The following is a 57671-nucleotide window of genomic DNA, read 5'->3' on the forward strand; positions in this document are numbered from 1 at the left end:
CTTCGAGGCGACGGTGGCAACCGAAGCTGCCTGGCTGCTGATTGCACACATCAGACTCCTGACCCGCAGACTTGCCGCTGCAGATAGGGGGCGATGATTTATGAGTCAGACTCTGAGGTGCGCGCCTTGCGGCGCACTTGCGCCGCTGGGCGCGCCTCGAAGGATGCACGGCCCCCGCTGGTGGCCGTCGATCCTTCGAGACGCGCTTCGCGCTCCTCATCAGGATGACGGGGGGAGATCGAGTTCGTGAGCGAAGATTCGATGTCGTCGAGTGTCGCGCATGTGAAGCGATCACTGCGACAAATTCTTCAACAACAGCTCCAGTGCCGCCTTCGCGAACGCCTGCATGTTGGCCTGCCGGTCACCGCTTCCGGTTTCCAGCGTGATCACCTGTTGCTGCGGACCTGCGACCGCCATGCAGCTATGGCCGGCGGCATCGCCGTAGCGGTTGCCGGTCGGGCCGGCGGCGCCGGTCTCCGACAATCCCCAGTCGGTCGAGAGGCGCTCGCGGATCTGCCGCGCCAGCAGCTGCGCGTAGGGTTCCGACGACGAGCGCAGCCCGCGCATTGCGTCGTCCGGAATATCCATCAGCGCGCGCCGCGCGTCGCGGGTGTAGATCACGCCGCCGCCGAGGAAGTAGGCCGACGCGCCCGGTACGGCGAGCAGCGATGCCGAGATCAGCCCGCCGGTGGACGATTCCGCGACCGCAATCGTCTGCTTGTTCGCGATCAGTTTCGCGGCGACCTGTTCAGCGATGGATGTGAGTGCGTTCATCGGCGCTCTTTCTCGTTGCGTGCCATGAAATTCCTGTAGGGCGTTCTGTCTTCCTAGCACACCACATCGGTCCCTGCCGAGTTGCGGATCGCGGCACGGCCTGCTTGAATATCGGACAACAATCAAGCTGCGGCCTCACAAGGTGTTGTGAGCCTGCGCGGAGGAAATTCGCCGAGGAAACAAGCCGAGGAAACACCATGACGTCGCCGATCGCGGGCGGCGTGGATTGCGATCTGCATCCCGCCGTGCCTCACCTCACCAGCCTGCTGCCATACATGAACGATTACTGGCGCGATCAGGTGACGACGCGCGGCATGACGGATCTGATCTCGCAATCCTATCCTACCAATTCGCCGATCTCGTCGCGGCCGGACTGGCGCCCCGCGCAGGGCAAGCCGGGCTCGAGTCTCGCCGACATGCAGCGCCAGGCGCTCGACAAATTCGGCTCCGCGTACGGCATCTGCAATCCGCTCTACGGCGTGCAGATGGTGTTCTCCGAGGACATGGCCGATGCGTTCTGCCGCGCGCTGAACGACTGGCTGGTCAAGGAATGGCTCGACAAGGACGACCGTCTGCGCGGCTCGATCGTGATTCCGGTGCAGAGCATCGAGAAGGCGGTCGCCGAGATCGAGCGCTGTGCGCAGGACAAGCGCTTCGTGCAGGTGCTGATGTTGGTGATGGGCGACATGCCGCTCGGCAAGCGCCATTATTGGCCGATCTACGCCGCCGCCGAGCGGCTCGGCCTGCCGATCGGCATCCACGCCGGGAGCGCCTATCACAACCCGCCGACCTCGGTCGGCTGGGGCTCCTACCACATCGAGGACTATGTCGCGCAGGCGCAGGCCTTCCAGACCCAGCTCACCAGCCTGATCGTCGAGGGGGTGTTCGCGCGGCATCCGAACCTGAAGATGGTGATGCTGGAGTCCGGCTTCACCTGGCTGCCGCCGTTCCTGTGGCGGCTGCACAAGTTCTGGCGCGGCGTGCGCATGGAAACGCCGTGGGTCGACCGCGCGCCGCTGGAGATTGTGCGCAGCAACATCCGCTTCTCATTGCAGCCGGTCGATGCGCCGCCGGAACCCGACACCTTGAACCGGCTGTTCGACCATATGCAGTCGGACGAATTGATCCTATTCTCATCAGACTATCCGCATTGGCAGTTCGACGGTGACGAGGTGCTGCCGCAGGGGTTGTCGCCAGATCTGGTGCGCAAGATCATGATCGACAATCCGCATGCGACCTATCCGCGCCTCAAGGTGAAGGAGACGACGCGATGAATGTGCAGATTCGGGAGCGCCCGGAAGCGGCATCGTCAACCAGCATCAAGACCGCGATCGCCGATTGCGACATCCATCCGGCGCGCGCGACCAAGGACGAGCTGTTCCCCTACCTTGAAAAGCGCTGGCACGCCCATCTCGAAACCTTCGGCATCCAGGCCTATCAGGGCATGATGGAAGGCCCACCCTATCCGAAGGCGCAGCCCAACGCGTCGCGCCGCGATGCCTATCCGCCGGAAGGCGGCCCGCAGGGCTCGTCGCTGTCCTTCATGCAGAAGCAGCATCTCGATCCCAACAATGTCGCGCTCGGCGTGCTCAACCCGCTCGCCACCGGACAAGGGCTCCGCAACCAGGATCTCGCCGGCGCGATCTGCTCGGCGATCAACGATTGGCAGATCGAGAAATGGACATCCAAGGATTCGCGGCTGAAAGGCTCGGTCGTCGTCGCCAATGAGGACGGCGCCTCGGCCGCGGCCGAGATCCGCAGGCGCGCGGGCGACAAGAATTTCGTCCAGGTGCTGCTGCTGAGCCGCAATGTCGAGCCGCTCGGCCAGCGCCGCTACTGGCCGATCTATGAGGCGGCCCAGGAAGTCGGTCTCCCGATCGGCGTGCACGCCTTCGGCTTCGGCGGCAACCCGATCACCGCCTCGGGCTGGCCGAGCCACTATATCGAGGAGATGGTCGGGCATTCGCAGTGCCAGCAGACCGCGCTGGCGAGCCTCGTGCTCGAAGGCGTGTTCGAGCGCTTCCCGAAACTGAAGATGGTGATGGTCGAGGCCGGCTTCGGCTGGGCGCCGTCGCTGGCTTGGCGGCTCGACAAGGTGTTTTCGCGGCTGCATACCGAGGTGCCGCATTTGAAGCGCAAGCCGTCGGAATATATCCGCGATCACATCTGGTGGACGACGCAGCCGATGGAAGACCCGGAGAGCCGCGACCATCTGTTCCAGACCATCGAGTGGATCGGCTGGGACAAGCTGTTGTTCGCGACCGACTACCCGCATTGGGATTACGACGAGCCGTCGCGCGTGCTGCCGGCCGGCGTCAGCGACGCCAACCGCCAGGCGTTCTATCTCGACAATGCGAAGCAGCTTTACGGCGCCTCCTAATGGCAAGGCATGTGATCGCTCCCGTGGACGAGTTGCCGCCGGGTTCACGAAAATTCCTCGAGATCGACGGGCGGCCGATCGCCGTCTTCAACGTCAAGGGCGAGTTCTTCGGCCTGTTGAACCGCTGCCCGCACCAGGGCGCGGCGCTGTGCGAGGGACCGTTGATCGGGCTGGCATCATCGTCCGATCCCGGCGAGATCGAATACACCAAGCTCGGCGAAATCCTGCGCTGTCCCTGGCACGGCTGGGAGTTCGATATCCGCACCGGCCAGTCCTATTGCGATCCGCGCCGCTTTCGCGTGCGTGCCTATCCGGTCAGCGTCGAGCCGGGCACCAATGTGGTGAAGGGACCGTATGTCGCCGAGACTATCAAGGTCGCGGTGGAGAGCGACTACGTGGTGGTGGATCTGTAGCCGCGATCGTCCCGGAAGCCAGTTCACCGGAGATGGCAATCGGTGAGCGTGATGCGAAGCATTCTGTTGCGCGCGTTTGGCCGCCCGCAGGGCCTGCTGGGCAGGCTGGGCGGCGTCATCATGGCCCGCACCAATGCCGACTGCGGCGCGTGGGTGACGGATCTTCTCGAGGTCGATCCGGACGACCGCGTGCTGGAAGTGGGGTTCGGCCCCGGCATCGTCATTCAACGCTTGTCGAGTTTGGTGCCGGCCGGCTCCGTCGCGGGCATCGATGCGTCACAAGAGATGGTCGGGCAAGCTCGCGCACGGAACGCGACCGCGGTCGGGGATGGCCGTATCGACCTGAGGCTCGGCTCGGTGGAGCACTTGCCGTTCGATGACGCCAGCTTCGACAAGGCGCTGGCGATCAACTCGATGCAGGTCTGGCCGGACGCTGTCGCCGGACTGCTGGAGATCCGGCGCGTGATGAAGGCCGGCGGGAAGATCGCGCTCGGCTTCACGTCCTATTCCGGACAGCCCAGGGAAGGAGTGGTGGAGAAGCTTGAGGCCGCGGGCTTCACCGCGGCTCGCTTGGTGGACGCGGAGGAGCGGTTCTGTGCTTTGGCGACGAAAACCTCGTAGAGTGGGTTAGCGAAGCGTAACCCACCACTTTCGTTCAGTGTGACAAGAAGGTGGGTTACGCCTTCGGCTAACCCACCCTACATTCCACATTCACTCCGCCATCATCTGCCGTTCCCGCGCGTAGCGCACCAGCGCGACGAAGCGGTAGATGCCGTGCACGAACTTGCCGTAGGGCATGGTGATGAACAGCGCGAACACCACGCCGAGATGCAGCGCCAGCAGCGGGCCCATCGCGGCGCTCTCTCGCCACAACAGCAAGGCAAGGCCGGTGATGCTGGTCAGGAACAGCATCAGGATGAATGCGGTGTCCATGCCCCTGGCCTGCTCGTCGACCAGCGCGCGGTCGCGCTTCCATTTCTCCGACAAGAGCCCGATCGGGCCGATCACGAGGCCGACGCCGCCGAGCGTACCGAGCACCACCGGCAGGTCCCACCATGCATAGGGCGCCTCGCGCGCCAGCAAATAGTGGTAGAGCGTGCCGACGCAGGTCGCGGCGAAGCACAGCAGGAAGCCGTAGAACGTGAAGTGGTGATACAGCTTGCGCCGATCGGTCGGCTGGTCGTCCTCGTTGAAGCAGCCGACGCCGCCGCCGTCGAGATAGCGCAGCTCGCCGGCGTCGCGGACCGCCTGCAGCAGCGACTTCGCGTCGGTCGTCATGCCGACCGGCTCGCCGATATCGCGCCAGAACGCGCGCACGCCCATCGCCAGCGCCAGGATCGCGTAGAGCAGGGCTGCGCCGAACAGCAGCGCCATCACATTGTGCGGCATCAGTCTGTAGAACGCGCCCGGGCCGGTGTGGATGCCGGTGAGCACGCCGCGGTCGTTGATCGCGGCGAAGCCGAAGATGAAGGCGGCGACGCTGAGCGCCGCGATCAGGCTGATGACGAGGCCGTTGCGCGCGAACGCGCCCGAAAAAGCATGCGGCCAGGCATAGGCGGCATAGGATTCGGCGCGCGCGACCGCGAGCGTCTTCGGGACGTTGACGTTGAACTCGTGCGGCGGCGAGAACTGGCAGTCGGTGTAGCAGGCGCCGCAGGAATGGCAGAGATTGGCGAGATAGTTGAGGTCGCCGTCGGAGAAGGCGCGGCGCATCTCCATCGCGGGAAACACCGCGCACAGGCCCTCGCAATAGCGGCAGGAATTGCACACCGTCATCAGACGGTCGGCTTCCTGCAATGTCCTCGTCCCGTGCATCGCGCGTCGGTTTCCTATTTTTTGGTCAGCCCTTTGCCTTCCAGCCATGTCTGGATCAGGCCGGCGACCTCGGCGTTGTTCTTGTCCATCATCATCATGTGCGAATTGCCCTTGATGCCGGCCTTGGGCAGATCGACCACGTCGACGCTGCCGCCGGCGGCGCGGATGGCATCGGCGAAGGCGCCGCCGGTGGCGCGGATCTTCGGCCAGCGCGAATCGCGCTCGATATAGTCGCCATAGACCATCAGCGTCGGAATGTTCTTCAAGCTTTCGACCTTGGCGGGATCGCCGACGCCGGCCGGCTCGATCGCGATCAGCGCCTTCACCTTGTCGGGCCGCGCCTGCGCGACCTTGAAGCCGAACGTGCCGGCCTGGCTATGGAACAGGATGATGCAGGGGCCGACGCGATCGATCTCGGCGATGTAGGCCGCGATCGTCGCGTCATCGGTGGTGGTCCAGCGCGGCACGTTCTGTTTGACGAAGTTCTCGTAGCCTTCGTTCGGGAACTGGCTGCCGGGCATCAGCCGACGCTTGGTGGGATCGGGATCGTAGGAGCCCGGGCCGTCGCCGATGCGGAAGCGCTCGAACGGATTGGCGGTGGTGAGGAACACCGGCTCGCCCTTGAAGATGTCAGGGTATTGCGCCCAGCCGGCGCGGCCGCGCTCGACCGCGTCGGAACTGTAGACGCTCCAGCCCTTGCGCAGGAAATAGTTCAGCCAGCCCTCGCGGCCATCAGGCGTCGTCTCATAGGTGACGCCGGTCAGGCCGCCGCCATGCCACAGCAGCAGCGGATAGGCGCCCTTCTCGTTTTGCGGCAGGAAGTACTGCACGTACATCTGCTCGACCTGGTAGGTGCCGTTCGGATCGACTTTTGCGGGCACGCCGCCGGGCGTGAAGGTGACTTCCTTGACCGGCTTTCCCGTAATCTCGACCAGGCGGCCGCCGACATGGAACGAGCCCATGTCGCGCAGCGCGATCGGCTCGGCGGCGTTGCTCGTGGTCGACGCCATCAGCGCGGCAGCCGCAGCGGCGACAATCGCAAGACGTGACATCGCTCCTCCCCAATCGCGCGAGGCTCAGTTCCGCGCATTCTTGGCCGCTTCCCGCCCGGCGACACGGCCGAACACGCTGCCGATGGTCATGCCGATGCCGGCGGCGTAGCCCTTGCCGAGCACGTTTCCGGCCATGATCTCGCCGGCGGCGAACATGTTGGCCGACGGCTTGCCGTCCTTCATCAGCATCCGCGACTGCTTGTTCACGCGGGTGCCGAGATAGGTGAAGGTGATTCCGGGCCGCACCGGATAGGCGAGGTAGGGCGGCGTCTCGATCTTGCGCGCCCAGTGCGTCTTGGGCGGCGTGATGCCTTCGGTACGGCAGTCGTCGAGGATGGTGTGATCGAACGTTCCGGGCTGCACCGCGGCGTTGAAGTCGGTGATGGTCTTTTCCAGCGCGGCCGCGTCGAGCTCGAGCTTGCCGGCGAGCTCGGCGATCGTCGCGCCCGCGATCGGCGGAAACAGCGTCGGCATGAAGCTCGTCACGACGGTCGAGTCGAAGATGATGTAGGCGATCTGGTCCGGCTGCGCGGCGACCAGGCGGCCCCAGATCGCATAGCGCTTCGGCCAGATGTCCTCGCCCTCGTCGTAGAAGCGCTCGGCATGCTTGTTGACGACGATGCCGAACACGACCGAGTCGTGGCGCGTGATGATGCCGCCGTCGAATTTCGGTGCGCGGGCGTCGATCGCCACCGCATGGCACTGCGTCGGATCGCCGATATCCTGCACGCCCTTGGCGAGCAGCATCTTCAAGATCGCGCCGCGATTATAGGGCGTGCCGCGGATCAGGAAATTGTCGGCGGCCTCGCCCCAGTATTGCTTCAGCCATTCGATATTGGCCTCGAAGCCGCCGGCGGCCGCGACCAGCGTCGAGGCGCGCACCTCGGTCCTGCCGCCGACCGGCTGCTTCAGCTGCGCCGACAGGAACATGCCGTGCTCGATATTCAGATCGATCACCTCGGCATCGTAGAGAATGTCGACGCCGAGCTCCTCGGCGGTGCGGTACAGCGCGTTCAGCATCGCCCGGCCGCCGCCGAGGAAGAACGAGTTGGTGCGGCCGAGGCTCAGCGTGCCGCCGAGCGAGGGCTGCCAGCGCACGCCCTGTTCGACGATCCAGTTCAAGATGTCCTTGGACTCGTGGATCATGAAGCGGGCCAGTTGCTCGTCGGTCTGGCCGCCGGTCACCAGCAACAAATCGTTCCAGAATTCCTCCTCGGTGTAAGGACCGGTGAGGATCTCGGTCGCCGCGTCATGGGCGCAGCGCATGTTGCGGGTGTGGCGGGTGTTGCCGCCGCGGTAGAATTTCGGGGCGCCTTCCAGCACCAGCACGGAGGCGCCGGCGCGCCGTGCGCTGATCGCAGCGCAAAGGGCGGCGTTGCCGCCGCCGATCACCAGCACGTCGAACCTGCGTGTCAGATCAACCATGCGTTCTTGTGATCGTTGTTGGCATGGAAAGCAACATGTCGGGGCAGGCGATCGGCCTGCCCCGAATGCATATGCCAATCAGGCAGCGACCGTCTTGCGCTGCTCGATGGTCTGGCCGCCGCGATAGACGATCAGCGCGGCGATGATGCCGAGCGCCGCGCCGAACATCAGCCAGTAGGCCGGCGAGGCCTTGTCCTGGCCGGTCATGGCGATCAGCTTGGTCGCGACAAACGGGGTCGACGTGCCGAAGATGCCCGCCGCCAGTGCGAACGCGATCGAGAAGCAGGTGGTGCGCACATGCGCCGGCACTATCTCGACCAGGCATCCCAGCATCGTGCCGCTGTAGACGCCGAAGTAGAACGAGAACATCATCTGCACCGCGAGCAGCTTCCCGAGCGTCGGCTCATGCGAGAGCCACGACAGGGCCGGGTAGGCGGTGACGAACGACAGGCCCGCGATCGCGAGCAGCACCGGCTTGCGGCCAATTCGGTCCGACAGCGCGCCGCCGACCGGATTCCAGATGAAATTCGTCACCGCAACGAGCAGGGTCACTAGCAGCGTCCCGGACGCCGACAGATGCAGCTCCTTGCCGAAGCCGGGCGCATACACCGTGATGAAATAGAACGTCGTGGTGGTCAGGACCGCGATCATCATGCCGAGGATGACGATGCGCCAGTTCTCGATCGCCGAGGCGAACACTTCGCTCGGCGTCGGATGCTTCTTCATGGCGAGGAAGGCCGGCGTCTCCTCAAGCGAACGCCGCAGCATGAAGATGACGGGGATGATGATGCAGCCGACGAAGAACGGGATGCGCCACTTGGCGATGCCGCCGATCGCATCCAGGAATGTGTCGCCGGGCATGACCTCCCGCAGAACATAGCCGATGATCGCGGCAACGAAGATCGCGACCTGCTGGCTGGACGATTGGAACGAGGTGTAGAAGCCGCGGTTGCCGGGCGTCGCGATCTCGGAGAGATAGACGGAGACGCCGCCCAGCTCGACGCCGGCGGAAAAACCCTGGATCAGCCGTCCGATTAGCACGATGATCGTTGCGGCAATGCCGATGGATGCGTAGGGCGGGCAGAACGCGATCACCACCGTGCCGAGCGCCATCAGCGCGAGCGTCACGATCAGGCCCTGGCGGCGGCCGATGCGGTCGATGTAGGAGCCGAGCACGATCGCGCCGACGGGGCGCATCAGCGCGCCGAGCCAGAACACGCCATAGGCGTTGAGCAGCGCAGCGGTCTCGTTCTGGGCGGGGAAGAACGCTTTCGCGATGTCCTGCGCATAGAAGCCGAACAGGAAGAAGTCGAATTGCTCGAGGAAATTGCCGCTGGTCGCGCGCAGGATGGCGCCGAGACGTGACTTGATTTGCGGTACTTGCGATGGACTCGACTGCGACATAACGCCCTTTCCTCCCCGTGACGAAACGGCCGGCGCAAATTGTCTCGCCGGCCAAGGCAGTTGACTGCCATATGCGGCAATTTGGCATGCCCATCCGGCGTGACCAACCCGAAATCGCGCCGCCGCTATCGGAAAAAAGCCGTAGAGAAAAACTGCGTGCGCCGCATCAGGCCGTGGTATGCGCCGTGGCGCCGAGCCAGGAGCGGAATGCCGACAGCTTCGGTGAATCGGCGCGTCCCTGCGGCGTGACCAGATAGAAGCCGGCGTCGGCCGGCAGCGCGATCTTGAAGGGAACCACGAGGCGGCCCTTGGCGATGTCGTCCTGCACATAGGAGGTGCGGCCCATCGCGATGCCGATGCCGTCGATCGCGGCCTGGATCGTCACGAACAGCAGATCGAAGGTCACGCCCGGCTGCTTGGAGATGTCGGTCGGCAGTCCGGCCGCAGTCAGCCACAGCCGCCAGTCGTCGCTGTTGGCGTTGCTGGTGTGCAGCAGCACGTGATCCCTGAGGTCTTCAGGGCATTTGAGTGGCCTGGTTCCCTGCAGCAGCGATGGACTGCACACCGGAAACAGCTCGTCCGCCATCAGCCAGTCCGCGCGCAAGCCGGCCCATTGGCCGCGGCCATAGCGGATCGCGGCGTCGACCTTGTCGCGCTGGAAGTCGACCAGGCTGGTCGAGGTGGTGATGCGGACATCGATGCCGGAATGCGCCTCCTGGAAGGCCGACAGCCGCGGCAGCAGCCATTTCGCCGCGAGCGATGCCAGCGTCGAGACCGTCAGCACGTGATCGTCATCCCGGCGCAGCAGGCGATCGGTCGCGAGCCTGAGGTCGTTGAAGGCGGCGCGGACGCCGGGAAGGTATTCGGCAGCCTCCGGCGTCAGGCTCAGCGAGCGGTTCTGGCGGATGAACAGGCGGACGCCGAGCTCCTCCTCCAGCCGGCGGATCTGATGGCTGATCGCGGTCTGCGTCACGTTCAGCTCGGACGCCGCCAGCGTGAAGCTCATGTGCCGCGCGGCGGCCTCGAACGCCCGGAGGCCGTTCAGTGAGGGCAGGCGGCTGGTCATCCCTGATTTGCCTCCAGTCGCATGACTTTAATTCATGCGAAGCGGTACAAAGTGTCGTTTGTGAACGGGCCGAATGGCGCAGATATTACAGCCAATAGGTTAGCGATTGGAGCCGCAAATGTCCATTTTTACCCATGAATCGATGACAAATCATCATACGCCGGGCCTTTTGAATCAGGTCGGCGAGACCCTTCACGTCTGGTGGGAGCGCTATGAGCGCCGCCGCGAGCTGTCGCAGTGGACCGAGCGCGATCTGCACGACATCGGCATGTCCCGCAGCGACGTCGTGTTCGAGACCGAGAAGCCGTTCTGGCGGGCCTGAGAGGGACGCCTTCGCCGGCGCTGCCTCTGTGGAGGGGCGCCGGCCAATTTCTTCACCCGAGGAGCGTGTCATGACTGCGCTGCATCTCGACGATCTCAAGCAATACTCTGATGTGCTGCGCGCCAAGAACGGCAGCGAGATCAAGGTGCGCTTCGTCGAGCCGCGCGACCGCGAGGAGCTGCAGAGCTATATCCGCTCGCTCTCCGCGGGGTCCCGTTACAACCGCTTCCTGGGTGCGTTGAGCGAGCTGCCGAAGACGGAGCTCGAGCGTTTCGTTCACGTCGGCGAGGCTGACCGGTTTACGGTGGTCGCGACGATGCTGGTCGATGGTTTTGAGACCGTCGTCGGCGAAGCCCGCTACGCCTTCCATGCCGATACGTCGAGCGTCGAGTTCGGCCTGTCGATCGATGACCGGTGGCAGGGCCACGGCATTGGCAAGGCGCTGTTGAAGAATCTCGAATGCCGCGCGGCGTCCTTTGGAGCCGAGCGCATTTTCGGCGACACGTTGCGGTCCAACGCGACGATGATCGGCCTCGCCCGCAAATCCGGTTACGCCTTCGCTGCAAGCCCCGGCGACTGGAAGCTGGTGCGCTTCGCGAAAGAGATCCACGTCGAACCGCAAGACATTCCCTGTGCCAGCTGGCGGCTTGCCGCCACTTCCCGCTCGGCCGCGATGTCCTCGCTTGCGGTTTGACTGACTAGGCCCGGTTCTGGCCCCTCCAGAACCGGGCCCTTTTCTTTGGATATCGCTCCATCCGGGCTACGAGCTTGATTACCTCCCCTTGAAAAGGGGAGGTCGCTTTGCTCGCGAGAGCAAAGCGGGTGGGGATCAGCTCTCTCCGCATAGCGCATCGCCTGCGGCTGGGACCCCCATCCCGACCTTCCCCCTTTCAGGGGGAAGGAGAAGAGACGGGCGCTACGCGGCTAGCTTCCCCGGAACACCGGCTTGCGCTTCTCGATGAAGGCCTGCACCGCTTCCTTGTGATCCGCGGTCGTGGTGAGCCGGATCAGCCGCTCGGCCTCGTGGTCGCGCGCGGTCGCGAAATCGAACTGCTGCGCTTCGTCGAGATTGTCCTTCATGTAGCGCAGCGCCAAGGTCGGGCCTTCGGCGATCGATTTCGCCAGCGCAAACGCCTCGTCGTGCAGCACTTCGTCCGGCACCACGCGGTTGACGAGGCCGATCTGCTCGCACCTTGCGGCATCGACCTTCTCGGACGTGAACATCAGTTCGCGGGCGCGCGAGGTGCCGACCAGGCGCGTCAAAAGCCAGGCCATGCCGTAGTCGCCGCTCAGCGCCACGCGCAGATAACCGGTCGAGATGAAGGCGGATTGCGCCGCGATCCGGATGTCGCAGGCCATCGCGATCGCAAGTCCGGCGCCGACCGCGGGGCCGGGTAGGGCGGCAATGGTCGGCTTGCGCACCGAGGCCAGCGCGCCGGTCAGCAGGCGCTGCCGCTCCTGCAGATCCGCGACCTTGTCCTCATAGGACATTTCGAGCTTCTTCGGGTCGCGATTGGCGCCCATGCCCTTGACGTTGCCGCCGGCGCAGAACGCCTTGCCGGCGCCGGTGACGAGCAGCACGCCGACCTCGGGGTTCTCGCCGCAGGTCCGGATCATCGTGCGCAGCGCCGGCGTCAGCGTGTCCGACAGCGAGTTGCGCGCATCGGGGCGGTTCAGCGTGATGACCGCGACGCGGTCGCGGATCACGCAGAGCAGTTCGTCGGTGCCGGTCTCGATCTTGATTTCAGCGGTCATATTTCCTTCCCCTGTTTCCTTCGTCATTGCGAGGTGCGAAGCGCCGAAGCAATCCATCTCACCGCTTGTGGTGGCATGGATTGCTTCGCTCCGCTCGCAATGACGAATGCGGCGGATGGGCCGCCTGAACGTTACGCCGCTTACATGATCTCCGTCATCTCAAAACTTCTCAACCCAGGGCCGCAATTCCAGCTCCCAGGTCCAGGCGCTGCGCGGCTGTTGCAGCACGTTCCAGTAGCTCAATGCGATCGCGTCGGGATCGAGCATCGAATCCGGCTTGTCGGTGGGCTCGGCGCGCGCGGCGCTGCGGATGCCGCCGTCGATCACGAAATGCGCGACATGGATGCCCTGCGGCGACAGTTCGCGCGCCATGCTCTGCGCCAGCCCGCGCAACGCGAACTTGCCCATCGCGAACGGCGCCGATTGTGCATAGCCCTTCACGCTGGCGGAGGCGCCGGTGAACAGGATCGCGCCTCTCTTGTTGGGCAGCATGCGCTTTGCCGCTTCCTGTGCCACCAGGAAGCCGCCGAACGCCGAGACCGCGATCGCCTGCTCGACCTCGGAGGGGACGAGTTCAACGAACGGCCCGCGCGAGCGGCCGGAGGCGTTGTAGACCACGAGATCGGGTGTTCCGATTTCGCGCTCGACCAGACCGAACAGACGTTCGACATCCTCGGCCTTGGTGGTATCGCAGGCATAGGCCCGCGCGCCGGTTTCGGTGCAGAGCGCGCCGAGCTTTTCGATGCTGCGGGCGCCCAGCGCCACGCGAATTCCCTCCCGCGAAAATAGCCGCGTCAGCGAGGCGCTGAGGCCCGCGCCGGCGCCGACGATCAGGGCGATCTTGTACTTGGGAATATCCATTGGGCTTTCCTTTGCTCGGCCGGAGGAGGATAGTCGTGCCCAAACAAATGAGCACCGCAGCCGGGAATTCAATGCAGCCGCACAAGCACGATCCGAAAACGTCGTCCACCAGCCAGCCGGGTCTGCTGGCGCCCGACACGACGGGAATGAATTTCTACCGCGCCGATCCGGCGCTGACCGACCTTCTGAAACTGCATCTGCCCGAGGCCTTGTTCCGCCACATCGAGCCACATCTCGACCGGCTCGGCGGCTTGGCCGGCGGTTACCTCGACGAATGCGCGCGGCTTGCCGACCGGCACACGCCGGTGCTGCACCAGCGCGACAAGTTCGGCCGCGACGTGCAGACCATCGAGTATCATCCGGCCTATCGCGAGATCGAGAAGGCTGCGTTCGGCGAGTTCGGCATCCACGCGCTGTCGATCCGCAAGGGCATCATGGGCTGGCCCGACAAATATCCTGTGGTGGCCAAGCATGCCTTCACCTTTCTGTTCAACCAGACCGAATTCGGCATGGGCTGCCCGATCAACGTCACCGACGGTTGTGCAAAGCTGCTCAACAATTTCGGCAGCGAGGCGTTGAAGGCGAAATATCTCGACGGCCTGACCCAGACCGACATGAGCAGACTGACGCAGGGCGGCCAGTTCATGACCGAGAAGGAAGGCGGCTCCGACGTCGGCACGCTGACCACGCGCGCCGTACAGGACGGCGACCACTGGCGGCTCTATGGCGAGAAATGGTTCTGCTCGAATGCCGATGCCAAGGTGGTGATGCTGCTGGCGCGCCCCGAGGGCGCGGGGCCGGGCACGAAGGGCGTCGGGCTGTTCCTGATGCCGCGTTTCCTCGATGACGGCTCGCAGAACCACTACCGGATCGTGCGTCTGAAGGACAAGCTCGGCACCCGCTCGATGGCCTCCGGCGAGATCAAGTTCGACGGCGCGATCGCCTATGCCGTCGGCAAGCTCGACCGCGGCTTCGTGCAGATGGCGGAGATGGTGAACTCGTCGCGGCTCTCCAACGGCGTGAAATCGACCTCTTTGATGCGCCGCGCCTGGCACGATGCCATCACCGTGGCGCGGGGCCGCGTGGTGTTCGGCCAGCGCATCATCGATCTGCCGCTGGCGCGGCGGCAGTTGATGAAGATCATGATGCCGACCGAGCAGGCGCTGTCGATGAGTTTTCTCACCGCGGACGCGCTCGACCGCGCCGAGGCCGGCAGCCAGGATGCCGCGGCGCTGCTCCGCATTCTGACCCCGACCTTGAAATTCCGTGCCACCCGCGATGCCCGCAAGGTCTGCGGCGATGCGATGGAGATGCGCGGGGGCATCGGCTACATCGAGGAATTCGTCACGCCGCGGCTGCTGCGCGATGCGCATCTCGGCTCGATCTGGGAGGGCACCGGCAACATCGTCGCGATCGATGCGCTGAAGCGCGCGGTCGGACGCCATGGCGCCGACAGCGCGCTCGCCGCCGATCTGCATGCGCGGCTCGACGATAGTCCCAACGTGCCGGAGGCCTGGCGCAACCGGCTGCGTGAGCTCAGCGATCGCGCGATCGCGTTTGCGCGCGAGGTCGCGAGCCGCATCGACAATGAGGGCGATGCGCGACGCGCCACCAGCCTGCTCTATCATGTCGCAAGCGCCGTGGCGCTGGCGTGGGAAGGCGGACGCATCCACGAGATGCGCGGCGACGCGCGCCGGCTGTTGCTGTCGCGGATGGTGGTCGATCACCGCGTGACGCCGGGCGATCCGTTCCGGCTAGCGGAAAATACCGTTCAGCGCAGGATGACTGAACATCTGCTCGGCGATCGCGCCGTCGGCATGGCCGAGGTTGGCGAATTGCTCGCCGCAGCGTAGGCTGCGGCACGAGCGCACTTTTCAAACAATCAAAAACGTCAAGGGAGACCCCGATGAAGGCCGCCGTCCTGCATGAAGTCAATCAGCCGCTGGTGATCGAGGATGTCAGTGTACCCAATCCGGGGCCGCGCGAGGTCCTGATCCGCACCGCGGTCGCGGGCCTCTGCCATTCCGACCTGCACTTCATGGAAGGGCTTTATCCGCATCCGCTGCCCGCCGTGCTCGGCCATGAATCAGCCGGCGTGGTCGAGAAGGTCGGCTCCGACGTCAATTACGTGAAGCCCGGCGATCACGTCGTCACCTGCCTGTCGGTGTTCTGCGGCACCTGCGACAATTGCACCACCGGCCGCACCGTGCTGTGCACCGACACCACGGTGAAGATGCTGCCCGGCGCCTCCAACCGTCTGTCCTGGGGCAGGAAGGAGAAGCTGAACCAGTTTCTCAATCTGTCATCCTTCGCCGAGCAGATGCTGGTGCATGAGAACGCGATCGTGAAGATCAAGAAGGAGATGCCGCTCGATCTCGCCGCGCTGATCGGCTGCGGCGTCATCACCGGCTACGGCGCCGTCGTGAACACCGCGAAGGTGACCGCCGGCGAGACCGTGGCCGTGTCGATCGCCACCGCATGGCACTGCGTCGCCGGCAAGACGACGCTGTTCAACTGCCTGTCGCGGCTCTACCAGCCGTCGTCCGGCGACATTGCCGACGCGGCGCTCGAAGATCTTGGCGACCTCGACCGGCAGCGGCGCGCCGCGACTCGCTGCGCCTCGCCTGGGTCCGCCGCGGCGAGAGCGACATGAACAAGAAGGTGCACGACATCAACGTCACCGATGGGTGCGCCAAGCTGCTCAATAATTTCCGAAATGCCGAAATTCGCGCAGACCCGCCGCACGGCGTCGGCGAGGATGTCGATGCCGCGCAGCATCTTTCCGCGCGCCTCGGTGGAAAATTTGACATCCTTGGCAGCCATCGTGTTTCTCCCTCGTCAGCTTCTTGTGTTCGTGCTTCCCCGTTGATTGCCGGAACTAGCAACTATCAGGTGCCCGTTCTCCCCCCCGCTCTCTAGCACCACACGACTCCGTCGGTGGCCTCTTTCCCAAAGAGCTCCTCCACGTGAAAGCAGGACTCTTCTGACGGCTGATATCGATTCTGGCTCCGGATTCTTGCCACAACATCAGGCCGGGCATTCTCGAGCCAGGCCATGGCCTCTGGCCCGTCGACGATACACTCGAAGGAGTTCCAGCTGAGATCCTCCAGGGAGTCTGGTTGAAGTCGCTTCGCCGCATACTCGATGAGGTCATGCAAGCGTTCGTATCCTTTCCGGCGCTCGAGAGAGCTTGCGACCGCCGCGCTGGACCACTCATGCTTGGCCAAATCGACAATGCTTGGAGCATCAACCTCATTGAACCACGGCGTGGCATCGAACTCGAGACAGACGACATTATCGGCAGTATGGCAGGTAGCGTGGATCATGGCGTCCCTCCGTTTCGCCGGGGCGGACTGCGTCGGATGAGCTTTCAGCCGAACATCTTTTTCCCGGCCATCAACACTGCATTCGGATCATACCTCCTGTTGGCATTCGAGAAAGTCAACAGGTCACGTGAAAGAGCCCGATCCTTCTTGCGCGCGACCGGTTGAACATCTGGATCGCCTCGGGTGTCGGCTTCAACAAGACCTCGCAGCCCTTTCTCTCGAAATAGGCTTCAGCCTCCGGTGACAGGTGCACGTTGCCCATCTGACCCGAGCCGATAACGACTTGGTCGCACCCCCTTTCGAAGAGGAATCTTGCCTCGTCTTCTGAAAGCACGTGCGAAGTGCCATGCAGTTTCTTTGATAGCTTCTTTTTCCGCTTCACAATCTCGCCGGAAAGGCGAACGACCACGTCGTGCTCATAAGTTTTTCCGTCAATCGTGATCGTGCCAAATGTGGTGCTGTCAATCTTCATCGTGACCTCCTCCCAATCGGACTCATGCTCCAACACACGGCAGTGAGGCGCCTCTCCGCCGGCAACATCGTTGCTCACGCGCGTTCCCGTCTGCCGGTCCGGATCGGGACGCGCCGCTGCCCCCAGCTGCCCGGGCATGCCTCGAACAAGCCAGGGATTGCGGTAGCGCAAATACCGCAGCAGCCGTCGCCTGTGAGCCGCCAAGTGGTGCTTCCAAACGTGCAAGTTCGGCCATAGAGTTCGCGGTGTGGACCACTGGGCAATTCCCAGTTACTTGCCGACGGCGGGACGGAGAGTTGCGGACGATGTCCAGCTGGGGCTCGCCTGCGGGTACGAGTGCCCGCGGCGTCCGCATTTTACTCCCTGTAGGGCGAAGATCGTAAGCCGATCCGTCGATAATCTCGGCCGCTGAGGTCTGTGAGCACCGTAAACTTGCGGCGCGGGGGACCACGGGAGCAAGCTGATAACATGATTGTGCTGTTCACGGATTTCGGGCTGCACGGCCCGTATACGGGTCAGGTGAAGGCCGCGCTGCACCAGATGGCACCGGGCGTTCCCGCTATCGACCTCTTCGCCGATGCGCCCATGGGCAATCCGAAGGCGTCGGCGTACCTTCTGGCGGCTTATGCCGCCTGGTTTCCGGTCGGAACCGTCTTTCTCTGCGTCGTCGATCCCGGCGTCGGCGGGACACGCCCGGCCATTGTGCTTGAGGCCGACGGCCGGTGGTACGTCGGCCCCGGCAACGGCTTGTTTGAGTTGGTCCTGCGCCGCGCCAAAAAGACGCGCAGCTGGGACATCGACTGGAGGCCGGAGCGCCTCTCGGCCAGCTTTCACGGGCGCGACCTTTTCGCACCGGTCTCAGCCATGCTGGCGAACGGCGAGCCTCCACCCGGACAGCCGCGCAAGGATGGCGCGGACCGCCGGGCAGACTGGCCGGACGACCTCTGCGAGATCGTTTACGTCGACCGCTTTGGCAATGCCATGGCCGGGTTAAGGGCAGCCATGATTCCGCCCAACGCCAGGCTTGCCGCGGCGGGTCGAGTATTGGAGCGTAAGAGGACCTTCAGCGATGAGCCACCAGGCGGAGCCTTTTGGTATGAGAACTCGAACGGGCTCGCCGAAATCGCCGTCAACCAGGGGCGCGCGGACCGCGATCTTGGTCTCGCGATCGGCATTCCGGTCGAGATCGTCTCTTGAAGGCAGGCGGTTCCCTCACAACTTTGATCTGGACGATGCGCATGCTAAGAAAACAGAGCTCGAGAACGGATTGGCCGAAGCCACGAAGGCTCCACGTCAAGCCACCAGCGACTGGCAATAAGCGACTGGCCGATCAGACCCGCAAGATTCTCGGCAGACACTATGCGAGCAAATACCGGGTGCAGTAATCGCGATCATCTTGAATCCCAGTCCCCCGATCAGGAGGCGGGCGAGGCACATCGAGGACAAGAATGTTGTGGAGCCTACAAACCCTATCGTTTGGGGCAGTCGTTATCTTGGCCGGTGCCGTGCTGGTTACGGGTTCCACTGCACAGCAAGGCGCCGCCGACCGCCAGCGGATGGTCGAAGAGATCGACGAAATGCTGGCGTCGGGCGGGGGAACCCGTGGTGTGGCTCGGCTGGCTCCGCATGTGCGCGCCGCAATGACAGAGGTGCCGCGACACGAGTTCGTGCCGCCTGAGTACAGGTCCGCAGCTTATAGCAACTCACCGCTCCCGATAGGCCATGGCCAAACGATCTCACAGCCGCTGATCGTCGGGCTGATGACGGAACTGCTGCAACTGGCGAAGACGGATAAGGTCCTGGAGGTGGGCACCGGGTCGGGATACCAGACCGCAATCCTATCCGTGCTCGCAGGCGAGGTGTACACGATCGAGATCGTACCAGAGCTCGGCAAAATGGCCCGTGCCAACCTCGAACGTCTGGGCTACCGCAATGTTTCGACAAAAATCGGCGATGGCTACCAGGGCTGGGCGGAGCATGCGCCCTTCAACGCCATCATCGTAACCGCAGCTCCCGACCACGTTCCACTGCCGCTCATCGCGCAACTAAGGTCTGATGGCCGCATGGTTATCCCGCTTGGCGGCTTCTACCAGGAGCTTACGCTGTTGGAAAAACACGCCGACGGGACGACCACAACTACGATCATAGCGCCCGTCCGCTTCGTGCCTCTGATCCGGGAGTAGCTTTGCACATCTCGGTGCGCCGCACCGGAGCATTCTGTTCTCGCAAACCGATTGTCCCAGCCTCGCGCCTCTTCACGATCAGGGCTATGCTCGGTGGGCCGCATGAAGCTTTGGCCCTGGTGGCGGCTCCCGGGTGCAAGAAATGAGCTGCACGGCTTTCGTTGGCGATCAAATGACGCATGGCGGCCAAAAGGGTTTCGGCATGACTAAGCATGCGCGATCTGGGCACGCGACCCGATCGCCGCGTTTCCGTTTCCTGCAGAAGCTCGAGGCCGAGAAGAACGATCGCAAGGACCGCTCTTGCATCAAGGACCCAAAACAGTCCGTCGAAGAGCTGTTCCATCCCGGGAAGCCAACACGAACCTGACGAACTATCCCTGGATGCGCTGCAAGTCGAGGTGGAGACAGTGAATGAGTCCGTGGCCCGGATCGAGGCGATCATTGGGCGCAAAGTCAAACGCGACATCAGCCAGATGACCGAGTGGGCAAAAGGCAATCTCGCCCGCGCCGCAGAGGCCATCATGAACACGCCCAACGCGCACGTTGGCATCGTCACCGGGTTCTATATCCAGCACGCGGAGCCGCCTTCTCCGGAAACGGATGGGCTCGGCGGGATGGCGCATCTGGCCGCGGGCCTCGCAAATGCGGGGATTCCGGTAACGGTCATTACCGATGCACCGTGTGCAAAGGCGGTGTGGGCCGTAGTCGATGCGCTGCCGGCATCCGTGAATCTTGAGGTCGTGTCGACGACAGAGAATTCGGTTCTCCGCTTACGACAGTACCTGGAAACGGGCGATCGACCGATCACTCACTTGATCGCAATTGAGCGGGCTTCTCCGGGTTCGGATGGAAAGCCTCATCGGGAGCACGGATGGGATATGTCGCGCGAAACGGCGCCGCTCCATCTTCTCTTTAGCGAACCCGCCGCGAAGCGTCGCTGGCTCACGATCGGTATTGGGGACGGGGGCAATGAAATCGGGATGGGATCCCTGCCCAAGGAAATCATCGAACGCGGAATTCCCAACGGCAAGGTGATCGCAGCAACGACCCCGGTCGATGTGCTCATCGTCGCCGGCGTGTCGAACTGGGGAGCTTATGGGCTCCTTGCTGCAATGGCCTGCACCAAGCCGGTGTTGCGGGACGCTCTTCTACGCTATTTCAATCGCGATATGGATCACCTGTTCTTGTCGGCGGCGGTGGAGACCGGGCAGGCGGTTGATGACAGCCGGGTCGACAATCCCGGGCGACCGCAGATGAGTGTCGATTGCATACCCTGGGAACAGCACGCGACGCTTCTTGAGGAGATCTCCGCCGTCGTGGAGTCGCAGCCGAGCTGATCACCTCGGGTGTTGGGGCAAGTACTCAAAAATTGATCATGTCCGTTCGGCCCCCAAGAGCGACGCAAAGGCAGATAGGCCGAGATCGAGGAATGGCCCATAGGCGGACAAATATGCCGGTGCCGTCTTCTCACACCCAGCGCCGCACCCGAGCGACATAGCCGTCATAAGCGCGCCGAACTGGCGGCGCATCTTGGCTTCCTCGAAGGGGATGTGGACCCAATTGACAGTGGCGAAGACAGCAAGGGGCGCCATGAACATCGGCCAGGCTCCGATCCATACGGCAATGCCCAGGGCGAGAATGACCAGACCCAGATACATTTGGTTACGGGTGAACTGATAGGGACCGCGAGTGACAAGTTTGCGATTGCCGCCGACCACCCGGGGAAGAACACGGATTCTTCCGCGTTCGGATCGAACGAGCGGATCTGCGAGATCTGACCTGAGTCCGGACTGCAGCGGTGAAGCCGAACTTTGCCTTCGGAGGGTAACCGCCGACCCATGAATGCCGGAAATGCCGGAACGAATCATTCAAGCAATCGCGACAATCGGGTGTTGCAAGCACACGCAAGCACGCCACGGCGGCCCTCCTTACTCCGCGTTACGTTACCGCTATGGCTCTCTCAGCCATCGATCGCCCACGGAAATTGAAGGCTGGACTAGAATTGGGATGAGCCACGACAGGTTCGGCTGACAGGCGAAGTTATCGATAGATCAGCAAAGCGCCGAAGAGAGTTCGCGATTGCAAACTGGGCGTGTTCGCGTGGAGAGAAACTCGGTTCCACCGGTAGCTAAAACGGTGGGTTTTGGCCCGGTAAGGTCGAAAATGCTTTATCTTTCAATGGGGATTGACTGACACTCTCTCCGCCAAGTTTTTCGAATATTCGTCTGAAAAATATCAAAAAAATAGATTTTTGATTCTGTCGTTCCCACCCGGCCCCCCACCTGCGATTTTTTTGTCAATGGGGCCGCTATTCGGGAAAGGCGTTCTTACTACGAACCTGCAAAAGGCCAATTTCGAGCCAGCAGGACCCCTTAAGTCACCGCTTAACTCGGTCCTCGACGGCCTGTTTTGAACAGGGCGATGGGAGGAAATTGCAAGCTTAATCCGGATGCCTCCGTCGTAATCCGGATCGCTCTGGCACTGACTTGCGACCGCGTCGATGATTGAGCGGGCGCGGGGCCATGGCGTATTGGTCCTGCCGCAATCGAGCCTGCCGATCATTGGGCGCGCGAAGGCATTGAAATTCGCAAAATGGACAGTCGCGACGTAGCTGCATCGCAGACCGGCGAAAATGATTTGGACAATGTGAGCTGGTTCACACTGTTCCGGCCGACTTGGGGATGATGTAGGTAAATTGGCAGGTACGGGGGCAGGGTGGTCATGAAATCGCTGGGGCGCAGAGAGAGAGAGAAGGCGCTTCGTGTCCAGGGTTGGGCGGGCGGAATCTCTCTAGACCCCCGATTTACAAAGGACGACCTTGCCGCCCTGACCATGAAGGTCCAGGGCGACATTGTCCTGCCGACCGACGCCGGCTACCAGCAGGACCGTCAGCTCGCCAACAATGCCTTCCAGAGCTTCCCGCAACTCATCGTCTATTGCGAGGTCTTTTCCGACATTCGCCAGTGCCTTGCCTTTGCGCAGCGCTGCGGTCTGACCGTCGCGGTGCGTTCGGGCGGCCACAGCACCGCCGGCCTATCGGTCAACGACGACATGGTGATCGACCTCAGCCGGCTGCGCTACGTCATTGTCGATCCCAAGGCACACACGGCCGTGGTCGGCGCCGGAACCAATATGGGGCATCTCAACGCCGCGCTCGACATCTATCATCTGCACGTTCCCGGCGGCAGCTGCCACGATGTTTGCGTGGCCGGTTTCATGCAGGGCGGCGGCTTCGGCTACACCTCGCGCTGCTTCGGCCTGAACTGCGACAACGTGGTTGCGATCCGCGTCATGCTGGCCGACGGGCGCATCGTCGTCGCCGACGACAAGGTCAACCGCGACCTGTTCTGGGCGGTACGTGGCGGCACCGGCGGCAATTTCGGCATCCTGCTCGAAATCACCTACCGGCTGCACGAGGTGAAGAGCGTCTGGGCCTTCCGCCTGCAATGGCCGCTGCGCGCAGGTTCGGACGATACCGTCCGCGCGGCGCGGCTGCTGTCGATCATCCAGAGCGAGTTCACCCGCAAGGCGCCCAAGGAACTCGGCTACATGACCTTCCTCGGCTGGCAGGGCGACATGCCGTATCTGATCATCCGCGGCATGTATGTCGGCCCCGCCGAACGTGGCAAGGCGCTGCTGCAGCCGCTGCTCGATGTGCCTGGTGCCGAATGGATTAACGACCGCAGCGGCTCCTATGCCGAGATGATGCATTACCTTGTCAGCACGACGCCCGACCTGCCGCAGGTCCCGGATCTCGCGCGCGAGGACAAGCAGAGCGGATATGTGGCACGGCCGCTCGGGCCGGATGACTGGCAGGAGGTGATCGAGCAGTTCCTGGAGACGCCGAATAATTCGAGCATGCTGGCGATGGAGCACTATGGCGGCGCGATCTCGGAGCGTCACGAGCACGATATGGCGTTCGTGCACCGCCGCGTCGACATGGACGTCTATCTCGATGTGTTCTGGATGAATGAGCCGGAACGTGTCGATGCCGTTACGTTCCTCGATCGCTTTATGCGTTTCATGGAGCGCTTCTGTAACGGCCAATCCTATCAGAACTATCCGCGGCTGGCGCAGACCGATTATCGGCGGCGCTATTGGGGCGACGTCTTCGATGACCTGCTGGCGGTCAAGCGCAAATACGATCCGGGAACATTCTTCCGCAGCGCCCAAGGCATTTCCGCCGATCCGTCCCTGTCCGCGACCGATCCTGTCAGCACTTTGACCGGCCTTCTTGACGGCATCGAGTCGGAGGCAGACCCGGTCTGAGTGGGTGTCGCGGCGTCGCAGACGTCCAACGGGGGGCGCGCGTCAGCGAGAGGTATGCTTATAGCGGGCATTTTGATCGATTGAGGGGGGGCGAAATCCGTGGACAGTATGCTCGAACTTTTCTTCCTGCCGCCGATGGCGATCGGCCGGCTCGGCAGCAGCGACGCACCGCTCGCGAGTTTTTCCTGGGCCGAAGCCAATACCCGCCACGATGCCAACGAGACGATCATCACGCCCGCGTTGTCGCTGCGCGTCGAGCCGGACGACTCGGTCGCGCCGTATCTGCCCGACGAGATCGATTTCAAGGACGAGCTTGGCCGGATCAGGCCGGTCGCGCCGTTTTTCGAATTGTGGGCCAAGATGCAGTCGCGCGAGGGCGGAACTGTCGATGTCCCGGTTACGCTCGACCTGCTGAAGCACCTCGGCGCCACTCCGCATAACGTCTCCTATGAGATCACGCTCGCCAACCACAAGGCCGCCCGCCGGGCCGCCGATTCCGCCTGCGCCTTCTCGGCGCGTGTCATGGTCGCGGGCGACAATCACCGCCGGCAGGAACTGCTGGCGTTCAGCCCGCATACCGCGGGGCAGGAGCCTCTGGTGCGGCCGGAGCGCCCGATCCCACTTGGTACCTTTCAGGTGATACGGCCGGTCCCAAACAAGGATGAGGGCAGGGGCGTCGACCGCAGCATCCTGCGCGTGCGCTTTACGCCCCCCGCGGGCCTCGTCTACGGTCCGCCCACGGCCGTCAACGGACCTGCGCCGCAGGTGATGCCGGGCGTTTACGAGGCCGCCGGAATCCAGTTCGGCCGCGTCCATGAGATCGTCCCGCCGGAGCGGCGCATCCTCAATCCGGCCACCATGTGGTCGAGGTACATCATGATGAACGGCCACTTCGAGGATCCGCAACCGCAGGATGGCTATGATGGTGCCGCCGTCGGCAATTTCCAGTCCTGGGGCTGCGTCGACGACACAAGCGACGGATTGATCGTCGCGACTCTTGCCGTGCACGGCCGGCGCTTCCGCGCCGCCGCGCGGGTGTTCAGCTCGCCGCCAGATTTTGCGCCCGATCGCCGGCCGTTTTTCAGCATCGGCGACGACATCGCCGATCGCGAGCTGCCGCCTCTGCCTACCGTCGACGCCGAGACCTTCAAGGTCAGCAAGGAGGAGATCGTCGATCTCTTCCATCGCGCGTTCGAGACGGCGAGTCTGTTCAACCTCGATGCGATCCGCACCCGCGCGCTGCAGGAGAATCGAGTTCGTCTCGGCAAGCATGTCGGGCCGCCCGGTCGCGACGAGCCGCGCGCCGGCGGGGAGAGCATGACGGCGGAGGACACACCATACGTCGATCGTCTCCCCACACTCGCACCCCAGGCGCCGTCGCGGTTCAGCGGGGCCGGCTCTGAATTGCCGCTGCCCTACACGGCCGTGATCACGCACGTGCATGCGGCGCTGAAGGATGAAGCGGTGCTGATCGACTTCCTGCGCCGCCGCGCTGACGCGGTCGAGCGCGTGATCCGGCCGCCGTTCGGCCGGCTGCACGAAATTCCTGTCGAGCCCAACGCGGAGGCCGATCCGCATTTCCGCGACCCTCGTGTCTTCCGCGATCAGCTGCATGACATGCGGATGCCGCCCTATATGCGCGACGCCAACCTGCAGCCGCTCTCGCTGTCGTGGCGACAGTATCATTTGCTGATCGGCGTCATCGCCTATCTGCGGTCGACGGCCCCGCCGGAATGCAGCCAAACAAGCGCGATCAACTCGGGAGCAAGGCGATGAGTGGAGACAAGATATTTCCGCGCAATCTCACCGCGCGAGCGGCCCTGGCGGCCAGTAAGGTGATCGGCAATCCGGTCACAACCATGATGGAGTCCGGTGTCGCCAACTGTTTTCCCGGACTCGAGTTCGACGTGCGTATTCTGGACTGTCGGTTTTTCCCCGGGCTTGTGTTCCAGTTCATTGTGCCGCCGAAATACCCGGCGCCCGATGCCATTCCGAACCAGCATGGCGCGCGGCTGCTCTATACCGACTATCTGCTCGATCCGATGCTGCCGGAAACGAGCCGCGAGCCGTGGGTGCAGAACCTGCTCGACCAGTATGGCGGACCGCTCGCCACGACCTTCATGTCGGGCCGCTGGTATCTCGACTGGATCGAGCAGAACGGCAGACGCCTGCCGATGCGCGATACCCAGGGCAACTATCTCGACGGCTACACGGTCTGGCGGCTGGTGCGCGGGCTCGAGGCAGGTCGTGTCGAGATCGGAATCGAGCGGCGCGATCCGCCGGCGCCCGGGCCGGCGCAGGTCGTCGTGCTGAGCGGCTACCGCCGGCAATATGTCAACGCCGCTGGCCTGTTCGACGAGGCGTTCCGGCCCGGCGAGTTCACCCAGTCGATGTGCAATCCATGGACTCACGATTTTCGCGATTGCGCCTGCCACTACTGGGCCTCCAACCATCCCGACGTGGTCACCGGCGGTCCCTTGATGAGCGACAATCCCTCGGATGCCCGCGATCCGGCCGCTGCGCAGCGCCTCGACTGGCTGCGCCGTCGCGACGGATCGTCGGAAGTCTCGGCTTCCGCAACGATTGCCGAAAATCGCGTGTACCAGATCGATCATTACGAGATCAATCAGAGTTGGGAGAAGTTGCCATTCGTTCTGGAGGGACATGAAATCGACCGCCCGTATCGGCCGCCGCTTCCGAAATGGGGCGAGCCTCATCAGGATGCGGCCTGGCTGATCAGGGAACTGGAGAACGAACTCGCGGGAATGGAGATGGCGCTTGTCATCGAATATCTCTACGCCCTGTTCTCGCTGCGGCATCCGGACGAGGCCACCGATCCGGCCTGGCCGTCGCTGGCCGACGATTTGCGCGCGGTCCGTCAATCCATCCTGATGGTCGCGGTCGGCGAGATGACGCATCTGCGCTGGGTCAACCAGATGCTGTGGCTGCTCGATCGCGACGGCATCAATCCGGGCTGGCACTACACCCCGGTCGTGAGCTGGTCGAACCGGATCCGGATCGCCGACCGGGCGACAAGGCTGGCCCCGCTTACGCCGGATGTGCTCAAGGACTTCGTTCAGCTCGAACGTCCGAGCGGCTATCTGACCGGCGTCTACGAGAAATGCGTTGCTACGCTCAAGGACGAAAAATATCCGCGCGCGGTCTTCGAGATCGCGTTGCGCATCGACGGCGAAGGCGGCGAGCACTACAGGAATTTCTGCAACGTGCAGCGCATCCTGAGCAAATATCCGCGGGACGCGCACGGCGAATACCCTTACCTGCGTTCCGTGACGCCTCAGAGCACGCCGGAAACGCGCGGCGCGCTCGCCGAGTTCGACGCCATCCGCCGGTACCTTGCCAGCGCTTACAACGCGGAAGCGCGTGGCGACATGCCGAGCGCCGACAAGGGCATCACCGACGCCCGTGCGGCGATGGTGCGGCTGCAGGCGAGCGCCGAGCAACTCGCGCAGCAAGGCCTCGGAATCCCGTTCCTCGATCCGAGGAGCTGACGCCGTGTCTGCCTCGGTTCAGCGCTTCGAGACCGCCTCGGGTGCCCATCTGCTGGTCGTGGACGGCAGCCGCATTTACGACCTGCCGCCCGGGCTCGACGCGGAGCTCAGGAGCGCGATGATCGCCGGCGACACGGCGATCGACGCATTGCTTGCGCGCTACGGACTGGGCGGTCTCGAGCATATCGACGATTCACCGATCAGCGATCCGCCGATGCGCTCCTTGTCGCTGGCGGTGACGCAGACCTGCAACCTCGCGTGCGGCTATTGCTATGCGCAAGGCGGCAGCTTCGGCGCACCGTCGAAACGCATGGAATGGCCGGTCGCGCGCGATGCCGTGTTGCAGCTGCTCGATCAGGCCGCGCCGGGCGACAGGGTCAACATCGCCTTCCTCGGCGGCGAGCCGCTGATCAACCGGCCGCTGATCGCGCGGACCACTCGGTTTGCCGCTACGGAGGCTGAGCGGCGCGGTGTCGGCGTCGGCTTCTCGATCACCACCAACGGCACGCTGCTTGGCATCGAGGATCGTGACCTGTTCGACGAGCATGCGTTTTCGGTGACGGTCAGCCTTGACGGGATCGGCGAAGCGCATGACCGCCAGCGGCCGTTCCGCGATGGCCGCGGCAGTTTTGAGCGTATCCTCGCGCGGATCACACCGCTTCTGGAGAAGCCAGGCCGGATGCAGATGTCGGCACGCGTCACGGTGACACCGCTCAATCTCGAGCTGCGCCGCACCCTGGACGAGTTGATCGGATTGGGATTCGGCATGGTTGGCTTCTCGCCCATGCTGAGCTCGCCTTCGTCGAAGCTGGAAATGCAGCGGGGCGATCTCAAAACCTTGCTTGATGAATTGGTTGACTGTGGGAGGCAGTGCGAGAGCCGGATTTCCGCCGGCGGGCATTATCCGTTCGCCAATCTCATCGACGCGCTGCGCGAGCTGCATCGCGGGACTCACCGGCCCTATCCGTGCGGTGCCGGCGCGGGCTATATGGGTGTTTCGGCCGAAGGCGGTTTGTTCGCCTGTCATCGCTTTGTCGAGGATGACGCAGGCCGCATGGGCACGATCACCGACGGAGTCGACCACGGCCGGCGGAATGCCTGGCTCGCCGACCGCCACGTGCACCGGCAGGATCCTTGTCGCTTCTGCTGGGCCAGGTATCTCTGCGGCGGCGGATGTCACCACGAGGTGATCTATCGTGGCCGCCCAGCTTGCGACCTGATCCGTGGATGGCTCACCTTCTGCCTGCAGGCCTATGTCCGCATCTCTGACCGCCGACCGGACTTCTTCGCACAGATGGGAAGCGCACGCTGAATCGCCTGAGCACAGACATTGCCGTCATTGGCGGCGGACCGGCCGGCGCGATCTCTGCGCGGCAGCTCCGCCGGATGGGCTTTCATACCTGTCTGATTGAAGCCCGCGGACCGCTGCGTCCGGTCGTCGGCGAAGCGTTGCCGGTGACGACGCTGCGTCTTCTGCACCAGCTTGGCTTCGGCTCCGCTGTAGCCGAGCGGGACGCGCTGCGCTGCGACGAGATCGTGCAGAGATGGGGTGATGGCGACGCGACGGCACGGTCGACCAGCGTGGTCATGGTCGACCGCGGCCGGTTCGATCCGGCGCTCGTCGACATTGCGGCTGAGACAGGCGTCGATGTCATGTGTCCGGCGCGGTTGCGTCGGCGAGACGAAACACCCGAGGGCTGGGATCTCGAGGTCGAAACCGGTGCGGGCATTGTGCGGGTCGCGGCCCGATTCCTCGTCGACGCACGAGGGCGCCGCGCGGCCGGCAGTCGGCCGCTTGGTGCCACGACGGTCGCGCTGTGCGCGCGTTGGCGCGGCGTCGCGTTAGCGGAGCAGCCTCAAATGCGCATCGAAGCGGCCGACGACGCCTGGCTCTGGGGCGCGCCGCTCGCCGACGGCTCGTTGGTCGTCCAGGTTTTCCAGCGGACGGCCGATTGCACTGGCTTGAGTCCCGCGTCGCGCGAGGCGCGCTACCGCGCGATCTTGCGCGGCGCGAAGCTGTTTTCGGGATGCGATGCGGGAGTCTTGGTCGATCCGGTTCGCGCGCGCGATGCGAGTTGCCGGGTGGGGATCGAGCCCGTGACGCGAAACATGATCAGGATCGGAGATCGGTGTTTGGCAATGGATCCGTTGTCGTCGCAGGGCGTGCAGAGCGCGGTTCGCTCGGCCCTGCAGGGCAGTGTGGTGGCCAATACGATCTTGTCCGGCGGCGATCGCGAGGCCGCCGTCGAATTCTATCGCCATGCGACGCACGCGATTGCAACGCGGCATCGCGAGACATCGGCCGCTTTCTACGCCGAGACGGGGAGCGGGGCTTCGCCGTTCTGGCACGAGCGAGTCGGCGCGCGCCGGACATCGGCCGGCATTGAGCCCGGCCGCCGAACCTTGCCGTCGCGCGTGCGGCTATCCCCCGACGCGCATCTGGTCGATCATCCCGCGATCGAGGGGGACGTCGTGCGGCGGCGCTCGGCGCTGATCCATCCCCGGTTGGGTGAACCCACCGCCTTCGCGGAAGGCATCGCCCTGTCCGGCGCGATCACGTCGATCGAGCATGTGTATCGCGTCCCAGACATTCTGGCGCGGTGGGGTTCGATGATGCCCGAGGCGACCGCACGTGCGCTGCTCAACTGGCTAGTCCGTCACGATGTACTGATTGACGACGACAGCTCATCTACCGGTCCAGTGATGCCAACAGTTCGTCCGCCATCCGCAAGTCGGGCGTCGTGGCGCCCTGATTGAACGCCGCGCGGACGGCAGCGACGATGTCACGCGCCTCCGCTTTGCGTCCGGTTGCCGCTAGCAGATCGGCAAGGCTGACAGCGGCGCGCAGCTCCCAGCCGCGCGCGCTCTGCTGGCGAGCCTCGGCGAGCGCGGCGCGGAGCAGCGCTTCGGCCTCTGCCACGTTGCTGTCGCGCAGCAGCGTGGCCTGAAAGCGCAACAGCTCCGGCGCGAGCAGCCGTTCACCCGTCGATAGGGCGACCTCTCTCGCCTTGACGATCGTCTCGATCGCTTCGGCGAGGTTGCCGCACATGGCCAGCGCCTCGGCCGTCATCAGCAGATAGAGTGGATAATAATTGGTGCCGTGGCGGGTCTGCAGCACGGCCTGCATAGTGTCCAGCACCTCGGGGTCCCTGTCCCCGTGCACCGTCCGGCAGAAGGCCAGGTGGAATTGCGCCATCTGGGTCGGAAGTCCGAACGAATTCCGGATGCCGACGTCGTAGGTCTGCTTCGCGATCTTGGCCACAGCATCCCAGTCGCGCGCGAACGCGCTGCGAATAATCCGGAACATCTCGGTCTGCGCCAAGCTGTAGCGGTGATTGAGGCGCGTGCCGTGTGCGATGCCCCAACCTTCCTGCGCAATCGCTGCATCGGGCAGACCCAGTACCCACAGGGTCATGGCGAGGAAGCTCGAAATCGTTTGCCCGTGGTCTGTCCCATAAACGAAGGCCAGCGGGCCGTCCGTCTCGGCGTCGTACAAGCTCATGGCGCGTTCGAGATGGACGCGGGCCTTGATTGGTTCGCCGGTGTGCAACGCGAGCATTCCGACCGCGCGATGGCCGAGCACCAGGGAAAACCGGTCACCGCTCGTTTCGGCCATCGCGAGCAACTCGCGGGCGATCTCACCGGTGGCCTCGTTGCGGGCGCCGACCAGATGATACCCGAACAACCCGGCGAGGGCCTGGATCAGCGCCTGCCTGTCGCCGGTGCGCCGGCTCAACTCGCGGGCGCGCTCGAACGATTGTCCCGCGCCTTCGCCGTGGGGTCCCTGGATCGCCCGCATCACGGCGCCATGCTTGAGCACGATCGGCAGTTCGAGGGCATCCCGCGCCGCATCCTCGGGTAGGCCTTCGATCAGATGCAACGCGCGGCCCAGATGTGCGCTGGCCTCCGTGGAGGCCGAACGCTCGATGGCGCGATCGGCCGCACGCTCCCAGTGGCTGATCGCTATCCGCGCCCTGCCGGCCCGGTCCCAATGCTGGGCCAGGACTTCGGGCTGGTTGTCGTGGATGTCGGGAAACAGTCGCTCAAGCGCATCGGCGATCCGCTCGTGAATCTCTCGACGGCGCGACCACAACAGCGTCTCATAGGCCGCATCCTGCAACAGCGCGTGCCGGAACACGAAGATGCGATCGGCCTGCTCGGTGCGCATGTGCAGCAGGTCGGCTCTGACCAATTGGTCGAGTCTGTCGCGCACTTCCTCCTGCGAGGGCTGCCCCAGCACGGCGTGGAGCAGGGTCAACGAGAATTCCCGGCCGATGGCGGCCCCGACCTGGGCGATTTCCTTGGCTCCGGGCAGGCGGTCCAATCGCGCGACCAGGGAATCCTGCAGTGTTACCGGGATGGTCGCCGATGTCGTGCGCTCGTCGAAGCCGGCCTCCGACGCCGTCTTGGTCAGTTCCTCGATGAACAGCGGAATGCCGTCGCCGCGGGCAACGATTCGGTGCAGTAATTCCGCCGGCATCTGCTGATGAGCCACCAGATGCTGGGCGATCGCCAGCGAGTCCTCTTGGCGCAGTCGCCCGAGATTGATCCGGATGGTGTGAGGGCCGTCCCCTCGTGGCGGTTCGAACTCCGGGCGCTGGGTCAGGATTAGCATCAGCGGCAGGCCTGCGGCTTGCTCGATCAGCTGGTCGAGCAGTTCGCGGGTGGTCGGGTCGAACCAATGCAGGTCCTCGCAGGCCAGCACCACGGGGCCTCGTGCGCAGTGCTGCGCGATCCAGTCGGCCTTCGCAGCGAAGGTGGCGCGCTTGCGCTGTTGGGGATCGGGATCAAGCCGCGGGTCGGCGTCGGCAGGCGGCAGCGACAGAGTGGCCGCGATTGCCGCTGCCGACATGGCCGGCAATGCAGGACCACTTGCCAGCAGCGCGCCGAGCTTCTCGCGCTTGACTGTCGCATCATCGTCCGGCTTGAAGCCCGCCGCGGCCTGGAAATATTGGATCACCGGCCACAACGGGCTGTTTTGCAGATACGGCGAGCCATGCCAGCGGATGCGGATAGCGGTCGCGCTCGCGATCCTTTCGTTGAATTCCTGCAAGAGCCGCGATTTCCCGATGCCGGCCTCGCCCGATAGCACCACCACCTGGCCCTGATGCGCCTCGGTCCGGCGCCACGCGTGCTCGAGCGCCGCGAGTTCGGGAACATGATTGACATAGGGCGTGAGCCCGGCAGCACGGCGCAGGTCGAACCGGTCGAGATGTTCGCGCCGGCCGATCACCCGCCAGGTATTGACGGCGCGCGGAAAGCCCGCGAGCTCGATCGGGTCGAGCGCCGTGCACTCGAACGAATTGCCCACCAGCAGATGGGTCGCCTCTGAGATGATCACCTGATTGGGGCGGGCGACGCTCTGCAGCCGCGCCGCGAGATTAGCGGTTTCACCGGTGACGTCGTGCGATTGGCGGCCGATCTGCCCGACGACGACCTGGCCGCTCGCGATCCCGACGCGAACCTGAAGCGGCTTCCCCCTCGACGCCAGCTTTCCCACGGCCTCGACGACCTCCAGCGCCGCATGGACGGCTCGCTCCGGGTCGTCCTCATGGGCCCGTGGATAGCCGAAATAGGCCAGTACGCCATCGCCGAGATAGCGCGCTACGAAGCCCTCAAAGCTCTGGATCGCGTCGGTGCAGACGCGTTGATACTGGCCGATCAGATCCGCCAGTTCCTCGGGATCGAGCTGGGTGGACAAGGCGGTCGAGCCGACCAAATCGCAAAATACCACTGAAAGGTGCCGCCGCTCGGCGCCACCGAACGACACCCCCGAAGACGCGTCCTGCATCCCGATGCTTCTTTCCATATAAGGAATATAGCGGAACAAAACCTACCCGAAAGCGACTCGACAGGTGTGTCCTACCGAGGCGCGCCGTTCTGAGCGTGTCATGGAAGCCGCCGTCGATCCCGACGCGGACAGTTGAGCCCGCGTCCGGGAGGCCAAGCGTGCATTCTTCAATCCCCTGAATCGGTCGAGTGATAATTATTCAGTAATTTCAATTATATAAACGTTCGTTGTGTTGTTCCGAGTGGCGCACCGTTCGGAATCGGATCACGAATTTTGAATGTTAGTATGTCTTAAGAGATCTTAGCTTACCGGCATCGAGGCGGTTCTTCGGAAAAATCCAAAGACGGCAAGCACGGGCGGCCTCTCACTGGAGCGATGTGATCCCCTGAAGATGGGACGATCTTGAGAATGAACTCGCAAGGGCCGGGCATTCGCGTGCGCCTAAGAGCTAATCGTGCTCGCCACGAGCAGCGCTCTTCGCTAGGAAAGGCCTCTGCTAATTGCGTACAAGCAGAGCGGCAGCTGTTGGCGCGAAGCGGACCAGAGATCACGGCGGGGCTTATTGATGCAGGATCGGGAAGGTGGCGACACGACCGAGATTGATTACTGCGTATTCACCAGACAGAGGTTGTTCGTAAATACTCAAACGGCCGTTCTAACGATCGGGACCACGCGCCGTGCTTAGAATCGGAGTCATCTCGGATACACACGGGATACTGCGTCCCGAAGCCGAGCAACGGCTGGCCGGGGTGGCCCATATCATCCATGCCGGTGACATCGGCCGCCCTGAAATCATCGACAGACTCCGCCGGATTGCGCCTGTTATCGCAATAAGGGGGAACGTCGATAACGGGCCGTGGGCGGAAAATTATCCTGATACAGAGACGGTCAGGCTTGGCGACCACTCGATCTATATCCTTCATGACATCCACGACCTGCAACTCGACCCGGCGGCGTGTGGGATCAACGTGGTTATTTCTGGCCATTCGCATCGTCCGCTGATTGAGACAACGGGTGGGGTGCTCTATCTCAATCCTGGAAGTGCTGGGCCACGCCGTTTCAACCTGCCTATCACGCTGGCGACGTTGGATTTGACCGCGAGCGGTCCCCGGGGTCTGCTTCATCATTTGATCGGTAGTGGATAAGTGCAGTCAGGCGCGCCGTCGGCACTCGGATCCCAGTTCCGCGCCAGAATGAATCCACCGCGTTGCCGGATTTGAGCCGCATTGCGACCCAGGTCGCGGCCAAAGGTCGTGCCGGGGCGGGGCGCAACACCGGGGGTTTTCATGTCCGGTCATTTGCGATTTTGCTTCGCCGCTTTTCTTCTCGCGGGTCTCTCGACGTCGCCGGCATCTTCGAATCCCTTCGACGACCTGTTCAATGCGTCTCCCGGGCAGGCCACTGCGCCCGCTCCCGCCGCAGAGGACTGCTTGCCGCAACCCGGCAGGTCTACGGCGGAGGGCCAGCACTGGGTCTATCGTTTCGACGGCCACCGGAAATGCTGGTTCCAGGCTGCTGAGGGGATCGCGACGGCGAAGAGGCCGGTTCATCGTCACGCCGCGAAGGATCGTGTAGCCACTCGCGAGGCGACCGCGCTGCGCAAGCGGAAGGCGGTCGTGGATGCACGTGCGGAGGTGCTGCGCTCCGCGCCGGCGGAAACGCCCCACCCGACGCCGCCCGCGCCCGAGCTCAAAGTGGCTGATGCCGCTCCCGTCTCCGCTATGGCGGCCGCGGCGCTCGTGCCGCCGGCACCCATCGTCGCCAAGCCCGCGAGCGATCAGCTCACGCCCGACCATCCTACGCCGCGCCAGGTCGACGTGGAGACGCTTCTGGCGGCCGCGCCGGCCGCCAGCGACGCGGTTACCGCCTCCGTGCCTCCCGCGACCCCGGTCGCCGTTCCCTTCGCCGAGGCGGGCGACGGCGGGAGAGGGTGGACGGCAACCTGGCTCGGCGTGCTTCTGATTGTGCTGGGGCTCGTCTCCCTCTTAAGCTCGAGCCGGACCGTTCGGGGGGCAGTGCTGGTTGGGCGATTTCTCGATGCGAGGACGGATTTGGCGGCCATGGCGGACGACTGATTCCGCAACCGCCGCCATGACGCCCGTTCTGACGGCGATTTCATCCTCAACAAGGCGTGGGCCCGACAGGCGAAGGTCCTGCGGGAAGTAGCCTCGTGGTGGCAGGATCGCTATCGTGATCTGGCATGTCCTGACCTCAATGAGCGCCTCCTTTCGCCAACGGAGCGCGATCATTCGGTCACGCGCCGGGATCGTATCGCCGGCGAATGCGCCCGGCAGGCGCTTCACCGCGAGATCAGACGATGAAAGAGGCTATCGATCCGTCGCCTTCGCGTCGCCAAGTGTTGCGACTGGCGGCCATGGTTATGGCGTGTGCCGTGGCTACGAAGGCCCCGAACGCCGCGGAGGCTCTCAAGGGAGAGGGCAGCAACTCCTACGTTCCTGCTGATGGCGTCTCGACCTTCGAGAAAGTCTGGCAGACCGTACGTGATCGCTTTTACGATCCGCGCCACAACGAACTGGATTGGCCGGAGGTTCGGGAGAGATATCTTCCCGACGTTCAGCGGGCAACTTCCCTAGATTCTCTGGCGCGCGTCATCAATTCTATGCTGTCTGCGCTGCACGCTTCGCACACGCGTTTCTATACGCCGGATGAGCCGGAATACTATCAGCTTGCAGACATCTTTGCCGGCGCACTGCGACGGCGGGGACTGCGGCGTGCGTTTCCAGACGGCCGCATTTCGTACCCTGGCATCGGTATCATTTCAGGTTTCGAGGCGACCGGTCGCAACACGATCACCGGCGTCATCGACGGAACGCCGGCTCAGCAGGCCGGCCTCCGTGCCGGTGACGAAATCATCGCGGCTGATGGGACCGGATTTGAGCCGATCGGGTCCTTCCGTGGGAAGGTTGGCAAATCGGTCGTCTTGGAGGTCCATCGAGGCGTCTCTGTGCTGCAAGTCCCCGTCATGCCGATCGACCTCGAGCCCACGAAAATGTTCCTTCGTGGGTTGGAGTCGAGTGCGCGCATCATCGAATCAAACGGACGACGCATCGGCTATGTGCATGTTTGGTGCTATGCGGGCTCCATCTATCAACGTGCTCTTGAACACCTGCTGTCGCAAGGGGCGCTAAAAGACGCGGACGCCCTGATCTGGGATTTGCGGGATGGCTGGGGTGGCGCGCAACCCCAATATCTCGATCTGTTCAACGCCAGGGCGCCAACGATGCAGGTCACCGCCCGAAGCGGTACTAGCGAATTCGTGAATATGAAGTGGCGCAAGCCCGTCGCGATGCTCATCAACGGCGGTACGCGCAGCGGCAAGGAGGTCCTTGCCTATGGCTTCAAAAAGTACCGGCTGGGCGAACTCATCGGCACCCGGACAGAGGGCGCGGTCCTTGCCGCCACCGCATTCCTCATCGGACGCGGCTTGCTGCTGCTCGCTGTCGAAGATGTCCGGGTCGATGGCGAGCGCCTGGAGGGCGTCGGTGTGACGCCGACGATCGAGGTCCAGGCAGGCGCAGCCTCCGTCGGGTCGGACGACCCCCAAGTCAGCCGTGCTGTCGCGGTTCTGTCCAGGACCTGACCCGGGCGTCATTCTCGTTCGCAAAGCAGAGGCAATGCCAAAATGGTGATTGGAAGCGCGGCTCGGTTCGCAGGCGCAATCTTTTTGGCAGGTCAGATCGCCCTTCGCGCGTGACGTCAGGACGATCCAGTTTCGTGATGCAGCTCGCCACCCCGCATCAAGCGCCGGGCGATGTCAGCTGTTTGCAGTGACGCGCGTTCGGTCGGTGAATGCGCCGCCAGATAGCGGACAACCGCGATGAGGATGTGCCGGCCCTCGTCCGTGTCGCCCCACGCGCCGAATTGCCGGACTCCCGCCTCAAGAATCTGATAGGCATGGAAGCCTGCATCTTCGCGCAGCACCGCATGCGCGAGCGTGACGATCAGCGCCTGCGGCGAATGGCCGAGCGTGAGGTGCCGTGCCACCAGGTTTGCGGCGAGATCGACCTGTCGCTGCCGGTCGAAGGCGTCGAGCAAGGCGGCGCCGATCGTCTCTGGATCCGCGGGCAGATCATCGAGCCGCTCGCCGGCGTCGCCCGGGATGCGTGCCGGCGGCACATTGAGATAGCGAGCAAGGTAGAGCGCCGTCGCTCCGTGCAATACGCCGCGGACGGCCGCGACGCGGGTGTCGATATTGGCAGTCCCGATGCGCGTCAACATTTGGTGGACTGCGTTGGCATAAGTGAAGACGTGATGCGCCGTCTCCCAATCGGCGTGCTCGTTGGCATTGCCGAAGCGCGCCACCCTGAGCGCTGCCGCGTACGCGAGGGATTGGCCAAGGTCAGTAGGCGCGGCACCGGCGCGGATCGCCTCCTTGAGTGCGTCAACGATCCCGGCCGGATCGTCACCGAGCAGCTCTTGAGCAAGTGCGGCGTGGCCCGACCAGTCACGTGAGCCGCGTCCGGCAACGAACAGGTTCGCGAGATCGCTGGTTGATTCCTCACACAACGCAAAAAGGTCAACGGGCTGGCGCCAGGCAGTCGATTCCTCGGCACCACGGGCAGCTACCATCTGACCGACGACAGTCGGCAGCAGAGCCGTCGCGTGTTGCCAGCCGACCAGGTCAAGGCACTCGAACGCCTTGTTGATAAAGTCGAGCGAATGGCCGGTGTCGGCGAAAGCCCGCTCGGTCTCGGCGGCGAACAGGGCATCGGCGAGATCAGCCGGGGAGAAGCCGGCCGCAATCGCCGTGAGCAGGGTGCGCTCGGCCGCCTCGCGATGGCGCACGTTTGTCCAACGCCGCAGCCAGCGTTTGAGCGCGGCCGGATCCGGCCGGCTTCCAAGCGGCGCGCGTTCCCGCCGCGGCGCCTCGCCGTCGCAGTCCGCTGCCACGCGGCGCGCGCCGTGGAAGAGAGCGAGATAAGCCTCCTCCTCCGGCAGCACGGGCAGGAGATTGGCTAGTGCCGTAAGAATCGTAAGACCCACGCCCCAGCCGTCGCGATTTTGCGCCCCGAACAGCGCCACCTCCCGTACGATTTCCGCCTGCGGTACGCCGGCCGCGAGCTGACCATGCATGGCCTTGGCAACGACGAGGCCGAGGTCGTGGGCGAGGCCGTTCGTGAGCCGCTGATGCCAGTACGCAGCGAGATCGGCATGCGTGAACGTGGTCTTTACCCAGACGTCACCATTGCGCACCTCGACCGGGCAGATCGGCACGTCGTCCGCCCACAGGTCGAAGGTACAGCCGCTTTCGAGATCGAAGCGAGCGTGGTGCCAGTGACAGGTCAAGATGCCGTCCTCGACGCTGCCGCGCTCGAGCGGGAAGCCCATGTGGGGGCATCGATTGTCGAGCGCGAAGACGCGCCCGCGGTCGTAGATGACGAGGATCGGACGATGGCCGCCATGCACAACGAGCCGCCCCTTGAGCTTCAGCTCCTCAAGGCTGCCCGCCAACGCAAATTCCTTGCTGGGCGCGTCCATGAGCGTACCTCCCATAGCCGCATTGGGGTCGCTGCAAGTACTCCGTCACATAGGCATCCTCTCGCGCAAAGGCGAGAGGGCAGGCGTGCCACTCATACCACTGTCATCTCGCGCCTGAGATCGGGAGCGAAGATGGCCTTCGGGATCAGGGCGTGAACGCCGCGCACGATGTCCACCACCTGCGTCACGCGGAAGCTTGCGGCGATGCTGCACAGGGCGTAGGCGTCGAGCTCGCTGATCTTCGCCCGCGTCGCCAGAAACTTGATCGCATTGCGCGCAGCAAGCGTCATCGCCGCGTTCAGGTCCTTGTCGAGTCCCATGACGATCCAATGTGTGTCCGTTTCGGCTACCGGCCACGCCAGGTCCTTCTGCTTGTGCAGAATGACCTGGATGCGCAGCTCTTTCATCCGCGTCTCCAGCGCGGTGAGCGAAATCTCGCCGTCCCCCTGCACCGCGTGGCTATCGCCCGTATAGATGAGAGCGCCCGGCTTCCACACCGGGATGTAGAGCGTCGAGCCTTCGGACAGCTCGCTGAGATCGAGATTGCCGGCGTGCGGGCCCGGAGGCACCGAGCTGGTCACGCCGGGGCTCAACGGCGGAAAATAGCCGTCGGGCGGCGCAACGCCCAAGGTGCCCTGGAACGGCTTCAATGGAATGCTGATGTTGGGCATGAACTTGCCCGTCATGGCGCCAAGGTCGAGATCCACGTACTTGATCTGTCCCTGCGCAAAGTCCTGCGGCAGCAGGCCGGTACCGAGCGATCCCGGGTTGTTGAACACCGCTCCCCATTCGTAGGGACGGATCGACTGGTAGCGGATTTCCAGCACGTCGCCCGGCTCGGCACCGTTCACAGCGATCGGTCCGATGATCGAATGTGGCCCCCTGCCGGGATTGCTGACGCGCAGCTGCGCCAGGGTATCAACCGGCACTCCTGGCTGCATTTCATTCAGGAAGTGCGACCAAGTATCGGGGAAGCTGATGGTATCGCCCGACTCGATGGTAAGAATGGGCGGCAGGGTGGCGTCGAATACTCCGAGCCGAACCGTTTCCCTGGTCGAGGGAACCACGTGCACGCGACCGTCAGGCTGGGAACGAGGCATAGGCCCGGCACGAGACTCCTGCGCCTGCGCAAGGCTGGTGAACCACGGCTCGACAGCAGCGAGCACGCCCATAAAGCTGCTCGCTTGCAGGAACTTCCGACGCCAACGGCCGCGGGCTGACAAGTAGCCACCAAAAGTCGCCTGATCGACGTGGTCCATGTGGAGGAGGCGATCGGAGGCGCGACTGTCAAAGGCGGCGTCCTTTATATCCTCGCGGATGATACCCGTTCCCTTCTCGTCGCCGCAGCCGAAGAGGTTGGCGCAGGCGTGATGATGATCGTGAGTGTGTTGGTGTTCGTGCTCGAGCGCTGACATGATGACCCTCGCAAAAGAGCCCCCTCGCTACATCGATCGATTCGTGCTCGCCGCGACGAAGTTATCGTTTTCGTCTCCTTGACCGCTTCTCTCGGACGATTCTTGGAAATTGTGCAATCGAGCGTCCTCCGGATGCGGCGGCAGCATGCCGTTAGCTACTTCTTGCTGACTGGCGTGTCCGGAAGCACGGCAGCCATACCTTCCGGATTGATGTTGAAGGCCAAGAATATCAACGGCTCGTTGCCCGGGTTTCCCCATTGGTGGACGAGGGTGTGCGGTTCATAGATCAAGGAGCCTGGTCCCCTGGTTTCAGTCTTACCGTCGACCGTATTCGCTCCGGTGCCCGAAAGGATGAAATAAAGAGCTGCGCCCGACCGATGGTGTGGCGGGTTGGAAGGCATCTGTGCCGGAAATGTGACGCGGGTGAGATTGAGATCATAGCTGCCCGGCTTCAGGTCGGGAATGGACTGCACCGTGCGATACAGCTCTTTTACTGCGGCAGGTGGCGTCTCGGCCGGTCGACCCAAGCCCGCCGCGGACACGAGAAAGAAGTGGAGGAAAGTCGACGGCGCCCGGGTGCCCGCTGTGAGTGCCGCTGTCTTTCCGTTGGCGATAAATCGCCCCTCTCCGGTGTTGAGCATTTTGGTCTCGCCATCAAGCGACACCTCGGTCGATCCCGACATCTGGTAAAGGATGCTGTCGGCCTCCGACACGCTGCTCTTCTCGCCTGGCTGCAGGATGACACTTACCGCTTTGAAATGGAGCGGCGCGTCGACCACAATCGGCAATGTGGTTGCGGCGACAACGGTCCGGGTAATGGCCGATGGGGCGTGCGTCGTTTGTGCAGCTCCGGGAGCGGGCAGTGCCATTGCGCCGAGCAGCAGGAGTGCTCTCGTCATGGACAGCATGACGGCCTCCCAGTTCAAGGGATCATCGAACCACCATACGCTCTTCCGGCGCCTCTTGGAATGGCCGCGGCCTTGAGCTGCTGTTGGCCGGATCAATGCGCATATTCGGGATCGCTAATCGTCGCCCTTCGGCCGAAGTCGCGGGTTCGGCTATCAGCTTAGCCCTCGATACCAGACGAATCGTAGGCGATGAACTTGGCTGCTCCATTCGCGTCGATTTAGCCGCGCCCCGACCATTTCCGGTCAGCCCCTGAGAGCCGACGCAGGGACATGTGTCGGGTTCGTCACGTTAGGGCCCCATTGAATCGGATTTGAGGCTCGCGCTCGCCAAGCCGCACTTTCGTTGGTTACGATCCACATATTCCAGCACGCCGCTGCAGTTCTGAGCGTTCCCTCAACGTGCGCTGAAGGTGAGGCCGGCGCGCTCCTTCAGACGCTTGCGCAACGCCGGACCCATCAGCGCGCCCGGTGTCCAGATGCCGCCTTCGCCCTCCACGTCGCGCACGAGGCAGAGAGCGCTCTCGGCGATCATCTTGCTGGTCGAGCCGTAGCCCGGATCGCGGTCGCCCGTGACGACCGCCTCGACGTGTCTGCCGTCCGGCAGCTCGCCCAGAAAGAGGATGTCGTAGAAGCCCTTCTCGCGCTCTTCCCGAGTAGGGCCGGCGCCGGGTTTGAGACCGCCGGTCCGGAACAAGGAAACCATCGTGGCGAACGTCTCCGTCGTCACGCTTGCGATTTCCCCAAAAGAAGGGGGACCGTTCAAGAGGACGGGCACAAATTTTGGTACTCCGGGGGGCAGGGCAGGGGCCGGGAGCACAGCGGCCGCGCGATGAATGCTGTGCCCTGAGAATATCACCAAGAGCTCTCCGGGTTTACTGCGGTTGCGTCGTCAGTGATTGCAATCGCATCACCGGTAGAGGCATCACGGTCGGGCCTCGACTTTGGCCTAGAAGTCGCCCTGCAAATCCGCGCCGAAGAGATCGCCCGGTTGGACTCAGCTCCTCCCCAAATACAATCCAAAGTCGTCGCTCGACGCTGGATCGTTGGGCATGCAGGCCGAAATTAGTATCAAGGCTCTTGGGCACGCGGTGCAGCCATCGATGCCCGTTTTCGGTCGGGGGCCGACAACGCGCCGCCCAGTTAGACCGCCGGGCAGATCGACAACCTGGCCTATATGGGCTGGCTTGGGCACGGTCCGTCGTTGCCGAGATCACGCGAAGCAACGAATCGCGTCCCACCCGACAGCACAACTTCTAACGAGCTACCGTCCTCGGTTGTAAGATTGGCGTAAGGGTAGTGTACAGCATCAGCTCGGCTACGCGCATAGAACTATGCGGTAGAGGCAATTGGTGTATGCTGATGATGATGATCGTGGCCCTGCTTCACGGCTCGCCTCGATTGCCAGGTCCTGTTTCCTGGGCCGCATTAAGAAATGCCGACCGAGTTCGCTACGGATGCCCGGCGAGCGGATTTATCGAGAGGCAGCGTCTCTATCGACCGCGCGCGGCGTACTTTCAAGCTTCAGTGTTCGAAAGGTTGATCTGAATGGATCGCCTTGTCGCCATCGCAGTTCAGCGCCGCTATCTGATGGTTGGCGTCTTCGTGGCCGTGTTGATCGGCGGCCTGATCGCATTTGGGCAGCTCAACATCGAAGCCTATTCGGATCCAACACCGCCGATGGTCGATATCGTGACCCAGAGCTCGGGACTATCGGCGGAAGAGATCGAGCGCTACATCACGATTCCGATCGAGACCCAGGTAGCGGGCATAAAGAACGTGACCACGATCCGCACGATCTCGCTCTACGGTTTATCCGACGTCAAGCTGCAGTTCTCTTTCGCTTACACCTACGACGAAGCGCTGCAGCAGGTCTTGAATCGTCTGGCGCAGTTGGCGCCGCTGCCTGGCAACGTGCAGCCGCAGATCTCTCCCGCGAGCCCGATCGGCGAGATCTACCGCTACCGTCTAGTCGGGCCGCCGAACTACAGCGTGCTCGACCTCAAGACTATCCAGGATTGGATTCTCCAGCGCCGTTTTCGCGCAGTGCCCGGCGTGATTGACGTCACCGGCTGGGGCGGCAAGACCAAGACTTACGAGCTGCAGGTCGACTTCAACAAGCTGATCGCCAACGGGCTGACGCTGCCGCAGATGCTGCAGGCGGTCAGCAATTCCAACGTCAATGTCGGCGGCAACACCGTCAATATTGGCTCGCAGTCTGCCGTCGTGCGTGGCGTCGGCCTGATCCGCTCCATGGACGATCTCGCCAAGACCATGATTTCGCAGAGCGGCGGCAATCCGGTGCTGGTCAAGGATGTCGCGACAGTCACCGTCGGCGAGAAGCCTCGGCTCGGCATCGCCGGCCTCGATGAGAACGATGACATCGTTCAGGGCATTGTGTTGATGCGGCGTGGCGAGCAGACCACGCCGACCATCGAACGAGTCGAGCAGCTTGTTGCAAAAATCAACAGCGCCAGTACCCTGCCGCCTGGCGTGCATATCGAGCGGATCTACGACCGGAAGGACCTGATCGACCTCACTACCTCGACGGTGCTGCACAACATGGTAATCGGCATCCTCCTAATCGTGCTGTTGCAGTGGATCTTCTTGGGCGATTTGCGCAGCGCGCTGATCGTCGGTGCCACCATACCGTTCGCGCTGTTCTTTGCCGTAATCATCCTGGTGTTGCGCGGGGAATCTGCCAACCTTCTGTCGGTCGGAGCCATCGATTTCGGCTTGATCGTGGACGCCACCGTCATCATGGTTGAAGCGATCTTCCGGCGGCTGACGCAAACCACGACTCTCTCGGAGATCGAGGAAGGTTATATTTCGACCGACACGGCGATGGACATGAAACGTCATGCCGTCCTCAGCGCGGGCGCTGATGTATCCCGGTCGATCTTTTTTGCCGCGACTATCATCGTTGCGGCATTTTTGCCGCTGTTCACCTTGAGCGGCGTCGAGGGCAACATCTTCAGGGCCGATGGCGCGAACGTATGCCTATGCGCTGGTCGGCGGCCTGCTTGCGACCTTCACTGTGACGCCGGCGTTGAGCGCGATTATCCTGCCGCCTTACGTGCGCGAAACCGAAACGCCGCTGATGGCACTGTTGCATAGGCTCTACGTGCCCGTGCTGAACGGGGCCGTCGGCAACCGGAATCTGGTGATGATCGGCGCCATCGGCCTCGCCGCGATGACATTTGTCTTGGGTCGCACCCTGGGACTAGAATTCCTGCCCAAGCTCGAGGAGGGCAATCTCTGGATTCGCGCGACGCTGCCGCCGACTATCTCGCTTGCGGAAGGCAACACCTATGTCAACGACATGCGGAAATTGATCCGCAGCCGCCCCGAGGTCGAAGCCGTAGTCTCGCAGCACGGCCGCCCCGACGATGGCACCGACGCGACAGGATTTTTCAACGCCGAATTCTTCGCGCCGCTGAAGCCGATGAGCGAATGGCCATCCACCCGCGACAAGGAACAACTCACCGCCGAGCTACTCAATCAGTTGGACGACCGCTTTCCGGGCGTCGAGTTCAATTTCTCGCAATATCTCCAGGACAACGTGTCCGAAGCGGTGTCAGGCGTGAAGGGTGAGAACTCGATCAAGCTGTTCGGTAACGATCTCAAATCGCTGGCCGACACCGCGCAAAGGATCAAATCGGTGCTGGCGACCGTGCACGGCATCACCGATCTTGCGGTATTCACCTCGCTTGGGCAGCCTACCATCCAGATCGACATCGACCGCGCCAAGGCTGCGCGTTATGGGCTTGCCCCCGGCGATATTAACGCCACCATCAAGGTGGCGATCGGCGGTGATAGCGCCGGCGATCTCTACGAGCCGGGAAGTGACCGGCATTTTCCGATCATCGTTCGGCTGGAGCCGGAATATCGCAAGAGTGCGGAGGCGATCCAGAACTTGAGGATCGGCGTCAACGGGCCGAACGGTATCACACAAATCCCGCTGAGCGAGGTCGCTTTTATTAACCTTATCTCCGGCGCGGCCTTCATCTACCGCGAGCAGCAAGAGCGCTATCTGCCGATCAAGTTCTCAGTGCGCGAACGCGACCTTGGCGGCGTGATCCAAGAGGCACAGCAGAAGATCGCTGCCCAGGTCCAGCTTCCGCCCGGCTCGCGGCTCGAATGGGTGGGCGAATACGGCAACCTGCAGGACGCGATCAAGCGGCTGTCGATTGTGGTGCCGATCAGCCTCGCGCTGATCGCCATCCTACTCTGGTTCAATTTCGGTTCGATTATCGAGATTCTGCTCGCCATGAGCGTGATCCCGATGGCGATCTTCGGCGGCGTACTCGGGCTTTTCCTCACGGGCATACCGTTCAGCGTGTCGGCAGCCATCGGCTTCGTGGCGCTGTTCGGCATCGCGGTCATGGACGGCATCATCATCCTCTCCCAGTTCAATCAGCTCATCGAGGAAGGCTTCGACCGGATCGGTGCAGTGATCCGCACTGGCGAGCTACAGCTGCGGCCGGTGCTGATGACCTGCGTGGTCGCCGGCGTCGGGCTGCTGCCAGCGGCGCTGTCGCAGGGCATCGGCTCGCAGGTGCAAAAGCCGCTCGCGGTGGTCGTCGTTACGGGCATGATGCTGGCGCCGTTCGTGATTCTCGTGACGCTGCCGGTCCTGATCTCGTTCTTCTCGCGCCGGGCGCGGTAGAAACGCGTTGAGCCGCCCTGCGCCGTTCGAGCCAATCGTCAAGTGGCAGCAGCGTATGTCGCCGGAAAGCGACGATGATCGCCTGCTCCTCGATGGAAAGAACCGTCGACTTGGCCTCCTTGGGGCCTGTCGAACGATCGGCGACGGTCTCGCGCTGCTTCCTGGTTGATCCCGTAGCGCTTAGCGAGTGCTCTCAGGCTCTCTTGACTATTTTGTATTGCTCGACGGACTGCCTCCGTCGTGGTGGCGCTGCCGTGTGTTCGGCTCTAACCCAAGAAGCGGTCAGTAGTCCCAAAAGGCCGGTACCCAACGAAAGGCGTCGCCGGCGACCGCCACCCGGCCGATGGACGGGAACGGCATATGAAGCCACCAGCAGTTCGCCGGTCGCAGCGAGCTCCCGCAAAAGTCGGACCCGAACGCGGGCCGCCTCCTCAGGGTCGTGTTCGAAGCCGTTGTGCCAGTCGGGGTGGTCGAACCCGACCGGGAACACGGCGCCGCCGGCGAACGCCAACCGGTCGCCGCCGGACGCCAGGCGGACCACGCTGTGCCCGGGGATGTGACCGCCGGTGCAACGGACGACCGCCCCCGGCGCCAACCTCGTACTCCTCCTCGAACGGCCGCAGCTGGCTGTGGTACTCATTCAAGAACCGCCCGGCGGCCGACCGAAGCACGTCCGGCAGACGGCATGGAGGTGTGGGAGAAATCGGGCGACCTCCAGAGCTTGACCTCGGCGGCCGCCACGTGGACCCGCAGATCCGGACGCAACCTGTTCTTCACCCCGTCGACGAGCAGCCCGCCAACGTGGTCCATGTGCATGTGCGTATGCTTGGGCGAAACCTCAAGCTCCCTAGCTTCCTCGAGGCGCGACGTAGAGAAATCGAGAGTGTTCTCTCCTTTGTCAACGAGTAGCGCGATGACGAAAGAGGGCTGGCCAGAATGACCGCCACTGGCGCAAAGCGGACGACTATTGATTAGCCTCGATCTTCTTGGCTTGAGTGAGAGTTTAAGCTTTTCAATTAGCTAGAAGGTGGCGTGTGCACGACGTGTGCACCGCGAGATCAAGAAAAATCTACATTCGGGAAGTGAGAAGCGAGTCCTCGGCGTATTTTTCAGCGCGCCGCTGCGACCGCTGGGCACACCTTGCGCGAACTCGGCGCGGCTAAATGCGGCCAACAAGCGGGACCGCAGGTCTGCGTGAGAGAGAGGGCCCGGCTGGCGTCCGGCCTGGCGCATCTGAGCGCGCGCCGATGATAAGGACGCCGAGTCGAAAAGCTGTCCATGCTGCCCCTACTGATCAGGCCCAGCCCGCTGAACGCATGTGGACCGCTGATCAAGTGGACAGATGCTGAAAGTGCGTTGACCATTCCAGCCTTTCCTACGCACACCGCTGCCGGGTCGCGACCACCGCGTGCACCCCACCTGAAGCAACACCTTACCTAGCTCACGGACCATCGGATCATCACGTCGGATGGAATAAAGTTGAGTCGCTATTCATTCGAACGCCCGTGCCGATTACCGACCAAAAAGAGATGGTTATGGCGTTGCTCCGCGTCGTGAGAGCCAGCGAGATCGAAAAGCAAGAACCGTCCAACTAGGCTTGTCCAGGCATGTCGCAGGAGCAGATACAGCACGTACCTGTGGCGATAACTGTGGCAAGCCCCTTTGGCTTCCGGCGGTAGGGGCCTCCAGCCGCTGATCTCATTGGTGGGCCCGGCAGGACTCGAACCTGCAACCAGACCGTTGCGAGCGGGAAATTAAGGATTACTACCAAGGACTTGCAGCACTTTCGATAGTAGTCGATTGCGTTCGCTGCACCTCGGCGAGGCCATCTGGTGCGAGAAAGGTGCGGCGCGCCTACTCGTAATGTTTTGACCCAACCACCGAGTGGGAAGCTGCCCGGGGGCATTCAAAATGGCCGCTGAAGGGAGTATAAGCGGGGTTTCACACGCACGAACGATGGTGGGAGGCGCGCATGCCCACGTCGGTTTCGCTCGATGTAAATGGCCGCGTGGTCACGATCGAAATCGGTGACCCGGGCATGCCGCTTCTTTATGCCTTGCGAGATAATCTTCAATTGAAGGGACCGCGCTTCGGCTGCGGGTTGGGCCAGTGCGGCACCTGTGCCGTGCTGCTCGATGATGAGCCCGTGCTTTCGTGCGAAGTTCCGCTTAGCAAGGCAGCAAATAAGAAGGTGGTGACGCTCGAGGGACTTGGCAGTCCCGAGAAGCCGTCGCCGGTTCAACAAGCCTTTATCGACGAACAGGCAGCACAGTGCGGCTACTGCCTTAACGGCATGATCATACACGCGACGGCACTCCTCGCGAAAACCAAGGACCCGACCGTACCTCAGATCAAGAAGGCACTCGCCGATGATCTTTGCCGTTGCGGCACGCACCTTCGCATCGTTCGGGCGGTGCAGCGGGCGGCGCGGAGGGCGTGAGACAAAGGAGACTGAGATGTTGGATTTGGTCTCCACTCGTCGCGACGTGTTGAAGACGGGCGGCGCGCTGCTCGTCGCCTTCACGTTTGCGGACACCGCGCTCCCTGCTTTGGCCGAGAGCGGTCCCCGAAGGAAGACTGTCGAGTCCGACGAAATCGACGGATTTCTGTCCATTGATGCCGACGGACGGGTCACTGTCTATTCCGGCAAGGTGGACCTTGGTACCGGATTACGCACTGCATTAACGCAGATCGCAGCCGAAGAGCTCGATGTGTCACTCGATCGAGTGGGGCTAATCCAGGGTGACACCGAACTAACGCCCGACCAGGGCCCCACCTGGGCCAGCCTCTCGATGCAGATCTGCGGGATGCGGATTCGTCAGGCTGCGGCGACGGCGCGCAAAGCGCTTGTTGAAATGGCCGCTGCGCGGCTTGGCGTGCCGGCAACCGAACTGCGGATCGAGGATGGTACAATCAAGGGCGACGACAAGAGCATTTCATTTGCCAAGCTTGTCGGCGGCGGCACTTTTTCGCTGAAGGTCGACAACGACGCGCCAGTAAAACATCCGGCATCGTATACGATTGTAGGCAAGTCTGTGCTACGTCTCGACATTCCGTCAAAGGTGACGGGACGCTTCACGTACATGCAGGATTTCCGTATCGACGGAATGCTGCACGGCCGCGTGGTCCGTCCGCTGGCAATTGGTGCTCACCTGGAGAATGTCGACGCAACCTCGGTGAACGACATTCCGGGTCTCATCAAGGTCGTGCGCGAAGGCAATTTCCTTGGCGTCGTTGCATCAACTGAGTGGGCCGCCATCCAGGCTACGCGCAAGCTGAAGGCGACCTGGTCGCATTGGGAGGGGCTGCCCGAGCAAGCGAGCCTCTGGGACTACGTTCGCGCCACCAAGATCAATAGCGATAAGGTCATGGCCAATGTCGGTGATAGCGCCAAGGCGCTGCTCGATGCACCAAAGCATATTTCAGCAACGTACGATTTCGCGATCCACACTCATGGCTCGATCGGCCCATCTTGCGCAGTGGTCGAGATCGACGAGGGTAAGATCACGTGCTGGAGCGCCTCTCAGGCGACGCACAGGCTGAGACGACAGCTTGCGGCGATGATGGGTGTGCCGCTGGACAATGTGCGCTGCCTCTATATCGAAGGTTCGGGGTGTTACGGCCGCAACGGGCACGAAGATGCGGCCGGCGATGCCGCGCTCCTCTCGCGCGCGGTGGGTGGGCAGCCCGTGCGCGTCCAGTGGATGCGTGCCGACGAGCATGGCTGGGATCCAAAAGGTCCCCCGACACTGATCGACCTCCGCGCTGGAGTGAATGAAACAAGCGAGATTATCGCCTGGGAGTCGGAGTTTTTTATCCCCGGGGACGGGCTCGCCCCGGTGCCACTCATCGCCGCCACCCTCGCGGCCGTGCCGCCCACCCCGATCATGGAGCCGTATCGCTTCGGCAACGCCGATGTTATGTCCGCCAATTCGGCGATCCCCTACACATTCCCGAACATCAGGACCGTGGCGCATCTCCTCGCCGAGACGCCATTCCGCTGGTCCTGGGTCCGGTCGCCGGGGCGCCTCCAAAATGCTTTCGCCAACGAATGCTTCGTCGATGAGCTGGCTGCTTTCGTCGGTGTCGACCCACTCGAATTTCGTCTCAGCCATCTCAATGACCCGCGCGGTGCCGAGCTTCTGCAGCGTCTGGCCGCTCTCGCCAAATGGAGGAAGCGGCTCTCGCCACGGAGAGACCCCCAGGACGATGTCGTCACTGGACGAGGCATGAGCTATGCCAAAGACTTCCCATCGCCTACCTATGTCGGTGCAGTGGCCGACATCGAGGTCGACCGGAGAAGTGGGGAAATCCGCGTACAACGCTTTTTTGTCGTGCATGATTGCGGGCAGGTCATAAACCCGGACGGTGTCAGGAACCAGATCGAGGGAAACGTCATCCAAACCCTCAGCCGCACCTTAAAGGAAGAGCTTCTCTTCGATCGTTCGGCCGTGACAAGCCTCCACTGGGCCACCTATCCGATACTGACATTTCCCGACGTACCCGACGTCGTCATCGAACTTCTCGACCGTCCGGCCGAGAAGCCTTCGGGCGCAGGCGAGGCGGCAGCCGCGGTCGTGCCGGCCGTGATCTCCAACGCGGTGTTCGACGCTCTTGGCGTGCGGTTGCGCTCGGTGCCGCTTACCCCGGCGAAGGTCCTGGCTGCAATCGAGCGGTACGGGCAGCGCCCCTCCCGGGAGTTGTGAGATGAGGCGATGACCCGGTCGAGACATTCGCGGATGATGGCGGCGATGGCCGTTCTGCTGCTGGGCACAATCCCGCCATGGGTGATTTGCGCTACCTCGGCCAGCGAAGATGCGAGCGAGGACCGATTGATCGGCAAGAGCCTCGCAGACTTGCTGCTCGCCGGCGAAGCCGTCGTCTCCCGCTCCCAGGAGCGGATTGATGATCCAAAGCTTGGCGACAAGGGACTCAGCGGCAAGGCGTTGATCGAACAGGCTCGCGACATCTATCGCACAACTACCGGCATCGATCCGCTCTCAGTCGATCCCGCCTCCCGACAAGGCCGATTGCTGCGCGTCCAAATGGACGCGATCGTCGAGGTGATGGATGCAAATCAGGCGACGATCAATGCCAAGGGAACGGGATTCAAGGGGTTCATCCCGGCGGTGTTCGCACGGCTGGTCAACGAAGCCTTTGCCCGCAGGGCAAAGGGCGAGGCCGAAGTGAAGGTCACGGGACCGCCCGATCGTATCCGCAACCGAAAGGCACGTCCGGACGCGTGGGAGACCGACGTCATCAAATCAAGACTTCTCGCGCCGGATTGGCCGCGGGGCCATGCATATTCCGCTGCGGTCGAAACCGGTGGGCGTCCGGCATTTCGGGTCATGGTGCCGCAGTATTACGACAAAACCTGCCTGGCTTGTCACGGCATGCCAAAGGGCGAAGTCGACATCACCGGTTATCCGAAGGAAGGCGCGAAATTGGATGAGCTGGGCGGCGTGATCAGCATCATCCTCTATCGATAGTTCAGAATCGAGGGGCTCGCGACGATGGCGCGGCTGAATATCCGAACCCGGGTGATTCTTTTGTCGGGCGCGCTGCTCATCGTCATCCTGGGGACGAGCATCTATCTTACGCGCAAGCTCGCAAACAGCTCGGCAACGGTCGGCGAAGTCGCCGATCTGATCGACGTTATTGAAGCGGCGAACGGTGCACGCATCGCGTTCGGAGAACTACGGTATTGGATGACGGACCTTGCCGTCAGCATGCTGACGCTCTCAGAAAAGAACGCAGCGGAAGCTCAGAGCCGGATGGAGCATCTGCTCGATAGGGTTGCGGCACGGAAGCCGGGTCGCATCGCTTCCGTCCGTGCGGAGCTGGCTCAGTTTCAGAAATTCGCCGCCGCGGCCGTTGACGAGTACACGGCCGATCGCCGCGTGATGGGCAACTCCCTCTTGGCGCAGGCGCGACAACACAGCAACGTGGTCGACGAGCTCCTAGGATCGATCGAAACCGAATTTACCAACGAGGTGGCCGCCGACCGCGATCGCGAGGTCGCGGAGGTCGTTGCCGCGACCCGGATCACGCAAGCGATCGCGGTGGCGGTCGTCGTCGCGGCCGCGCTGCTGACCTTCTTCCTGCTGCGCTCGATCACGCTGCCGCTCCGGCGCCTTGTGGTGGCAATCGACGGCCTTAACGCCGGTAACGTGGCAGTGCCGATTCCCGCTGCGGGCCGTGACGAGATCGGCGCGATGGCCCGGACGCTCGCAATATTCCGCGATACGCTCACGGAGCGGAACCGGCTCACTGCCGAGCGCGAGCACGAGCGCAAGACGCTTGCGGCAGCAATTGCAACCATCTCCGATGGATTCGTGCTCTATGACGCCGACGATCGCATCGTTGCCTGCAACGAACGCGTGCGCGAGATCTATCCTCAGCGAGCCGACCTCTTCAGGCCCGGCACAAGCTTTCGCGAAATCCTCGAGACGGCGATTACACGCTCCGTGGCCGATTTGAGTGGCCGAACCCCGGAGCAGTGGATCGAGGAACGCGAGAGGCAGCATTCCGAGTCCTTTAGCGTGGCCGAGCTGTCCTACCTTAATGACCTCTGGGTGCGGGTGACCCAGCGCAGGACCCATGATGGCGGCACGGTGGTGGTCTACACCGACATCACCGAGCTGAAGCGACGACAGATCGAGTTGGAGCGGGCGCGCGAGGAGGCCGAGGCAGCAAACCGGACGAAGAGCCAGTTCCTGGCAAATATGAGCCACGAACTGCGGACGCCGCTCAACGCAATCATCGGACTGGCCGAGATGCTCCACGAGGAGGCGCAGGAGGAGCCCGATAATGCGTTTCTCGAGCCCGTCGGGCGCATCGTCCAGGCCGGCAAGCATCTTCTCATGCTGATCAACGATATTCTGGATTTGTCCAAGATCGAAGCGGGGAAGCTCGATCTGTACCCGGAGGAGTTCGATGTTGTTGCGCTCCTCGGCGAGGTTGCAAGGACGAGCCTGTCGATTGCATGCAAGAACCGCAACCGTCTCATCGTCGACTGTCCTGCGGGTATCGGCGTGATGCGGGCAGACCAGACCCGGGTCCGTCAGGTCCTTCTGAATTTGCTCGGCAATGCGTGCAAGTTCACGGAGGATGGCGAGATACGTCTGGCAGCCGCGCGTGAAGCCGACGAGCCGGCCGGATGGTTGGTTTTCGCCGTGTCCGACACCGGCATCGGGATGACGGCGGACCAGCTTGGACGCCTCTTTCAGGAGTTCTCTCAAGCTGACAGCTCGACGACCCGCAAGTACGGCGGCTCGGGGCTTGGTCTGGCGATCAGCCAGCGCCTATGTCGCGCCATGGGTGGAGAGATCACCGTTGCGAGCACGTCCGGTCGCGGAGCCGTGTTCACCGTTCGCTTGCCCGATCAGGCCGTCGATGCCGGAGCACAACGCGCCGAGATGCCTCGGGTCGCGCAGTGCCCGCCGAGCCGGGCGACGGACGCGGTCGCGCGTGTGCTCGTCATCGACGACGATCCTGATGCCCTGGATGTCATGCGCCGCTTCCTCGGCAAGGAGGGCTTTGACGTCCTGACCGCGCGAGGGGGACAAGAGGGGCTCAAGCTCGCGCGAGAGCTTCGTCCCTCGCTGATCACGCTTGATGTGTTGATGCCTGAGCTCGACGGCTGGCACGTCCTCAAGGAATTGAAATCTATACCGGAGCTGGCTCCGATCCCCGTGATCATGCTGACCATCGTCGATGAGCGCAGCAAAGGTTATGCGCTGGGCGCCGGCGAGTACATCACCAAGCCGATCGATTGGACACGGCTCCGTGCCGTTCTGCACCGTTTGAGCGGAGGTCCATCGAGAAAGGATATCCTTCTCATCGAGAACGAAGCGCAGACACGGCGACTGCTGGCGTCGAAACTTGCAGCTGAGGGGTGGCGGATCGTTGACGCCGAGAACGGTCGCGAGGGCTTCAAGCGACTGTCTCAACACAGACCGAGCCTGATCCTGCTGGACCTCATGATGCCGGAAATGGACGGGTTCGAGTTCCTCGAGGCCCTTCGCGGTGACGCGACCTTTGAGGATATTCCAGTCGTCGTGATGGCGGCCACCGACTTGAGCGAAGCAGATCGGCAGCGGCTCAACAGGGGAATTATCGAGTTCGTCTCAAAGGCGGGCTGCACGCGCGATGAGTTGCTGACGAGGATTCGCGACTTCCTCAAGCACAAGCTTCCTGAACTGCATCGGCGAGCCGAGAGTCATGGTTAGGATCCTTTACATCGAAGATAATGAGGACAACATCTACATGGTCTCGCGCCGATTGCGTCGAAAAGGCTATGACGTCGTCGTTGCACGCGATGGCGCGGAAGGGATGGCGCAGGCCAGGAGCCAGCTCCCGGATCTTATCCTGATGGATCTCGGGCTGCCGGTCATCGACGGCTGGGAGGTGACAAGGCGGTTGCGCGCGGTGCCCGAAACCGCTGATGTCCCCATTGTCGCGCTGTCTGCCCACGCCATGCCGGAGGATCGCGAACGAGCGCTCGCGTCGGGGTGCAATGACTTCGTAACGAAACCGACCAACTTCTCGTACCTGCTTGATCGGATCGAGGCTCTGGTGAAGAGAGCGCCCGACAGATGAAAGAGCCATCGCCCGTGATCCTCGTCGTCGATGATAACGAGGACAATCGTTATCTGCTCGTACGTCGATTGCGACGGTTGGGTTATGAGGCCCTGCTGACTGCCGAGGATGGCGTCGAGGCCATGGCGGTTCTTTCCGGGCATCCGGTGGACCTCATGCTCCTTGATGTCATGATGCCGGGGATGAACGGGCACGAGGTATTGCGGCAGCTCAAGGCGCACCCCGCGTTACGGGAGGTTCGCGTCATCATGATTTCGGCCCTGGATGACGTCGATAGTGTGGTCCACGGCATCGAACTCGGCGCCGACGACTATCTTCTCAAGCCGTTTAACCCCGTGATTCTCGGTGCACGCGTGGGTGCGTGTCTTGAAAAGAAGCGCCTGCGTGACCGGGAAGCCCATTACCTGGAAGAGATCCAACGTGAGAGGCGCCGCGCGGACGAGATGCTGGAGGCGATTCTGCCGGCAAGCGCGCTGGCCGAGTTGAAGGCGACGAACGAGGTCAAGCCCCGCCGCGTTGAAAATGTGACGGTCCTGTTCAGCGATATCGTTGGATTCACACACTACTGCGACAACCATCCCGCGGAGCAGGTGGTCTCCGAGCTTCGGGGCCTTGTAGATGCGTTCGAGGATATCGTCGACGCGAACGCAATGGAGAAGATCAAGACCATCGGGGATGCATTCTTTGCCACCGCCGGGCTGCTCAAACCGATGCAAGACGGCGTGCGGGCGGCCGTGCACTGTGCGAGGGCAATGATCGAAACCGCGCAGAGGCTCGAGCCGGGCTGGACCGTCCGGGTCGGAATTCATAGCGGACCGGTCATCGCCGGCATCATGGGCCGGCACCAGTACATGTTCGACTTGTGGGGGGACACGGTCAACACCGCGGCCCGCATCACCGCGCATGCCGATGGAGGATCGATCTTCATGAGTGCCACGGCTTGGGCCCAGGTTCGTCATTGCTGCGCAGGCCGAAGCCGCGGCTTCGCGGAGCTGAAAGGAAAGGGAGTCCTCGAACTGTTCGAATGCCAAGGCCTTCAGGCAGTCCCTCCAAATCGCGTGGGGCCGGGGTATTCATAAGTCAGACTCCGTGTGCGGGTTCCTACAGGCAACCCGCGAACAAAGAGAGGCGCTTCTTGGTGCGGTGACCTCTGTCGGTAAAGATAGAGGTGGTGAACCCACCGGAATCTCTGGTGGGCCCGGTAGGACTCGAGCCTGCAACCAGACCGTTATGAGCGGCAGATCACTCGGCCGTTTCTTGGAGCTTGCTCGAATTGCCGCTGTTGGGCTCAAGCACGCTCAAATTGGCCCATGATGGATTGGGACGAGAGTTCAATATTTTCAGCTGGTTAGAGGGCGGCGTGTGCACGGCGTGTGCACCGGCAGATCGAGAAAAATATTGCGACAGCCAACGTGAGCAGGCCCTTTGAGTCAGACAGGGCCGCCTCTGGTTGGGGCACGTGCACGGCCAAGATTTCCGAGGGCGGGGAGATAGGGGAGTGCTGACGAACAGTCTTAAGTGTCGGAGGCGCCGCGCTCGCCGCCGGGTTGAAGGCAGGCGTGGATCCCGCGCAGGTCCCTGAGCGTGTTGTAGCCGCCCAACGAACTTTCCATCTTCACGCACACACCGACGGACGTCGTTCGTTGGAGGAGAGGTTCAAGCGGATTTTGGCTGCTTTCGATAGTGGGCTAGAACTCAACGAATTGGCTCGTCAGGGCCGCCGAACAGAATGCATCGCGGACCTGCCTAGAGGGGTTGTCCGCAAGTCCGCGCCTGGCGAAGGCTCGCAGCATTGATTACCCACCACCAGCACCCAGATCACTCTATGTCCGAAGGCGGCTCCGGCATTCTTGGAGAGTGAAGGAAGCACCCTCAGATTCGTTCGATCACGAAATCTCTTGGTTGCGCGTGCAACCGTGCAACGAGGCGGGGCTCAAAATGAGGTTGACCGCACTTGCTTTAGGAGGTGCCGCAACGCCTCGCAATTCTACGGGTTACTGGCGTGATAGCTCCGCCGTTCGCACGTCAATCCTTCTCACCCCAACCAGCGTTGCCTAAAGCTCACGTCCGGTCAGAATCATCTGAGAGGTAAAAACGGCTGGGTCAACAGGTCACGTGAAAGAGCCGATCCTTCTTGCGCGCGATCTGTTGAACATTTCGATCGCCTCGGGTGTCGGCTTTAACAGGACCTTGCAGCCCTTTCTCTCGAAAAAGGCTTCAGCCTCGGGCGACAGGTGCACGTTGCCAAACTGACCCGAGCCAATGAGGACCTGGTCGCACCCCTTCTCGAAGAGAAACTTTGCCTCGTCTTCTGAAAGCACGTGCGAGGTACCGTAGAGGTTCTTTGATAGCTTCTTTTTCCGCTTCACAATCTCGCCGGAAAGACGAACGACGACATCGTGCTCATAGGTTTTTCCGTCAATCGTAATCGTGCCAAATGTGGTGCTGTCAATCTTCATCGTGACTTCCTCCCAATCGGAGTCATACTCCAACACGCGGCAGTAAGGCGCCTCGACGCCGCCATCATCCTTGCTCAAGCGCGTTCCCGCCTGCCGATCCTGATCAGGACGCGCCGCTGCCCCCAGCTGCCCGGGCGTGCCTCGAACAAGCCAGGGATTGCGGTGGAGCAAATTGCGCAGCGGCCTTCCTCAGTGAGCCGCCAAGCGGTGATGTCGTACCAATCTCGGCCGATAATCTGCGCACCACAGCCCGGGCAGTACGTGCTTTAGCCCGCCTCGTCATGGATATTCCCGGTGTAGACGAAATGCAGCCCGAGCTTGCGGGCGATATCGCGAGCCGTCGCTAGCGTGAAGACCGGCGTACGCGGCAGATCCAGCATCTTGTAGTCAGGGTGGAAGGCGGTGAAATGCAAAGGCACTTCGGGTCCTAGCCTTTTCATCACCCATTCGCTCAGCTTCTTTACCTCCTCTGGGCTGTCTGCGTCCTGGAGTCGGTCGAGCTCGCGCGCTTTGGAGATGTCGCAGTTCTGGCAAAGTTTGCAGGTCAGGTTGCACCCGGCGTACCGAAGGACAGCACCGGTGTTCCGGGCAAATAGTGGTTCAGCGGTTTTTTCTCGATTGGACCGACACAAAATCTGGAGGAGCGGCCGTAGGTCTGAGCACGATGCGGTCATCCTGCCGGCCACGCGCGAAGCACAGGCCGCGCTGACCTTCGTTAAGCCTGCAATAGCGCGGGCGGACATCACACTGGATGCGGCCGTCTTCGAGCAGGTACCAATGGCGGCCGGGAAATCCTTCCAAACGCTCAGGTTCGGTCATAGCATTCGTCGTGTGGATCACTGGGCCAACCCCAGTCGTTGCCGACGGCGTGATTGCGAAGTCGCAGAGCTCGGTAAAGGCCTGACCTAGCAGTCGCAGCATCCACGCACAATACTACGGCTGGCCGGCAGAAGAACGCAGTGCAACAAAGCCGTCAGGCTGCGCGACGGCGCGTTCGACATCGACGCAGCTACCTCCTCGCATCTCACAAGCGCGATCGAGGTAGTCGAACTGCTAAATGTCGGCGTCATCTATCCCAAAATAATCGCCCATCGGTCTGTGGCGGCAACTGACGTTCTCGGCTTCACGGTCGCCTGCTGTTTCAAGCGTGCGCCGCCTGAGGTATTGTTAGTATAAGGAAACTGCCATGACGACTACGCGCTCGGGCTGGGACTTGCGACGCGTACCAAGGCGCTCACTATCGAAGCTGAGGACGCATTGCTCGCAGCTCTCAAGATGAAGCTTGAGAACCCCGAAGCACTCATCA

At 62.9% G+C, this 57671-nt stretch carries 44 protein-coding genes and 4 pseudogenes; 27 read left to right on the plus strand and 21 right to left on the minus strand.

The features are described from left to right. Positions 1-291: 291 nt before the first annotated feature. Positions 292-774, minus strand: a complete 483-nt coding sequence (locus AC628_RS02480; protein ID WP_074125190.1) for a CinA family protein — start codon at positions 772-774, stop codon at positions 292-294. A 197-nt stretch (positions 775-971) separates the two neighbouring features. Between AC628_RS02480 and AC628_RS02485 the strand changes: the two genes are divergently transcribed. The 4 genes from AC628_RS02485 to AC628_RS02500 are packed head-to-tail and all read left to right on the plus strand — an operon-like array spanning position 972 to position 4188. Then, positions 972-2048, plus strand: coding sequence for an amidohydrolase family protein (locus tag AC628_RS02485; RefSeq protein ID WP_074125191.1), 1077 nt, complete (start codon positions 972-974; stop codon positions 2046-2048). Further along, the gene (locus tag AC628_RS02490) at positions 2045-3154 is read left to right on the plus strand and encodes an amidohydrolase family protein (RefSeq protein WP_074125192.1); all 1110 of its coding nucleotides are present in this window, start codon (positions 2045-2047) and stop codon (positions 3152-3154) included. Before AC628_RS02485 ends, AC628_RS02490 begins: the two co-directional genes overlap by 4 nt. Continuing rightward, positions 3154-3567 (plus strand): Rieske (2Fe-2S) protein, encoded by a 414-nt coding sequence (locus AC628_RS02495; RefSeq protein WP_016846808.1) that lies wholly within the window; start codon positions 3154-3156, stop codon positions 3565-3567. The genes AC628_RS02490 and AC628_RS02495 overlap by 1 nt, the downstream gene beginning before the upstream one ends. Before the next feature lie 51 nt (positions 3568-3618). Further along, a complete protein-coding gene (locus tag AC628_RS02500) occupies positions 3619-4188 on the plus strand; it encodes a class I SAM-dependent methyltransferase (RefSeq protein ID WP_083632538.1) in 570 nt (189 codons plus the stop codon). 90 nt (positions 4189-4278) lie between these two features. On the opposite strand, the gene tcuB is transcribed toward AC628_RS02500, so the two are convergent. From tcuB to AC628_RS02525, 5 genes are all read right to left on the minus strand, one after another. Beyond that, on the minus strand, positions 4279-5382 hold the full coding sequence (gene tcuB, locus AC628_RS02505; protein ID WP_074125193.1) for a tricarballylate utilization 4Fe-4S protein TcuB: 1104 nt from the start codon (positions 5380-5382) through the stop codon (positions 4279-4281). A 14-nt stretch (positions 5383-5396) separates the two neighbouring features. Next, complete coding sequence (locus tag AC628_RS02510) at positions 5397-6434, minus strand: alpha/beta hydrolase (protein WP_074125194.1); 1038 nt, start codon at positions 6432-6434, stop codon at positions 5397-5399. Positions 6435-6458: 24 nt separating this feature from the next. After that, entirely contained in the window at positions 6459-7859 is a 1401-nt protein-coding gene (tcuA, locus tag AC628_RS02515; RefSeq protein WP_210190148.1) for an FAD-dependent tricarballylate dehydrogenase TcuA, read from the minus strand. A gap of 78 nt (positions 7860-7937) precedes the next feature. Next, a complete protein-coding gene (locus AC628_RS02520; RefSeq protein WP_074125195.1) occupies positions 7938-9263 on the minus strand; it encodes an MFS transporter in 1326 nt (441 codons plus the stop codon). 166 nt (positions 9264-9429) lie between these two features. Next, entirely contained in the window at positions 9430-10329 is a 900-nt protein-coding gene (locus AC628_RS02525) for a transcriptional regulator GcvA (RefSeq protein ID WP_074125196.1), read from the minus strand. 118 nt (positions 10330-10447) lie between these two features. Here AC628_RS02525 and AC628_RS02530 point away from each other — a divergent pair, with 118 nt between their 5' ends. Together AC628_RS02530 and AC628_RS02535 are read left to right on the plus strand one after the other, a co-directional pair. After that, positions 10448-10651: a DUF1127 domain-containing protein gene (locus AC628_RS02530; protein WP_074125197.1), complete on the plus strand. Its 204-nt coding sequence runs from the start codon at positions 10448-10450 to the stop codon at positions 10649-10651. A gap of 70 nt (positions 10652-10721) precedes the next feature. Next, positions 10722-11345: a GNAT family N-acetyltransferase gene (locus AC628_RS02535; RefSeq protein WP_074125198.1), complete on the plus strand. Its 624-nt coding sequence runs from the start codon at positions 10722-10724 to the stop codon at positions 11343-11345. Between the two features lie 230 nt (positions 11346-11575). Here AC628_RS02535 and AC628_RS02540 read toward each other — a convergent pair whose 3' ends face one another. Then, a complete protein-coding gene (locus tag AC628_RS02540; RefSeq protein ID WP_074125199.1) occupies positions 11576-12406 on the minus strand; it encodes an enoyl-CoA hydratase in 831 nt (276 codons plus the stop codon). 159 nt (positions 12407-12565) lie between these two features. Beyond that, complete coding sequence (locus AC628_RS02545; RefSeq protein WP_074125200.1) at positions 12566-13267, minus strand: SDR family NAD(P)-dependent oxidoreductase; 702 nt, start codon at positions 13265-13267, stop codon at positions 12566-12568. A gap of 71 nt (positions 13268-13338) precedes the next feature. On the opposite strand from AC628_RS02545, the gene AC628_RS02550 reads away from it, so the two are divergent. From AC628_RS02550 to AC628_RS43715, 3 genes and pseudogenes are all read left to right on the plus strand, one after another. Then, positions 13339-15120, plus strand: coding sequence for an acyl-CoA dehydrogenase family protein (locus AC628_RS02550; RefSeq protein ID WP_074125201.1), 1782 nt, complete (start codon positions 13339-13341; stop codon positions 15118-15120). A gap of 53 nt (positions 15121-15173) precedes the next feature. After that, a pseudogene (locus AC628_RS02555) lies at positions 15174-15731 on the plus strand (alcohol dehydrogenase catalytic domain-containing protein); the annotation flags it as partial. Between the two features lie 185 nt (positions 15732-15916). Next, positions 15917-16186, plus strand: coding sequence for a hypothetical protein (locus AC628_RS43715; protein WP_168193291.1), 270 nt, complete (start codon positions 15917-15919; stop codon positions 16184-16186). On the opposite strand, the gene AC628_RS02560 is transcribed toward AC628_RS43715, so the two are convergent. Beyond that, positions 16183-16593 (minus strand): hypothetical protein, encoded by a 411-nt coding sequence (locus tag AC628_RS02560; RefSeq protein ID WP_245320994.1) that lies wholly within the window; start codon positions 16591-16593, stop codon positions 16183-16185. The genes AC628_RS43715 and AC628_RS02560 overlap by 4 nt on opposite strands. Positions 16594-16708: 115 nt before the next feature. Continuing rightward, entirely contained in the window at positions 16709-17269 is a 561-nt protein-coding gene (locus AC628_RS45100; protein WP_245320995.1) for an Mth938-like domain-containing protein, read from the minus strand. 264 nt (positions 17270-17533) lie between these two features. Between AC628_RS45100 and AC628_RS02570 the strand changes: the two genes are divergently transcribed. The 3 genes from AC628_RS02570 to AC628_RS02580 all read left to right on the plus strand — a co-directional run bounded on the left by AC628_RS02570 (position 17534) and on the right by AC628_RS02580 (position 20585). Then, on the plus strand, positions 17534-18262 hold the full coding sequence (locus AC628_RS02570; RefSeq protein WP_074125202.1) for an SAM hydrolase/SAM-dependent halogenase family protein: 729 nt from the start codon (positions 17534-17536) through the stop codon (positions 18260-18262). Positions 18263-18558: 296 nt separating this feature from the next. Then, on the plus strand, positions 18559-19248 hold the full coding sequence (locus AC628_RS02575) for a protein-L-isoaspartate(D-aspartate) O-methyltransferase (RefSeq protein ID WP_245320996.1): 690 nt from the start codon (positions 18559-18561) through the stop codon (positions 19246-19248). Between the two features lie 419 nt (positions 19249-19667). Continuing rightward, complete coding sequence (locus tag AC628_RS02580; RefSeq protein ID WP_168193292.1) at positions 19668-20585, plus strand: glutamate cyclase domain-containing protein; 918 nt, start codon at positions 19668-19670, stop codon at positions 20583-20585. A gap of 36 nt (positions 20586-20621) precedes the next feature. On the opposite strand, the gene AC628_RS45105 is transcribed toward AC628_RS02580, so the two are convergent. Then, a complete protein-coding gene (locus AC628_RS45105) occupies positions 20622-21116 on the minus strand; it encodes a methyltransferase family protein (protein ID WP_245320997.1) in 495 nt (164 codons plus the stop codon). A 964-nt stretch (positions 21117-22080) separates the two neighbouring features. Here AC628_RS45105 and AC628_RS02590 point away from each other — a divergent pair. From AC628_RS02590 to qhpG, 5 genes are all read left to right on the plus strand, one after another. Continuing rightward, a complete protein-coding gene (locus AC628_RS02590; RefSeq protein WP_074125203.1) occupies positions 22081-23517 on the plus strand; it encodes an FAD-binding oxidoreductase in 1437 nt (478 codons plus the stop codon). A gap of 108 nt (positions 23518-23625) precedes the next feature. Next, positions 23626-25293 carry a hypothetical protein gene (locus tag AC628_RS02595; RefSeq protein WP_074125204.1) on the plus strand — a complete coding sequence of 556 codons (1668 nt, stop codon included), beginning with the start codon at positions 23626-23628 and terminating at the stop codon, positions 25291-25293. Further along, the gene (locus AC628_RS02600) at positions 25290-27026 is read left to right on the plus strand and encodes a ferritin-like domain-containing protein (protein WP_074125230.1); all 1737 of its coding nucleotides are present in this window, start codon (positions 25290-25292) and stop codon (positions 27024-27026) included. Before AC628_RS02595 ends, AC628_RS02600 begins: the two co-directional genes overlap by 4 nt. 223 nt (positions 27027-27249) lie before the next feature. Next, positions 27250-28338, plus strand: coding sequence for a radical SAM/SPASM domain-containing protein (locus AC628_RS02605; protein WP_210190149.1), 1089 nt, complete (start codon positions 27250-27252; stop codon positions 28336-28338). A gap of 17 nt (positions 28339-28355) precedes the next feature. Then, positions 28356-29783 (plus strand): flavin-dependent monooxygenase QhpG, encoded by a 1428-nt coding sequence (gene qhpG / locus AC628_RS02610; protein ID WP_283806532.1) that lies wholly within the window; start codon positions 28356-28358, stop codon positions 29781-29783. Here qhpG and AC628_RS02615 read toward each other — a convergent pair. Next, positions 29716-32817, minus strand: coding sequence for an adenylate/guanylate cyclase domain-containing protein (locus AC628_RS02615; protein ID WP_168193293.1), 3102 nt, complete (start codon positions 32815-32817; stop codon positions 29716-29718). The two genes, qhpG and AC628_RS02615, sit on opposite strands and share 68 nt — an antisense overlap. A gap of 677 nt (positions 32818-33494) precedes the next feature. Between AC628_RS02615 and AC628_RS02620 the strand changes: the two genes are divergently transcribed. From AC628_RS02620 to AC628_RS02630, 3 genes are all read left to right on the plus strand, one after another. After that, on the plus strand, positions 33495-33962 hold the full coding sequence (locus AC628_RS02620; RefSeq protein WP_074125207.1) for a metallophosphoesterase family protein: 468 nt from the start codon (positions 33495-33497) through the stop codon (positions 33960-33962). 141 nt (positions 33963-34103) lie between these two features. Further along, positions 34104-34892: a hypothetical protein gene (locus AC628_RS02625; RefSeq protein WP_074125231.1), complete on the plus strand. Its 789-nt coding sequence runs from the start codon at positions 34104-34106 to the stop codon at positions 34890-34892. Positions 34893-35134: 242 nt separating this feature from the next. Beyond that, on the plus strand, positions 35135-36418 hold the full coding sequence (locus AC628_RS02630; protein ID WP_074125208.1) for a S41 family peptidase: 1284 nt from the start codon (positions 35135-35137) through the stop codon (positions 36416-36418). A gap of 116 nt (positions 36419-36534) precedes the next feature. On the opposite strand, the gene AC628_RS02635 is transcribed toward AC628_RS02630, so the two are convergent. The 4 genes from AC628_RS02635 to AC628_RS02650 form a co-directional block, all read right to left on the minus strand. Next, positions 36535-38316, minus strand: a complete 1782-nt coding sequence (locus AC628_RS02635) for a Rieske (2Fe-2S) protein (protein ID WP_210190150.1) — start codon at positions 38314-38316, stop codon at positions 36535-36537. A 92-nt stretch (positions 38317-38408) separates the two neighbouring features. Next, positions 38409-39731 (minus strand): acetamidase/formamidase family protein, encoded by a 1323-nt coding sequence (locus AC628_RS02640; RefSeq protein WP_074125210.1) that lies wholly within the window; start codon positions 39729-39731, stop codon positions 38409-38411. A gap of 155 nt (positions 39732-39886) precedes the next feature. Continuing rightward, positions 39887-40639, minus strand: a complete 753-nt coding sequence (locus AC628_RS02645; RefSeq protein WP_074125211.1) for a cupin domain-containing protein — start codon at positions 40637-40639, stop codon at positions 39887-39889. Positions 40640-41033: 394 nt separating this feature from the next. Continuing rightward, complete coding sequence (locus AC628_RS02650; RefSeq protein WP_502689528.1) at positions 41034-41366, minus strand: hypothetical protein; 333 nt, start codon at positions 41364-41366, stop codon at positions 41034-41036. Positions 41367-42184: 818 nt separating this feature from the next. Here AC628_RS02650 and AC628_RS02655 point away from each other — a divergent pair. After that, positions 42185-45305, plus strand: a pseudogene (locus AC628_RS02655) (efflux RND transporter permease subunit). Between the two features lie 28 nt (positions 45306-45333). On the opposite strand, the pseudogene AC628_RS02660 reads toward AC628_RS02655, so the two are convergent. Together AC628_RS02660 and AC628_RS02665 are read right to left on the minus strand one after the other, a co-directional pair. Next, positions 45334-45523, minus strand: a pseudogene (locus tag AC628_RS02660) (IS481 family transposase); the annotation flags it as partial. A 64-nt stretch (positions 45524-45587) separates the two neighbouring features. Next, positions 45588-46127: pseudogene (locus tag AC628_RS02665) on the minus strand (MBL fold metallo-hydrolase); the annotation flags it as partial. Positions 46128-47277: 1150 nt separating this feature from the next. Here AC628_RS02665 and AC628_RS02670 point away from each other — a divergent pair. From AC628_RS02670 to AC628_RS02695, 6 genes are read left to right on the plus strand one after another with little or no spacing between them, the layout of a single operon-like run. Next, a complete protein-coding gene (locus tag AC628_RS02670) occupies positions 47278-47745 on the plus strand; it encodes a (2Fe-2S)-binding protein (RefSeq protein WP_074125212.1) in 468 nt (155 codons plus the stop codon). 16 nt (positions 47746-47761) lie between these two features. Then, positions 47762-50011, plus strand: coding sequence for a xanthine dehydrogenase family protein molybdopterin-binding subunit (locus AC628_RS02675; RefSeq protein WP_074125232.1), 2250 nt, complete (start codon positions 47762-47764; stop codon positions 50009-50011). A gap of 45 nt (positions 50012-50056) precedes the next feature. Next, positions 50057-50794, plus strand: a complete 738-nt coding sequence (locus tag AC628_RS02680; protein ID WP_143201412.1) for a Tll0287-like domain-containing protein — start codon at positions 50057-50059, stop codon at positions 50792-50794. A 24-nt stretch (positions 50795-50818) separates the two neighbouring features. Continuing rightward, complete coding sequence (locus tag AC628_RS02685; RefSeq protein ID WP_083632545.1) at positions 50819-53536, plus strand: response regulator; 2718 nt, start codon at positions 50819-50821, stop codon at positions 53534-53536. Further along, positions 53529-53906, plus strand: coding sequence for a response regulator (locus AC628_RS02690; protein WP_074125214.1), 378 nt, complete (start codon positions 53529-53531; stop codon positions 53904-53906). Before AC628_RS02685 ends, AC628_RS02690 begins: the two co-directional genes overlap by 8 nt. 14 nt (positions 53907-53920) lie before the next feature. Beyond that, positions 53921-54985 carry an adenylate/guanylate cyclase domain-containing protein gene (locus AC628_RS02695; protein ID WP_245320998.1) on the plus strand — a complete coding sequence of 355 codons (1065 nt, stop codon included), beginning with the start codon at positions 53921-53923 and terminating at the stop codon, positions 54983-54985. A 1032-nt stretch (positions 54986-56017) separates the two neighbouring features. On the opposite strand, the gene AC628_RS02700 is transcribed toward AC628_RS02695, so the two are convergent. The 3 genes from AC628_RS02700 to AC628_RS44700 form a co-directional block, all read right to left on the minus strand. Beyond that, positions 56018-56443: an Mth938-like domain-containing protein gene (locus tag AC628_RS02700; protein ID WP_210190151.1), complete on the minus strand. Its 426-nt coding sequence runs from the start codon at positions 56441-56443 to the stop codon at positions 56018-56020. 188 nt (positions 56444-56631) lie between these two features. Further along, the gene (locus AC628_RS44695) at positions 56632-56805 is read right to left on the minus strand and encodes a hypothetical protein (RefSeq protein ID WP_210190152.1); all 174 of its coding nucleotides are present in this window, start codon (positions 56803-56805) and stop codon (positions 56632-56634) included. Positions 56806-56965: 160 nt separating this feature from the next. After that, the gene (locus AC628_RS44700) at positions 56966-57184 is read right to left on the minus strand and encodes a hypothetical protein (protein ID WP_210190153.1); all 219 of its coding nucleotides are present in this window, start codon (positions 57182-57184) and stop codon (positions 56966-56968) included. Positions 57185-57671 lie beyond the last annotated feature (487 nt).

It is taken from the genome of Bradyrhizobium sp. NAS96.2 (assembly GCF_001908235.1).
Taxonomy (GTDB): Bacteria; Pseudomonadota; Alphaproteobacteria; order Rhizobiales; family Xanthobacteraceae; genus Bradyrhizobium.

What these genes read in the sequence shown, in the direction of transcription:
- AC628_RS02550 (WP_074125201.1), top strand. Translation starts at nt 13,339, where the DNA reads ATGCAGCCGCACAAGCACGATCCGAAAACGTCGTCCACCAGCCAGCCG.
- AC628_RS02630 (WP_074125208.1), top strand. Translation starts at nt 35,135, where the DNA reads ATGAAAGAGGCTATCGATCCGTCGCCTTCGCGTCGCCAAGTGTTGCGA.
- AC628_RS02685 (WP_083632545.1), top strand. Translation starts at nt 50,819, where the DNA reads ATGGCGCGGCTGAATATCCGAACCCGGGTGATTCTTTTGTCGGGCGCG.
- AC628_RS02590 (WP_074125203.1), top strand. Translation starts at nt 22,081, where the DNA reads ATGAAGGTCCAGGGCGACATTGTCCTGCCGACCGACGCCGGCTACCAG.
- AC628_RS02560 (WP_245320994.1), bottom strand. Translation starts at nt 16,593, where the DNA reads ATGATCCACGCTACCTGCCATACTGCCGATAATGTCGTCTGTCTCGAG.
- AC628_RS44695 (WP_210190152.1), bottom strand. Translation starts at nt 56,805, where the DNA reads ATGAAAAGGCTAGGACCCGAAGTGCCTTTGCATTTCACCGCCTTCCAC.
- AC628_RS02625 (WP_074125231.1), top strand. Translation starts at nt 34,104, where the DNA reads ATGTCCGGTCATTTGCGATTTTGCTTCGCCGCTTTTCTTCTCGCGGGT.
- AC628_RS02635 (WP_210190150.1), bottom strand. Translation starts at nt 38,316, where the DNA reads ATGGACGCGCCCAGCAAGGAATTTGCGTTGGCGGGCAGCCTTGAGGAG.
- AC628_RS02500 (WP_083632538.1), top strand. Translation starts at nt 3,619, where the DNA reads ATGCGAAGCATTCTGTTGCGCGCGTTTGGCCGCCCGCAGGGCCTGCTG.
- AC628_RS02645 (WP_074125211.1), bottom strand. Translation starts at nt 40,639, where the DNA reads ATGCTGTCCATGACGAGAGCACTCCTGCTGCTCGGCGCAATGGCACTG.
- AC628_RS02490 (WP_074125192.1), top strand. Translation starts at nt 2,045, where the DNA reads ATGAATGTGCAGATTCGGGAGCGCCCGGAAGCGGCATCGTCAACCAGC.
- AC628_RS02595 (WP_074125204.1), top strand. Translation starts at nt 23,626, where the DNA reads ATGCTCGAACTTTTCTTCCTGCCGCCGATGGCGATCGGCCGGCTCGGC.
- AC628_RS02530 (WP_074125197.1), top strand. Translation starts at nt 10,448, where the DNA reads ATGTCCATTTTTACCCATGAATCGATGACAAATCATCATACGCCGGGC.
- AC628_RS02600 (WP_074125230.1), top strand. Translation starts at nt 25,290, where the DNA reads ATGAGTGGAGACAAGATATTTCCGCGCAATCTCACCGCGCGAGCGGCC.
- AC628_RS02495 (WP_016846808.1), top strand. Translation starts at nt 3,154, where the DNA reads ATGGCAAGGCATGTGATCGCTCCCGTGGACGAGTTGCCGCCGGGTTCA.
- AC628_RS02640 (WP_074125210.1), bottom strand. Translation starts at nt 39,731, where the DNA reads ATGTCAGCGCTCGAGCACGAACACCAACACACTCACGATCATCATCAC.
- AC628_RS45105 (WP_245320997.1), bottom strand. Translation starts at nt 21,116, where the DNA reads ATGATTCGTTCCGGCATTTCCGGCATTCATGGGTCGGCGGTTACCCTC.
- AC628_RS43715 (WP_168193291.1), top strand. Translation starts at nt 15,917, where the DNA reads ATGAACAAGAAGGTGCACGACATCAACGTCACCGATGGGTGCGCCAAG.
- AC628_RS02510 (WP_074125194.1), bottom strand. Translation starts at nt 6,434, where the DNA reads ATGTCACGTCTTGCGATTGTCGCCGCTGCGGCTGCCGCGCTGATGGCG.
- AC628_RS02570 (WP_074125202.1), top strand. Translation starts at nt 17,534, where the DNA reads ATGATTGTGCTGTTCACGGATTTCGGGCTGCACGGCCCGTATACGGGT.
- AC628_RS02545 (WP_074125200.1), bottom strand. Translation starts at nt 13,267, where the DNA reads ATGGATATTCCCAAGTACAAGATCGCCCTGATCGTCGGCGCCGGCGCG.
- AC628_RS44700 (WP_210190153.1), bottom strand. Translation starts at nt 57,184, where the DNA reads ATGACCGAACCTGAGCGTTTGGAAGGATTTCCCGGCCGCCATTGGTAC.
- AC628_RS02680 (WP_143201412.1), top strand. Translation starts at nt 50,057, where the DNA reads ATGGCCGTTCTGCTGCTGGGCACAATCCCGCCATGGGTGATTTGCGCT.
- tcuA (WP_210190148.1), bottom strand. Translation starts at nt 7,859, where the DNA reads ATGGTTGATCTGACACGCAGGTTCGACGTGCTGGTGATCGGCGGCGGC.
- AC628_RS02480 (WP_074125190.1), bottom strand. Translation starts at nt 774, where the DNA reads ATGAACGCACTCACATCCATCGCTGAACAGGTCGCCGCGAAACTGATC.
- AC628_RS02615 (WP_168193293.1), bottom strand. Translation starts at nt 32,817, where the DNA reads ATGCAGGACGCGTCTTCGGGGGTGTCGTTCGGTGGCGCCGAGCGGCGG.
- AC628_RS02525 (WP_074125196.1), bottom strand. Translation starts at nt 10,329, where the DNA reads ATGACCAGCCGCCTGCCCTCACTGAACGGCCTCCGGGCGTTCGAGGCC.
- AC628_RS02690 (WP_074125214.1), top strand. Translation starts at nt 53,529, where the DNA reads ATGGTTAGGATCCTTTACATCGAAGATAATGAGGACAACATCTACATG.
- AC628_RS02675 (WP_074125232.1), top strand. Translation starts at nt 47,762, where the DNA reads ATGTTGGATTTGGTCTCCACTCGTCGCGACGTGTTGAAGACGGGCGGC.
- AC628_RS02485 (WP_074125191.1), top strand. Translation starts at nt 972, where the DNA reads ATGACGTCGCCGATCGCGGGCGGCGTGGATTGCGATCTGCATCCCGCC.
- tcuB (WP_074125193.1), bottom strand. Translation starts at nt 5,382, where the DNA reads ATGCACGGGACGAGGACATTGCAGGAAGCCGACCGTCTGATGACGGTG.
- AC628_RS02670 (WP_074125212.1), top strand. Translation starts at nt 47,278, where the DNA reads ATGCCCACGTCGGTTTCGCTCGATGTAAATGGCCGCGTGGTCACGATC.
- AC628_RS02535 (WP_074125198.1), top strand. Translation starts at nt 10,722, where the DNA reads ATGACTGCGCTGCATCTCGACGATCTCAAGCAATACTCTGATGTGCTG.
- AC628_RS02520 (WP_074125195.1), bottom strand. Translation starts at nt 9,263, where the DNA reads ATGTCGCAGTCGAGTCCATCGCAAGTACCGCAAATCAAGTCACGTCTC.
- AC628_RS02540 (WP_074125199.1), bottom strand. Translation starts at nt 12,406, where the DNA reads ATGACCGCTGAAATCAAGATCGAGACCGGCACCGACGAACTGCTCTGC.